This is a genomic window from Bradyrhizobium sp. 6(2017) (assembly GCF_011058295.2).
Classification (GTDB): Bacteria; Pseudomonadota; Alphaproteobacteria; order Rhizobiales; family Xanthobacteraceae; genus Bradyrhizobium; species Bradyrhizobium septentrionale.
Genome location: NZ_CP049289.2, coordinates 1,305,805 through 1,360,000 on the forward strand (window position 1 = coordinate 1,305,805; position 54,196 = coordinate 1,360,000).

At 64.2% G+C, this 54,196-nt stretch carries 41 protein-coding genes, 2 tRNA genes, 1 rRNA gene, 1 pseudogene and 2 riboswitches (1 of these 47 cut by a window edge); of the genes and pseudogenes, 24 read left to right on the forward strand and 21 right to left on the reverse strand.

Annotated features, from left to right (window positions below; all coding sequences use genetic code 11):
* On the reverse strand, window positions 1-28 hold the start of the coding sequence (locus G6P99_RS06135; protein WP_029079734.1) for an NAD(P)-dependent oxidoreductase. It extends 884 nt beyond the left edge of the window; only the first 28 of its 912 coding nucleotides appear in the window; the start codon lies at window positions 26-28; its stop codon lies beyond the left edge, outside the window.
* A gap of 204 nt (window positions 29-232) precedes the next feature.
* Window positions 233-616 (reverse strand): carboxymuconolactone decarboxylase family protein, encoded by a 384-nt coding sequence (locus G6P99_RS06140; RefSeq protein ID WP_018268955.1) that lies wholly within the window; start codon window positions 614-616, stop codon window positions 233-235.
* Window positions 617-788: 172 nt separating this feature from the next.
* Between G6P99_RS06140 and G6P99_RS06145 the strand changes: the two genes are divergently transcribed.
* On the forward strand, window positions 789-3,389 hold the full coding sequence (locus G6P99_RS06145) for a TIGR02302 family protein (RefSeq protein ID WP_029079733.1): 2,601 nt from the start codon (window positions 789-791) through the stop codon (window positions 3,387-3,389).
* A gap of 314 nt (window positions 3,390-3,703) precedes the next feature.
* On the opposite strand, the gene G6P99_RS06150 is transcribed toward G6P99_RS06145, so the two are convergent.
* Together G6P99_RS06150 and G6P99_RS06155 are read right to left on the reverse strand one after the other, a co-directional pair.
* The gene (locus G6P99_RS06150) at window positions 3,704-4,081 is read right to left on the reverse strand and encodes a response regulator (RefSeq protein ID WP_029079732.1); all 378 of its coding nucleotides are present in this window, start codon (window positions 4,079-4,081) and stop codon (window positions 3,704-3,706) included.
* 37 nt (window positions 4,082-4,118) lie between these two features.
* Complete coding sequence (locus G6P99_RS06155; protein WP_029079731.1) at window positions 4,119-4,982, reverse strand: MJ0042-type zinc finger domain-containing protein; 864 nt, start codon at window positions 4,980-4,982, stop codon at window positions 4,119-4,121.
* 160 nt (window positions 4,983-5,142) lie between these two features.
* On the opposite strand from G6P99_RS06155, the gene ftsE reads away from it, so the two are divergent.
* From ftsE to G6P99_RS06185, 6 genes are all read left to right on the forward strand, one after another.
* Window positions 5,143-5,802, forward strand: coding sequence for a cell division ATP-binding protein FtsE (ftsE, locus tag G6P99_RS06160; RefSeq protein WP_029079730.1), 660 nt, complete (start codon window positions 5,143-5,145; stop codon window positions 5,800-5,802).
* Window positions 5,795-6,766 carry a cell division protein FtsX gene (locus tag G6P99_RS06165; RefSeq protein WP_029079729.1) on the forward strand — a complete coding sequence of 324 codons (972 nt, stop codon included), beginning with the start codon at window positions 5,795-5,797 and terminating at the stop codon, window positions 6,764-6,766. Before ftsE ends, G6P99_RS06165 begins: the two co-directional genes overlap by 8 nt.
* A gap of 162 nt (window positions 6,767-6,928) precedes the next feature.
* The gene (locus G6P99_RS06170) at window positions 6,929-7,639 is read left to right on the forward strand and encodes a YdcF family protein (RefSeq protein ID WP_029079728.1); all 711 of its coding nucleotides are present in this window, start codon (window positions 6,929-6,931) and stop codon (window positions 7,637-7,639) included.
* A 110-nt stretch (window positions 7,640-7,749) separates the two neighbouring features.
* Window positions 7,750-8,517: a lysophospholipid acyltransferase family protein gene (locus G6P99_RS06175; RefSeq protein ID WP_029079727.1), complete on the forward strand. Its 768-nt coding sequence runs from the start codon at window positions 7,750-7,752 to the stop codon at window positions 8,515-8,517.
* Between the two features lie 240 nt (window positions 8,518-8,757).
* Window positions 8,758-10,371 carry a hypothetical protein gene (locus G6P99_RS06180; RefSeq protein WP_156928474.1) on the forward strand — a complete coding sequence of 538 codons (1,614 nt, stop codon included), beginning with the start codon at window positions 8,758-8,760 and terminating at the stop codon, window positions 10,369-10,371.
* A gap of 214 nt (window positions 10,372-10,585) precedes the next feature.
* A complete protein-coding gene (locus tag G6P99_RS06185) occupies window positions 10,586-12,418 on the forward strand; it encodes a PQQ-binding-like beta-propeller repeat protein (protein WP_029079726.1) in 1,833 nt (610 codons plus the stop codon).
* An 84-nt stretch (window positions 12,419-12,502) separates the two neighbouring features.
* On the opposite strand, the gene glyA is transcribed toward G6P99_RS06185, so the two are convergent.
* A complete protein-coding gene (glyA, locus tag G6P99_RS06190) occupies window positions 12,503-13,783 on the reverse strand; it encodes a serine hydroxymethyltransferase (protein WP_029079725.1) in 1,281 nt (426 codons plus the stop codon).
* 34 nt (window positions 13,784-13,817) lie between these two features.
* Window positions 13,818-13,903: riboswitch (ZMP/ZTP riboswitch) on the reverse strand.
* A gap of 340 nt (window positions 13,904-14,243) precedes the next feature.
* Here glyA and G6P99_RS06195 point away from each other — a divergent pair.
* The 5 genes from G6P99_RS06195 to G6P99_RS06215 all read left to right on the forward strand — a co-directional run bounded on the left by G6P99_RS06195 (window position 14,244) and on the right by G6P99_RS06215 (window position 17,725).
* Window positions 14,244-15,077, forward strand: coding sequence for a helix-turn-helix domain-containing protein (locus G6P99_RS06195; RefSeq protein ID WP_205751477.1), 834 nt, complete (start codon window positions 14,244-14,246; stop codon window positions 15,075-15,077).
* A gap of 116 nt (window positions 15,078-15,193) precedes the next feature.
* Window positions 15,194-16,006: an amidohydrolase family protein gene (locus G6P99_RS06200; protein WP_035976517.1), complete on the forward strand. Its 813-nt coding sequence runs from the start codon at window positions 15,194-15,196 to the stop codon at window positions 16,004-16,006.
* A 24-nt stretch (window positions 16,007-16,030) separates the two neighbouring features.
* On the forward strand, window positions 16,031-16,828 hold the full coding sequence (locus G6P99_RS06205; protein ID WP_029079722.1) for an enoyl-CoA hydratase/isomerase family protein: 798 nt from the start codon (window positions 16,031-16,033) through the stop codon (window positions 16,826-16,828).
* A gap of 142 nt (window positions 16,829-16,970) precedes the next feature.
* Window positions 16,971-17,285 carry an SDR family NAD(P)-dependent oxidoreductase gene (locus G6P99_RS06210; protein ID WP_165127542.1) on the forward strand — a complete coding sequence of 105 codons (315 nt, stop codon included), beginning with the start codon at window positions 16,971-16,973 and terminating at the stop codon, window positions 17,283-17,285.
* A complete protein-coding gene (locus G6P99_RS06215) occupies window positions 17,246-17,725 on the forward strand; it encodes an SDR family NAD(P)-dependent oxidoreductase (protein ID WP_165127544.1) in 480 nt (159 codons plus the stop codon). The genes G6P99_RS06210 and G6P99_RS06215 overlap by 40 nt, the downstream gene beginning before the upstream one ends.
* Before the next feature lie 78 nt (window positions 17,726-17,803).
* On the opposite strand, the gene G6P99_RS06220 is transcribed toward G6P99_RS06215, so the two are convergent.
* The 4 genes from G6P99_RS06220 to G6P99_RS06235 all read right to left on the reverse strand — a co-directional run bounded on the left by G6P99_RS06220 (window position 17,804) and on the right by G6P99_RS06235 (window position 24,201).
* Entirely contained in the window at window positions 17,804-19,285 is a 1,482-nt protein-coding gene (locus G6P99_RS06220) for an aldehyde dehydrogenase (RefSeq protein ID WP_029079720.1), read from the reverse strand.
* Window positions 19,286-19,402: 117 nt separating this feature from the next.
* Window positions 19,403-19,816 (reverse strand): peroxiredoxin family protein, encoded by a 414-nt coding sequence (locus G6P99_RS06225; RefSeq protein ID WP_156928472.1) that lies wholly within the window; start codon window positions 19,814-19,816, stop codon window positions 19,403-19,405.
* Between the two features lie 126 nt (window positions 19,817-19,942).
* Complete coding sequence (locus G6P99_RS06230; protein WP_165127546.1) at window positions 19,943-23,248, reverse strand: efflux RND transporter permease subunit; 3,306 nt, start codon at window positions 23,246-23,248, stop codon at window positions 19,943-19,945.
* Window positions 23,249-23,589: 341 nt separating this feature from the next.
* Window positions 23,590-24,201, reverse strand: a complete 612-nt coding sequence (locus G6P99_RS06235) for a gamma-glutamylcyclotransferase (protein ID WP_029079718.1) — start codon at window positions 24,199-24,201, stop codon at window positions 23,590-23,592.
* Window positions 24,202-24,333: 132 nt separating this feature from the next.
* Between G6P99_RS06235 and G6P99_RS06240 the strand changes: the two genes are divergently transcribed.
* The 3 genes from G6P99_RS06240 (at window position 24,334) to G6P99_RS06250 (ending at window position 28,262) form a co-directional block, all read left to right on the forward strand.
* Window positions 24,334-25,521: a DUF2125 domain-containing protein gene (locus G6P99_RS06240; RefSeq protein WP_029079717.1), complete on the forward strand. Its 1,188-nt coding sequence runs from the start codon at window positions 24,334-24,336 to the stop codon at window positions 25,519-25,521.
* Between the two features lie 364 nt (window positions 25,522-25,885).
* Entirely contained in the window at window positions 25,886-27,454 is a 1,569-nt protein-coding gene (locus G6P99_RS06245; protein WP_246709459.1) for a hypothetical protein, read from the forward strand.
* A gap of 310 nt (window positions 27,455-27,764) precedes the next feature.
* A complete protein-coding gene (locus G6P99_RS06250) occupies window positions 27,765-28,262 on the forward strand; it encodes a hypothetical protein (RefSeq protein ID WP_029079715.1) in 498 nt (165 codons plus the stop codon).
* Window positions 28,263-28,531: 269 nt separating this feature from the next.
* Here G6P99_RS06250 and G6P99_RS06255 read toward each other — a convergent pair whose 3' ends face one another.
* The gene (locus G6P99_RS06255) at window positions 28,532-29,527 is read right to left on the reverse strand and encodes an alpha/beta hydrolase (RefSeq protein WP_245284588.1); all 996 of its coding nucleotides are present in this window, start codon (window positions 29,525-29,527) and stop codon (window positions 28,532-28,534) included.
* Between the two features lie 145 nt (window positions 29,528-29,672).
* The gene (locus tag G6P99_RS06260) at window positions 29,673-32,474 is read right to left on the reverse strand and encodes an ATP-binding protein (RefSeq protein ID WP_029079713.1); all 2,802 of its coding nucleotides are present in this window, start codon (window positions 32,472-32,474) and stop codon (window positions 29,673-29,675) included.
* A 282-nt stretch (window positions 32,475-32,756) separates the two neighbouring features.
* Between G6P99_RS06260 and G6P99_RS06265 the strand changes: the two are divergent.
* Window positions 32,757-33,689 (forward strand): annotated as a pseudogene (locus G6P99_RS06265) (Bug family tripartite tricarboxylate transporter substrate binding protein).
* Window positions 33,690-33,823: 134 nt separating this feature from the next.
* On the opposite strand, the gene G6P99_RS06270 reads toward G6P99_RS06265, so the two are convergent.
* From G6P99_RS06270 to G6P99_RS06285, 4 genes are all read right to left on the reverse strand, one after another.
* Complete coding sequence (locus G6P99_RS06270) at window positions 33,824-35,119, reverse strand: serine hydrolase domain-containing protein (RefSeq protein WP_084518373.1); 1,296 nt, start codon at window positions 35,117-35,119, stop codon at window positions 33,824-33,826.
* A 1,072-nt stretch (window positions 35,120-36,191) separates the two neighbouring features.
* Window positions 36,192-37,124 carry a prephenate/arogenate dehydrogenase family protein gene (locus G6P99_RS06275; RefSeq protein WP_029079711.1) on the reverse strand — a complete coding sequence of 311 codons (933 nt, stop codon included), beginning with the start codon at window positions 37,122-37,124 and terminating at the stop codon, window positions 36,192-36,194.
* A 4-nt stretch (window positions 37,125-37,128) separates the two neighbouring features.
* Window positions 37,129-38,226 carry a histidinol-phosphate transaminase gene (gene hisC, locus G6P99_RS06280; RefSeq protein WP_029079710.1) on the reverse strand — a complete coding sequence of 366 codons (1,098 nt, stop codon included), beginning with the start codon at window positions 38,224-38,226 and terminating at the stop codon, window positions 37,129-37,131.
* Between the two features lie 87 nt (window positions 38,227-38,313).
* On the reverse strand, window positions 38,314-39,177 hold the full coding sequence (locus G6P99_RS06285; protein ID WP_029079709.1) for a chorismate mutase: 864 nt from the start codon (window positions 39,175-39,177) through the stop codon (window positions 38,314-38,316).
* A gap of 174 nt (window positions 39,178-39,351) precedes the next feature.
* Window positions 39,352-39,431: riboswitch (SAM riboswitch) on the forward strand.
* Window positions 39,432-39,516: 85 nt separating this feature from the next.
* Here G6P99_RS06285 and metX point away from each other — a divergent pair.
* Both metX and metW read left to right on the forward strand, forming a co-directional pair.
* Window positions 39,517-40,722, forward strand: coding sequence for a homoserine O-acetyltransferase MetX (gene metX, locus G6P99_RS06290; RefSeq protein ID WP_029079708.1), 1,206 nt, complete (start codon window positions 39,517-39,519; stop codon window positions 40,720-40,722).
* Window positions 40,719-41,384: a methionine biosynthesis protein MetW gene (metW, locus tag G6P99_RS06295; RefSeq protein ID WP_029079707.1), complete on the forward strand. Its 666-nt coding sequence runs from the start codon at window positions 40,719-40,721 to the stop codon at window positions 41,382-41,384. The genes metX and metW overlap by 4 nt, the downstream gene beginning before the upstream one ends.
* A 15-nt stretch (window positions 41,385-41,399) precedes the next feature.
* Here metW and G6P99_RS06300 read toward each other — a convergent pair whose 3' ends face one another.
* On the reverse strand, window positions 41,400-42,272 hold the full coding sequence (locus tag G6P99_RS06300; RefSeq protein WP_029079706.1) for an alpha/beta fold hydrolase: 873 nt from the start codon (window positions 42,270-42,272) through the stop codon (window positions 41,400-41,402).
* Between the two features lie 232 nt (window positions 42,273-42,504).
* On the opposite strand from G6P99_RS06300, the gene G6P99_RS06305 reads away from it, so the two are divergent.
* Window positions 42,505-43,170: a TIGR02594 family protein gene (locus G6P99_RS06305; protein ID WP_029079705.1), complete on the forward strand. Its 666-nt coding sequence runs from the start codon at window positions 42,505-42,507 to the stop codon at window positions 43,168-43,170.
* Between the two features lie 42 nt (window positions 43,171-43,212).
* Here the strand turns inward: G6P99_RS06305 and G6P99_RS06310 are convergent, their stop codons facing one another.
* Window positions 43,213-44,004 carry an MOSC domain-containing protein gene (locus G6P99_RS06310; protein ID WP_029079704.1) on the reverse strand — a complete coding sequence of 264 codons (792 nt, stop codon included), beginning with the start codon at window positions 44,002-44,004 and terminating at the stop codon, window positions 43,213-43,215.
* A gap of 56 nt (window positions 44,005-44,060) precedes the next feature.
* Window positions 44,061-44,576: a GNAT family N-acetyltransferase gene (locus tag G6P99_RS06315; RefSeq protein WP_029079703.1), complete on the reverse strand. Its 516-nt coding sequence runs from the start codon at window positions 44,574-44,576 to the stop codon at window positions 44,061-44,063.
* A 57-nt stretch (window positions 44,577-44,633) separates the two neighbouring features.
* Between G6P99_RS06315 and G6P99_RS06320 the strand changes: the two genes are divergently transcribed.
* A complete protein-coding gene (locus G6P99_RS06320; protein ID WP_029079702.1) occupies window positions 44,634-45,197 on the forward strand; it encodes a helix-turn-helix domain-containing protein in 564 nt (187 codons plus the stop codon).
* 191 nt (window positions 45,198-45,388) lie between these two features.
* Window positions 45,389-48,040: an ATP-dependent chaperone ClpB gene (clpB, locus tag G6P99_RS06325; protein ID WP_029079701.1), complete on the forward strand. Its 2,652-nt coding sequence runs from the start codon at window positions 45,389-45,391 to the stop codon at window positions 48,038-48,040.
* 156 nt (window positions 48,041-48,196) lie between these two features.
* On the opposite strand, the gene G6P99_RS06330 is transcribed toward clpB, so the two are convergent.
* The 3 genes from G6P99_RS06330 to G6P99_RS06340 all read right to left on the reverse strand — a co-directional run bounded on the left by G6P99_RS06330 (window position 48,197) and on the right by G6P99_RS06340 (window position 51,168).
* Window positions 48,197-48,463 (reverse strand): hypothetical protein, encoded by a 267-nt coding sequence (locus G6P99_RS06330; protein WP_029079700.1) that lies wholly within the window; start codon window positions 48,461-48,463, stop codon window positions 48,197-48,199.
* A 95-nt stretch (window positions 48,464-48,558) separates the two neighbouring features.
* A complete protein-coding gene (locus G6P99_RS06335) occupies window positions 48,559-48,921 on the reverse strand; it encodes an SPW repeat protein (RefSeq protein WP_029079699.1) in 363 nt (120 codons plus the stop codon).
* 186 nt (window positions 48,922-49,107) lie between these two features.
* Entirely contained in the window at window positions 49,108-51,168 is a 2,061-nt protein-coding gene (locus tag G6P99_RS06340) for a M23 family metallopeptidase (protein ID WP_051346107.1), read from the reverse strand.
* Window positions 51,169-52,021: 853 nt separating this feature from the next.
* Here G6P99_RS06340 and G6P99_RS06345 point away from each other — a divergent pair.
* The 3 genes from G6P99_RS06345 (at window position 52,022) to G6P99_RS06355 (ending at window position 53,910) form a co-directional block, all read left to right on the forward strand.
* A 16S ribosomal RNA gene (locus G6P99_RS06345) occupies window positions 52,022-53,512 on the forward strand.
* Between the two features lie 210 nt (window positions 53,513-53,722).
* Window positions 53,723-53,799 (forward strand) — tRNA-Ile (locus tag G6P99_RS06350).
* A gap of 35 nt (window positions 53,800-53,834) precedes the next feature.
* Window positions 53,835-53,910 (forward strand) — tRNA-Ala (locus G6P99_RS06355).
* Window positions 53,911-54,196: the final 286 nt, after the last annotated feature.

Genomic DNA, 54,196 nt, shown 5'->3' on the forward strand with positions numbered 1-54,196 from the left:
TCCCGAGGCCGATGAATCCGATTTCCATGAGTCGTTTCCTTGTTCTTCGTTGTTGCGAGGAGAGCGAAGCAAGACGTCCCCCAGCCTCGGTGTCGTCCTGGCGAAAGCCAGGACCCATAACCACTGCTCTTGATGATTGCGCGGAGCTGGGGCTCCAGCATCTCTAACCACGAAGACCTGTGGTTATGGGTCCCGGCTTTCGCAGGGACGACGATGCGGAGGCAGCAGCGCCTTACGCCTTGTTGTCGAGTTCGGCGAACACCTCGCGCGCGATGCGGAAGCTGTCGACGCCGGCGGGGATGCCGGCATAGATCGAGACCTGCATGAAGATCTCGCGGATCTCGTCGCGGGACACGCCGTTGGTCAGCGCGCCCTTGATGTGCGCCTTCAGTTCGTGCGGCCGGTTCAGGATCGAGATCATGGCGAGGTTGAGCATGCTGCGGGTCTTGCGCGGCAGCTCCTCGCGGCCCCAGACCGCGCCCCAGCAATATTCGGTGACCAGTTCCTGGAACGGCTTGTTGAAGCTGTCCGAATTCTTCAGCGCATTGTTGACATAGGCCTCGCCGAGCACCGCCTTGCGGATTTCGAGCCCCTTGTCGTGCGTTTTTTGGTCCATATCGTTTCCTCATGCGTTAAGGCGTTGGTTCGGGCCGGGAAGTTACGGGGTCGAACCGCCGCAGTCACGCCTTCGTGTTATGCGTATTTCCCGGTGTGGGTTACGCCCCGGAACGGGTGCCTCAAAGCCGCCGCTGTGCTAAGCTGACCTGCCGGCTACCCCGGAGATTTTATTGAGCGGAGCCAACATCGACCCGTCCGACAACGCCTCACGCGCCGTCCGCGACAGCGATGCGATCGCGCGGCTGAAACTGACCGAGGCGCTGCAGCGGGCAAGATTTGCGATTGCGTGGGAACGGTCGTGGCCGCATCTGGCGCGGTTCCTGACGGTCGTGGGTCTGTTCCTGGTCGCGTCCTGGGCCGGGCTTTGGCTGGTGCTGCCGTTTGTCGCACGCGTCGCCGGCGCCGGCCTGTTCGCGATTGCCGCCCTCGCGATGCTGTTGCCACTGCTGCGCTTCCGCTGGCCGAGCCGGGAAGAGGGCCTGAGCCGGCTCGACCGCGGCGCCGGCATCCGGCATCGCCCGGCGACCACGCTCTCCGATACGCTCACCAACAAGGATCCGTTCGCGCTGGCGCTGTGGCAGGCGCAGCGCGAGCGCACGCTGGCCTCGATCAAGCGCATCCGCGCCGGGCTGCCGCGGCCGCGCGTCTCGCTGCACGACCCCTGGGCGCTGCGCGCGCTGGTCATCGTGATGCTGGTCGCAACCTATGTCGCCGCCGGCGACGAGCGCGGCCTGCGGGTCGCCTCCGCGTTCGACTGGAACGGCATCATGGCGCCGCCCAATGTCCGGGTCGATGCCTGGGTAACGCCGCCGAACTACACCGGCAAGCCGCCGATCATCCTGTCGAACGCCAACAAGGATGCCGCCGCGGCCGACAATGGCCCGCTCGCGGTTCCGGCCGGCAGCACGCTTTTGGTGCGCTCCAGCGGAGGCACCATCGACGTCGTCGTCGGTGGCGGCCTCACCGAGGTCGCGCCCGACGGGCAGGCGCCCAAGGGCACCAACGAGCGGCACTTCAAGATCGTCGCCGACGGCACCGCGCATGTCCGCGCGCCGGCCGGCCAGCCGCAGTGGAAATTCACCGCGACGCCGGACCGCCCGCCGTCGATCGCGCTCGCCAAGGATCCGGAGCGGCAGGCGCGCGGTTCGCTGCAGATGTCCTACCGGCTCGAGGACGATTACGGCGTCAGCGAAGCACGCGCGCAGTTCGCGGCGCGGCCAGGCGATGCGCCCAAGGATGCTGCCAAGGATGCCGACGGCAAGGCGGCGCAGCCGCGTCCGCTGTTCGAGCCGCCGCAATTCGCGCTGGTGCTGCCCAATGCGCGCACCCGCAACGGCGTCGGCCAGACCGTCAAGGACCTCAGCGAAGATCCCTATGCCGGCGCCGACGTCACGCTGACGCTGACGGCCAAGGATGAGGCCGGCAATGAGGGCAAGAGCGAGCCGTTCAACATGCGGCTGCCCGAGCGCCTGTTCACCAAGCCGCTGGCGCGCGCGCTGATCGAGCAGCGCCGCATCCTGGCGCTCGACGCCAACCAGAACGGCCAGGTGTTCGCCGCGCTCGAGGCGCTGATGATCGCGCCGGAAATGTTCATGCCGGAGACCGGCTATTATCTCGGCCTCCACACCGTCAGCCGCCAGCTCGAGGCGGCACGCACCGACGACCAGCTGCGCGGGGTCGTGGCCAGCCTGTGGGCGCTCGCCGTCACCATCGAGGACGGCAACATCTCCGACGTCGACAAGGCGCTGCGCGCGGCGCAGGACGCGCTGAAGCAGGCGCTGGACCGCGGCGCAACCGACGAGGAGATCAAGAAGCTCACCGACAATCTGCGCGCGGCGCTGGACAATTTCCTGCGCCAGCTCGCCGAGCAGTTCCGCAACAATCCGCAGCAGCTCGCCCGGCCGCTCGATCCGAACGCCAAGGTGTTGAGCCAGCAGGATCTCAAGAACATGCTCGACCGCATGGAGCGGCTGTCGCGCTCCGGCGACAAGGATGCGGCGCGGCAGCTGCTCGAGCAGATGCAGCAGATGCTCGAAAACCTGCAGATGGCGCAGCCCAATCAGGGCGACGACGACATGCAGCAGTCGCTCAACGAGCTCGGCGACATGATCCGCAAGCAGCAGCAGTTGCGCGACAAGACCTTCAAGCAGGGCCAGGATTCCCGCCGCGACCGCATGCGCGGCAAGCAGGGCGAGCAGTCGATGGGCGACCTGCAGCAGGATCAGCAGGCGCTGCGCGACCGGCTGAAGAAGCTGCAGGAAGAGCTCGCCAAGCGCGGCATGGGTCCGGATCAGCGCGGCCAGAAGGGCCAGGGTCAGAAGGGCGACCAGGCCCAGCAGGGAGACCAAGGCGATCAGGGCGATGACGGCGACGGGCTCGACCAGGCCGACTCCGCGATGGGCGATGCCTCCGGCCGGCTCGGCGAGGGCAATGCCGACGGCGCGGTGGACTCGCAGGGACGCGCGCTCGATGCGCTGCGCAAGGGCGCGCAGAGCCTTGCGGACGCGATGCAGCAGGGCGATGGCGACCAGCCGGGCGATGGCCCCGGCAATCGCGCCGGCCGTCAGCAGAGCGGCGGCAACCAGACCGATCCGCTCGGCCGTCCGTTGCACGGCCGCGAATTCGGCGACGATTACACGGTGAAGATCCCCGGCGAGATCGACGTCCAGCGCGTCCGCCGCATCCTCGAAGAACTGCGCCGCCGCCTCGCCGATCCGTCACGGCCGCAGCTCGAGCTCGACTACATCGAGCGGCTGCTGAAGGATTATTGAGCCGCCGCACATTCCACTGTCATCGCCCGGCTCGACCGGGCGATCCAGTATTCCAGAGACGTCAGCGATCGAATCGAGAAGCCGCGGCTTACTGGATGCCCCGCCGGAGCCTGTCATCGGGCGCGCGCGTTCGCGCGACCCGGTGGCGGGGCATGACGAGGTTGTGTGTGGGGGTTGCTTTGCGCGCAATGACGGCGTGCGAATATCCGTCTCCGCACGCACCTCGTCATGCGCGGGGCTTGACCCGCGCATCCATCAAGCTTCGCAAGACTCATTTTGAAGATGGATTGCCGGGGTAAGCCCGGCAATGACGGCTAGCTCGCCTTCCGCGCCGCCAGCGCGTCCGCCACCGCGGTGCGGATATCGGCCACCGAGAACGGCTTCGTCACCACATCATGCACGATCGCCTCGAGGCCTGAGGCGCGCTCGCGCTGATGGGCGAAGCCGGTCATCAGCAGGATCTTCAGCTCCGGGAAGTCGCGCGCCGCGGTCAGCGCCAGCGCGATGCCGTCCATGACCGGCATCTGGATGTCGGTGAGCAGGAGGTCGAACGCGCCTTCATCGCGCGTCAGCATCTCCAGCGCCTCGGCGCCGTCCTGCGCGGTCACGGTCTCGTGGCCGTCCATGGCGATGGCGCGCGCCACCAGCGAGCGCATCGAGTCTTCGTCGTCGGCGATCAGAACACGCGTCATGGCGATGGGTCGGTTTCCGAGAGTGTTTGCCGGCGGCTCAGGCCCGGCCGCCGGTGAGATCGTGCTTGTTGAAAAAGCGTACGTCGATATTGCGGCCTTCGGGCGGCGGCGAGGCGAGGCGCGACTTGAAGAAGGCGCGCTCGCCGGGATTGAGCACCGGCTGCTCCAGTACCGCATTCCAGGCATAGATTTCCGCGCCCTGCGCGTCGCGGACCGAGAAGCGCAGCCGCGGCAATTCGACCGGCTTCCTGGTCTGGCCGACGATCATGCCCTCGATCACCAGCACCGGCTTGCCGTCCACGGTCTCGTTGGTGATCTTGAGGTCCTTGAAGGCGAGCCCGCGCAGATTCACGTCGAGCCCGACCATCTTGTAGAACAGGGCGGTCTGCGGCAGCAGCCGCACCACGTCGTTGCGCCAGACGAACAGCGCGATGATCAGCGCGGCCATGGCGCCGCAGGTGGTCGGCAGGGCGCCGATCACGGGCATGAAGGGAATTCGGGGCAGGGAGGGCAGCCGGAACAGGCGGGGAAGCCGCGGCAGGCGGAAGCGGCGCTTGGTTCCGGTCACCTCCTGGCCGTCGGCATGGGCAGCGGCATCCGCCGCGGCGACCGCCGGCCACGCGGTGGCGTCGCTCTCGCTGGGCAAATCGGCTGAAATCGAGGGGCTTTCGACCACCGGGGTCTCGTCAGCCTCCTCCCGGCCCATCGTGTCCCATTCGGCGGCGAGATCGGAGCCGGCGGACTGATGGGCCAAGGCGGGCGCCGTCACCCCGACGGCGTCCTCCGGCCGGGCCAGCCAAACCTCCCGGCAGCGGGAACAACGGACGCTGCGCCCGGCCTCCCCCAGGGTGGCCGGATTGATGGCGTAGGATGTTGTACAATGCGGGCAAACGATATGCATGGAGCCGAATCTCCACCGTGTGGTATGCCCGGATGCTACTTAGCGACCGTTAACGAATCGGAAACCATAACTGACGCACAACCTTTCTGTGCGGTTCGCGGCCGGTCGGCCGGCAGTATGGGGTACTCGGCCATCGGCCCTCTCGAACGGAGCTAGCGCATTGGTTCGGTTCGAAAATGTCGGTTTGCGCTACGGGCTCGGCCCGGAGATTTTGCGCGACCTCTCGTTCATGATCCCGGCGCATTCGTTCCAGTTCCTCACCGGCCCGTCCGGCGCCGGCAAGACCTCGCTGCTGCGGCTGTTGTTCCTGTCGCTGCGGCCGACCCGCGGGCTGGTCAATCTGTTCGGCAAGGACGTCTCGCTGCTGAGCAAGGACCAGGTCGCCGACCTGCGCAAACGGATCGGTATCGTGCTGCAGGATTTTCGCCTGCTCGACCACATGACGACCTACGAGAATGTCGCGCTGCCGTTCCGGGTGATGGGCCGCGACGAATCGAGCTACCGCCGCGAGGTGATCGACCTCCTGAAATGGGTCGGCCTCGGCGAGCGCATGGATGCGCTGCCGCCGATTCTATCGGGCGGCGAGAAGCAGCGCGCGGCGATCGCGCGCGCGGTGATCTCGCGGCCGCAATTGCTGCTGGCGGACGAGCCGACCGGCAGTGTCGATCCGACGCTCGGGCGCCGCCTGTTGCGGCTGTTCATCGAGCTCAACAAATCGGGCACCGCTGTTATCATCGCGACCCACGACATCACGCTGATGGATCAATACGAGGCGCGGCGGCTGGTGCTGCATCAGGGACGGCTGCACATCTATGAGTAGGAGCGGCGACGAGAAAGTGTCGTTGGTCGATCTCGGGCGCGAACGCCCGCAGGTCCCGGCCACGGCGCGCAACATGTCGCCGATCGTGCCGCGCGCCTCGATCTCGGGCCGCGCGCTGGTCGCGGTGGTCGCGATCATGACCTTCCTCGCCTCGCTGACGACGGGCACCGTGCTCTTGGTCAGTGCATCCGCGGCCGAATGGCAGTCCGAAGTGTCGAGCGAGATCACCATCCAGGTGCGCCCCTCGCCGGGCCGCGACCTCGATCGCGACGCGCAGGCGGCTGCGGATGCGATGCGGGCGCAGTCCGGCATTCTCGAGGTCCGGCCGTTCAGCAAGGAGGAATCCGCCAAGCTGCTGGAGCCGTGGCTCGGCAGCGGGCTCTCGATCGAGGAACTGCCGGTGCCGCGCGTCATCGTGGCGCGGGTGCAGCCCGGCACCACGCTCGATCTCGCCGCGCTGCGCGCGCGGGTGACGCAGGTGGCGCCGACCGCAAGCGTCGACGACCACCGCGCCTGGATCGAGCGCATGCGCTCGATGACCGGCGCCACCGTGTTTGCCGGCGTCGGCATCCTGATCCTCGTGATCATCGCCACCATCATCTCGGTGTCGTTTGCGACCCGCGGCGCGATGGCGTCCAACCGTCCGATCGTCGAGGTGCTGCATTTCGTCGGCGCCGGCGACAGCTACATCGCCAACCGCTTCCTGCGGCATTTCCTTCGGCTCGGCCTTGAAGGCGGGTTGATCGGCGGCGGTGCGGCGATGCTGGCGTTCGGCTTCTCCGAGTCGATCGCCAACTGGTTCTCCGGCACGCCGGTGGGCGACCAGTTCGCGGCGCTGCTCGGCACGTTCTCGCTGCGCCCGTCGGGCTATCTGGTGCTGGCGATGCAGGCGGTGCTGATCGCGGCGATCACCGCCTGGGCGTCGCGGCGCACTTTGTTCGCCACGCTCGACGACATCGACTGACGGCGCACGACAGCGCAACCATGAGGTCAGTCGCGTGATCGCGTTTCGCCGCCAGAGTGTGATCCCGCGCGTATTCGCGCAGCCGTCGTCACGGCAAAACCGGGTTTCCACTTTTCCAGTTCATGCATTAAAATCGCCCGGGGGGAAGGGTAACCGCATCACATGAGTTTGCAGTCCGACGATACGTCGCCGAATGGCCATGCCGCGCGCCCGCGCGGCTGGCTGCGCGCCGTCATCGTCGCGCCGCTGGCGTTCGGCTTCGTTGCCGCGGCGCTGGGCTTTGTCGGCTTCCTCTCGCAATTGCGCGGCGTCGAGAGCGACCCGCCGCACAATGCCGACGGCATCGTGGTGCTGACCGGCGGCTCGTCGCGGGTGTCGGACGCGATGGAATTGCTCGCCGCAGGCTACGGCAAGCGGCTGTTGATCTCGGGCGTGCACCCGACCAACGACGCCGGTGACATCTCCCGCTCGGTGCCCGACAGTCGGGGGCTGATGAGCTGCTGCGTCGATCTCGACCGCTCGGCGGTCAACACCCGCAGCAATGCGGCGGAGACGCGGCGCTGGGCGCGCGAGCGCGGCTTCAAATCGCTGATCGTGGTGACCTCGAACTACCACATGCCGCGCGCGATCGTGGAACTGTCACATGCGATGCCCGACGTCACGCTGATCCCGTTCGCCGTGGTGGGCGACAAATGGCGCGATGAGCCGTGGTGGACCAGTGGCGGAACCTTCCGTCTCTTGCTATCGGAATACGCCAAATATGTCGCCGCGGAGGTCCGGGTGCGGCTCGCCGATATCGGCCTCGACCTGACCTCCGATCTCGCCGAGCCGGCAGCCGCACCGCGCCGCCCGGCGACGGCGCAGGCGAACTAATGTATCAGGCACCGTCATTCCGGGGCGCGAAGCGAACCCGGAATCTCGAGATTCCGGGTCTGGTGCTTGCGCACTATCCCGGAATGACGGTGTAGAGGATAGTGTTGAGAATGACGTCGATCTTCCTGCGCTCGCTGATCTTCAACGTGCTGTTCTATCTGGTGCTGGTCGTGCTCTGCATCGTCGCGCTGCCGGCGCTGCTGCTGCCGCGCGGCGCGATGATGGCACTCGAAGCCGCCTGGGCCAGCATCAGCCTGTTCCTGATGCGCGTGGTCTGCAACATCATGATCGAGTTTCGCGGCGTCGAGAAGATTCCGAAGGGACCGCTGGTGATCGCCTCGAAGCACCAGTCGTTCTGGGAGACGTTTGCGCTGGTGCGCTTCTTCGACCATCCGCTGTTCATCCTCAAGCGCGAGCTGATGATGATCCCGGTGTTCGGCTGGTACCTCAAGAAGGTCGGCATGATCTCGGTGGAGCGTGGCGGTGGCCCGCGCTCGCTGATCAAGACGCTGAAGCGCGCGGCGACCGAGGTGAAGCTTGGCCGTCAGCTCGTGATCTTTCCCGAGGGCACGCGCACCGCGCCCGGTGCTGTGCCGAACTACAAGGCCGGCGTCGCGCAGATCTATGGCGAGAGCGGCGTGCCGTGCCTGCCGGTCGCGCTCAATTCCGGGCTGTTCTGGCCGCGCCGCACCTTCATGCGCTATCCCGGCACGCTGGTGGTCGAATTCCTCGATCCGTTGCCGCCGGGTTTGCCGCGCGACGAGTTCATGACCCGCCTGCGCGACCAGATCGAGACCGCCACCAGCCGCATCGTCGAGGCCGGCCGTGCCGAGCAGGCGCAATTGTTCGGCGGCGTGCCGAGCGAGGCGAAGGGTTAGGGCGGAAGCCTTTCCACAAATCGCCGTGCCCGAAGCGGACGTCCCACGGCTGGATGGCCGCTCAATCTCCATCCCTATTGTTTCGGAAGATTGCCGGCCAACCGCCCTCTGTAACCATCGGTGGATCGCATCAACATTTTCCGAAACGTGAACGCGACAGTCGGAGATCTGTCACAGCAGTGTTGCGATCCGCCGCTTATGAGCAATCCATTTTGATCTTCAAAAAATGGGGGCTCTCGGATGTTCAAGACAATCTCCACACCACAAACAATCGGCCGCGCAATTGTCCGGTGCCTGATCGCGGGGACGGCTCTCTCACCGGTGCTGTTCGCAGTCCATCCGGCCTTTTCCCAGACTGCAGGCAATTCGCACGAATTGCTCGTCAGCGGCGCGCTCTACGCGGGCAAGCCGTCGACCGTCGCCGTGGGCCAGACCCTGCCGACCGGCGGGAAGGCGGTGGCTGACGGCACCTATCCGACGGTCTTCAACAATGTGGCTGTTGATTCGAACTTCGGCGTGACTGCGCCGGTCGTGATCAAGAGGTATCATCTGGAAAGCGATCGCCTTCGCGAAATCGGCGCGCTGACCGTGCCGGCGGACGTGGCGGTGACGAGCTTCAGCTCCAAGTCCGAATTGTCGCTCCATTTGTCGCCCGACGGCAAGGCCGTGACATTCATGGGCTACGACGCCGCAGTGAACGAGCTGGACGTTTCCAACTCCAATTCACCCAACCATGTCGATCCCACCAATCCGGACACCAGCGTGCATGCACGCGTGGTGGCGGAACTCGGTTTCGACGGGTCATTGCACCGGACCAAGGTCAACGTTTATAGCGGCGACAATGGCCGCGGCGCGATCCGCGCCAACAAAGTCAATGGCACCCGGGCCGACCAGTATTTCACGGTCGGCAATGCCGGCAACGGCAGCGGCACCCAGCCGGTGCTGATCGTCAATGACACCGGCGTTCAACTCGCGACGCCGGGTAGCGATGGTTCTGACACCGTGGTTGGCGTGCAGCAGGGAACGCCCGGCAGCAAGAACGGCTTTCAGTTCGGCTTCTCCGTCGGCCAGCTGGGCTTTGCCGCGGACAAGTCCGGCAAGGACGACAATTTCCGCGGTCTCGCGATCTCTGACAACACGCTCTACGTAACCAAGGGCAGCGGAAGCAACGGCATCAACACGGTCTATCAGGTCGGCGCGCCGGGAGTTCTCCCGACCCGGGAGACGGCTTCTTCGACAGCGTTCAGCATTCTTCCGGGTTTCCCGAGCAATCCTTCGGTGAACTCCGGCGCGAACGGCTTCTATCCCTTCGGCATCTGGTTTGCCAATGCGACGACGCTTTATGTCGCCCAGGAGGGTGACGGCAATCTGGCCGACGCGGCAACCTCACCGACGGCGGGCCTTCAGAAATGGGTCTATGCGAACGGCAGCTGGAGCCTTGCTTATACGCTGCAGAAGGGGCTGAACCTCGGCACGGCCTATCATGTGAAGGGATATCCGACTGACCCGGCAACGGGCGGCCTGCGCAACATCACCGGCCGCGTGAACCGCAACGGCACGGCGACGATCTTCGCCGTGACGTCGACGGCGAGCAATTCGGTCGAGCCCGGCGCCGATCCGAATCTGGTGGTCGCCATCACGGACAAGGTGGCGGCGACGGCGCTTCCGGCGAATGAGGCCTTCGATGTCGTCGTGCCGCCGGCCTTCGGCATGGTCTATCGCGGCGTGTCGTTCGCTCCCGTCAATTGCGACGGCGATCATGGCCGGATGAAGGACCGTGGCCGCGGCAATGACGACGGCAAAAACCCGCAGGACGATGTCTGCGGTCCAACCAGGATCGCGGCGGGTCACTGATCGTCCGTAGTGACCGGAGCTCTGCTGGCTCCGTGTGCAAGGGGGGTGACGCGGCCGGCGTCATCCGGGTCGGCGGTTACGAAGGAGCACAAGCGGCGGCTCAACCGCCGGCTTGTCGCTCGGCTAGCTCGGTAATCGGGCGGGATTGGCAACCATCCGGGTTCTGCTAGGCTGCCATCGTTCTTGTCATCAACAGCAACGCTGGTGAACGACGATGAAACTGGTTGCTGCGACGGCCGTCATCCTGATCTGGTCTTGCCTCCCGGCGACAGCGCAGCAACGCGCCGCCGCGCTCTACGCGCAACGCTGCGCGCAGTGCCACGACAGCGGCAACGCGGATAGTCGCGTGCCGAGCCGCGCCGCGCTGCAGGCAAAATCGTTCGACGAGGTTCTGGGTGCGATCACCACGGGCGCGATGGCATCCTTCGCGCAGGGGCTGACCGGTGACGAGCGCGCGGCGGTCGCCTCGCTCGTCACCGGCAAGGCCGCGTCGCATGCGTCGACTGAGAATGCGGGCCAATGCGCGCCGAGCGAGGCCGGCTTTCCACAACCGATCGATGGGCCAGGGTGGAACGGTTGGGGCGCGGATCTCAACAACAGCCGGTTTCAGCCGGCGGCAACGGCCGGCCTTACGCCAGATGAAGTCCCCCGATTACGTCTGAAATGGGCGTTCGGATTCCCGAACACGTCCACAGCCTTCGCTCAGCCGACGGTCGTCGGCGGCGTGCTGTTTGTCGGCGGCGGCGACCGCAAGGTGCACGCCCTCGACGCCAAAAGCGGATGCACCCGCTGGGTGTTTCCGACCGAGGCGGCGGTCCGGACCGCGATCAGTTTTGCCCCGCTGGACAACGGCCAGCCCGCCATCTTCTTTGGCGATCTGTTCGCCAACGTCTACGCCGTGAATGCCGTGACCGGCGCGCTGATTTGGAAGAGCAGGGCCGACGATCATCTGGCCGCCCGGATCACCGGCGCGCCAGTCTTCCATTCCGGCGTCGTCTATGTCGGGGTTTCATCGATCGAGGAGGCCACGGGGTCGCGGCCGACCTACCAATGCTGCACGTTTCGCGGCAGCGTTGTTGCGCTCAACGCCGAGACCGGCGCGCAGATCTGGAAGAGCTACACCATCCCTGAAGCGCCGCATCCGACCAAGGCGAACGCCATCGGCACCCAGCTGTTCGGTCCGGCCGGAGCGTCGGTCTGGTCCGCGCCGACGATCGACGTGCAGCGCCAGGCGCTCTATGTCGCGACGTCGAACAGCTATGCCGACCCGGCAACCGACACGAGCGATGCCGTCCTCGCATTCGATCTGGCGACCGGCCGGATGCTTTGGCATCAGCAGGCCACGCCCAGGGACAGCTTCGTCGTTGCGTGTTTCGGCGCCGACCAGTCGAATTGTCCCGATAGTCGCGGCCCCGACCACGACTTCGGCCAATCGCCCATCCTGGTGAGCCTGCGCAGCGGGCAACGCGCGCTGGTGATCGGCCAGAAATCCGGCGTGGTCCATGCGCTGGATCCCGACCATGAGGGCAAGATCCTGTGGCAGACGCGGATCGGCCAGGGCGGCCCGTTGGGCGGGACCGAATGGGGCTCGGCTGCGGACCAGGACCGGATCTATGTCGCCAATTCGGACGTGCGGTTTCTAAGGGACGGCACGAGGCGTCTGAATTCAAGCGAAGGTGGCGGCCTGTTCGGGCTGGATCTTGTGACCGGGAAGATCACGATGCAGGTCGCGCCGGTGGCCTGTGGCGACCGCCCCCAGTGCAGCCCGGCGCTGTCGGCCGCGATCACTGTCATTCCCGGCGTCGTGTTCTCGGGCGGCGTGAGCGGCTTCTTGCGCGCCTATGCAACCGATGACGCACGGCTGCTTTGGGAGATCGACACCGCCCGCGACTACACCACGGTGAATGGCGTTGCGGCCCGTGGCGGTGCCATGGACGGGCCCGGCCCGATCGTTGTGGATCACATGCTGTACGTCAATTCCGGCTACGCGCAGTGGAGCGGATTGCCCGGCAACGTTCTGCTGGCCTTCGAGGTCGGCAATCCCTGATGGGCGCATCCGAAGTTGGGCGCCGGCGCCCAACTCCGTTCTGCGCATCTGCGCGCCAAATTGCGGTTGCCGGTGTGCCGCCGGTCAGTTCGGTGCGGACCCGGACACAACGCCCGGAACAGGAAAAGCCCGGCACATCTCCGTGCATTCCGACCTGAGGCGCGCGACGACCGTATCGTCTCCGTTCGCCCGCAGAGCCGCCGCTATGAACCCGCCGATACGCTGCATTTCGGCTTCCCCCATGCCGCGCGTGGTCGCCGCCGGCGTCCCGAGGCGAACGCCGCTCGGCCTGAGCGGCGGGCGCGGATCGTCCGGAATGATTTGCTTGTTGGTGGTGATGGCGATGGCATCGAGCACGTCCTCGGCGGCCCGCCCGTCCAGCCCGACGGATGCCGCCGTATCAACGACCATCATGTGATTGTCCGTCCCGTCGGTGACCAGCTTCATCCCGCGCTCCATCAGCGCGCCGGCGAGCACCTTCGCGTTGCGCAAGACCCGCCGCGCATAAGCCTGGAAATCCGCCGTCGCCGCTCGCTTGAGCGTCACGGCAATCCCGGCCACGACGTTCATGTGAGGTCCGCCCTGCAAACCGGGAAACACCGAAGCATCGATCCGGCCGGCATGTTCCTTGCGGCACAGGATGATCCCGCCGCGGGGGCCGCGCAGCGACTTGTGGGATGTCGTCGTCATGACGTCGAAGCCGGCATCGAGCGGATTGCGCATGACGTCAGCGGCAACCAGTCCGCCATAATGGCTGACGTCGGCCATCGTGAGCGCGCCGACTTCGTCGGCAATGCTCTTGAATGCCGCATAGTCGAGGTCGCGCGGATAGGAGCTGTAGCCGCACAACACCATCTTCGGGCGCGCGTCACGCGCCATCGCGCGCAATGCGTCGAAATCGATCGCGCCGCCGTTTGACGGCGCCGTCTTGTAGCGAATGAAGTTGAACAGGCGCCCCATGTGGGACACCGGCGCGCCGTGGGTGAGATGACCGCCATGGGACAGGTCCATGGCGAGAATGGTGTCGCCGGGATTCAACAGGCCGAGATAGACGGCCTGATTCATCGGTGATCCGGAAAGCGGCTGAACGTTGGCGTGCTCGGCACGAAACAGCGAGCAGGCCCGCTGCCGCGCGAGGTTCTCGATGTTGTCCGTATACTGCTGGCCGCCGTAGTATCGGCGTCCCGGATACCCTTCCGAATATTTATTGGTGAAGACGGAGCCGAGCAGTTCGAGCACCTCCGGGTAGGTGTAGTTCTCGGACGGAATCAGTTCGACGCCGTCCTGTTGACGGTGCTCTTCGCCCGCAAGGGCGGCGGCGATCTCTTGATCGTTGATGGACAGTTCGTTGCGAAACGACGGCATGCTCGGGCTCCTCAACACGCTGTTTTTCCAGCAGATGGGTTGCCCAGGCGATCGGCGTTGAAACCCTTCGCGCTTCACCGTGGTCAATTCCACGTTGGCTCGCCAGTCGCGCGAAAGGACGAATGAGCACGGAGACTCTTCGTGAGGCAGAACTTAGCCGACCGGCGGACCTTTCGCAACGACCAGTTCAATGACCGCGGACAAGGGCGATGCCACTTTCGTGGCCGACGCCGGAAAACATCATGCCGCTGAACGGCATCATGTAGCTGAAGGCGCGCGAGGTGTTCACCCGCACGGTGCCGGCGAGCAGCTGCTTGTCAGAAGAGCCGACCTGGGGCTGATGCGAGCTTCATCGCGAACCAATGGGCTACGTTCTACGCCGGCGGCTTTGCGCTTAAACTGCCGCTACGGAGGTGTATGATAGATCAGTCGTAAGTGCATTCAACAGCGAACCAAGAAATTGCCGATCAAGCGTCGAAAACTGATGACCGTTAGTCCAATCAAAACGGACAAAGGCGAAGACAGCGTCTTCGCCCATCCCTCGTTCTACGCTGAATTCGCACCGCGCGACGATCAGGCCGCCTTTGTGGACTCGATCTATATCCTGAAAGACCGGGGGCGGCTGACGGAAAGCCGGATATCATTCGCTTCCCCGCTCAAGGAGCTTGCCTTCGTATTCCGGGAAGGCGATTCGGCCGGCAAAGTGGTCTTCAACGAGCCGAGCCTCGATTGCAGAAGAAAAGGAAGGGCGTTCTTCGGTTGGATCGTCGGCGTCAAGTTGAAACCGAATTGGCCGGGAACGCCGAGCGTCCACAATCCGACGATCGTCGCGTGTCGCGATGCGCTGGCGCGAATCGTCCGGGACAGTCCATCGTGCTTTGACATCCTCGACAGCGTGGATCTGATGTTACTCGCGCTCGCGCGGAAGGCCAGGCCCCCCTCGATTCTGGGGTGCGACCCGCTGGATGCGCCGCATGGTCGGGTGAGCGACCTGGCGGGCCATGTCGGTAAATCGGTCCGGACGGTGCAGAGGCGAGTGCGAACGTCGACCGGTTGTCCGCCCAAGCGTTTTCTTGCCGTGCAGCGCTTCCGTCGCTCGGTCTACGAAATCGCGGCCGGAGGCGATGGTCTGTCGGGGATTGCATCTGATCTCGGATTTTCGATCAGGCCCACCTCACCAGAGAGTTTCGGCGACACGCCGGTGTCACGCCCGGGGCGTTCCGGCAGGCGTGGGGCAGGCCCCGTGCGCAGGCTGTCCGATTTCTTCAAGACGCCGAACGATCCTCGCGTCTAGTGATGGCGGTGTGGCCACTCGGGACCACGACCGAGTCCGGTTGAGCAGGTTCGCCTTTCACGCTGGCAGGTCGCGGGCCGTCGCCTCGATCCATCGTCAGACGCGGGCAGCTCAGAATGATCATCGACGCCTGGATGCAGCATCCGAATCCCGCCTGGATCGGGGATCCGATGTTCGAGTCGTTGCGTCGGTGGAGACCCGGCAAATGGTCGGAAACGGCGCCCCCTATCGGAGACACGCTTGCCGAGATGGATCGTGCAGGCGTTTCTATGGGCATGCTCTGTGGCTGGCACGGTCCGGGCGGGCCGATGATCAGTAACGACGAGGTCGCCCAACACTGCCAGGCTCACCCTGACCGCTTCGTCGGAATCGCTTCGGTCGATCTCTTCCGCCCGATGGACGCGGTACGAGAGTTGAGGCTGCGCGTGAAGAGAGACGGCTTCAAGGGACTGCGCGTTCTGCCTTGGGTGTGGGGGCTGCCGCCGGACGATCGCCGGTACTATCCTCTGTTCGCGGAGTGCTGCGAACTCGACATCCCGTTCTGCACGCAGGTCGGACACGCGGGGCCTCTGCGCGAATCCGAACCGGGGCGTCCCATTCCCTATCTCGATCGTGTCGCGCTCGAATTTCCTGAGCTTCGTATTCTCGGCGGCCATATCGGCGTACCGTGGCTCGGCGAGATGTTATCGCTCGTCATGAAGTACCCGAACGTCTTCATCGACACATCGGCCTACAAGGTCAGCCGCTACCCGTCCGATCTCGTCGGGTATATGCGCGGCAACAAAAGGCATCGGGTTCTCTTCGGGTCCAACCATCCCTTCTGGCCCGCAGGTGAGTGCCTCGCCGGTCTCGACGACCTCCAACTCGGCGTCGACGCCCGTTCGGCATTCTTAACCGACAACGCGCGGCGTCTGTTCAAGCTTGCCTGATCTTTCGCAACCATAGGATGACCGATGCCCTGGATCATTGAACGCAAGCACCCGCACGTTGCCGTAGTGACAATGAACACCAACAAGGTCAATGCGCAGAATCCGGCTTTCTTCGCCGACCTACACGCGGCGTTCGATCGCCTGGAATCCGAGTTCGCCGATTGCGCCGTCGTGTTGACCGGATCGGGCGCGGTGTTCACGGCGGGCCTCGACCTCGACCATCATTTCCCGTTGTTCGCGCGCCAATCGATCAAGGAGATCGATGCTTGGTTCGAAGAATATCGCGCGACGAACCTCCGTCTCTTCACGTATCCGAGGCCGACGGTGGCTGCGATCAACGGCCATGCCTATGCAGGTGGATTCATCACCGCGATCGATTGCGATCACCGGATCGCCAGCGAAGGTCCGCTGCAGTTCGCGCTGAACGAGGTACCCATCGGCATCCCGATGCCGGCTATTTACTGTGAGATCATCAAGCATGCGATCGGTCCGCGATCGGCTTGCGAATTGACGCTGTTTGGTCAGGTCTACGATCTCGCCGCGGCGACGCGACTGGGCGTCGTCCAGCAGACGGTCGCGCCGGACAAGCTGCTCTACGCGGCCGTCGCTTGGGCGGCGTTGGTACCGCCGGATTGCTACACGGCCTACGCGTTTTCGAAGCGCGCGCTCCAGGCGACCACGATGACGGCGATCGATGCCGCCGCGCGGCTCGACCGGGACCTGCTGTCGCGCGGCATGTCGGATCTCGGAAGCATCCGCGCCCACACCCGACGCTACAAGGAACTGAAGGGTAGGGACGTCACCTGGCCGCTGCCTGCCTAGGCCGCCAACCAGATGCTTGCATTGCCGAGCACGGGCGGCAGGGTGATGCCGCATGATGACATTCAGGCGCAATTTTGCCGGTTCCGTTGAAACGTGTATCTTTGACCCTGAGCGTTGCCGTTCGTGCGAACGAGGGGGAGCCATGGATATCAACGGAAAAGTCGCATTGGTCACCGGCGGGTCGGGTGGAATTGGAGAGGCGATTACCAAGGCTCTCGCCACCGCCGGTGCGGACGTTGCCGTTTCCTACGTAGCGGAAGCGACGCGCGCGGGTGAATTGGTCGAGGCGCTGCGGATGGCTGGCCGGCGCAGCCAGGCGGTGCAGCTTGATCAGCGGGATCCCCAATCGATCGATGCATGCGTCAAAGCCGTGGCCGGCCATTTTGGCCGGATCGATATTCTGATCAACAACGCCGCGTGGAACGTCGGCACCCGTTCAAGGAGCTCGACGCGCTAACGCCGGAGATCTGGGATAGGATTCTTGAAACGAATCTTCGCGGACCATTTCTGCTCGCGCGGGGTTTTGCCTCTGAACTTCGGCGGCACAAGGCTGGTCGCATTGTCAATATCGCGTCAATTGCCGGGGTTGCACCAGGTGGCAGCAGTATCGCTTACGCGGTCAGCAAAGCGGCATTGATCCATCTTACGCATTGCCTGGCAGTTACATTGTCGCCCGAAGTGACCGTCAACTGTGTCGCCCCCGGCTTGGTCGAAGGAACGCGCATGGCCGAGCGCGTGCCCGAAGCAATGCGGCAGATGGCGCGCGCCCAGTCAGTGCTTGGACAAACCGGAAGCGTCGATGACATTGCTCAGCTCGTGGTGGCCTATTGCCGAATGGACAGCGTGACGGGACAAACGATTGTCGTGGACGGCGGAAATCCGATGGCTATGCATTAACTTTCCTGGGGTGTTCGGACTGCAACTCGGTTCACCCCCGATGGAGGAGGTGAACCGAAGCGAGACCAAAACACGCCCTCAACGCATCACGAATGGATTGGCCGGCACGTCCGTCGCGGTCGAGATCCAGACGCTCTTGGTTTCCTGATATTCGCGCACCGCGTCGATGCCGCTCTCGCGGCCGACGCCGGAGAACTTCATGCCGCCGAACGGCATCATGTAGCTGATGGCGCGGTAGGTGTTCACCCAGACGGTGCCGGCGCGCAGCTGCTTCGGCACGCGGATGGCGCGCGCGAGATCCTTGGTCCAGATGCCGGCGGCAAGGCCGTAGATCGTGTCGTTGGCGATCCGGATGGCGTCTTCCTCGGTGTCGAACGAGATGATCGACAGCACCGGCCCGAACACCTCCTCGCGCGCGATCCGCATGGTGTTGTCGACATCGGTGAAAATCGTCGGCTCGACGAACTGGCCGCCCTGGATGCCCTCGCCTGTGGCCGGCCTGCCGCCGAGCAGGCAGCGCGCGCCCTCGGCCTTGGCGATATCGATATAGTCGAGCACCTTCTTGTATTGCGCCGGCGTCGTGATCGGGCCGACATTGGTGTCGGATTTCATGGGATCACCGATCTTGGCCGATTTCGCCAGCTCCAGCACGCGCGCGACGAACTTCTCCTTGATCGAGCTCTGCACCAGGAGGCGGGAGCCTGCGATGCAGGTCTGGCCGGTCGCGGCGAAGATGCCGGAGATCGCGCCGGCCGCAGCCGCCGTGAGGTCGGCATCCTCGAACACGATGTTGGGCGACTTGCCGCCGAGTTCGAGCGAGACGCGCTTCAGGCTCTTGGCGGCCGTCTCATAGACTCTTGCGCCGGTCGTATCCGATCCGGTGAAGGTGATTTTTGCGACGCCGGGATGCGAGATCAGCGCGGCGCCGGCCTCGGGCCCGAAGCCGGTCACCACACTGAAGATGCCGTCGGGAATTCCGGCCTCTTTCGTCAGCGCCGCGAACTCCAGCGTGCTGGCCGAGGTGAATTCCGACGGCTTGACCACCACGGCGCAGCCGGCGGCGAGCGCGGCGGCGCATTTCCAGGCGACGAACAGCAGCGGCGAGTTCCATGCGGTGAGTGCCGCGACGACGCCGACCGGTTCATGCGTCGTGTAGGCGAAGGTATCCGCCTTGTCGATCGGCACCAAGCCGCCCTCGAGCTTGTCGACGAGGCCGCCGAAGTACCACCACCATTCCGGATGGTAGCGCAGCTGGCCCAGCATCTCGGCCATCAGCTTGCCGTTGTCGCGCACCTCGATCTCGGCGAGACGTTCCGCGTTCGCAGCGACGAGGTCGCCGAGCTTGCGCATCGCCTTGCCGCGTGCCGACGCCGTCATCTTCGCCCACGGGCCGTTCCACATCGCCTCATTGGCGGCCTTCACCGCCTTGTCGGCGTCGGCGGCCGAGCCGCGCGGGATCTTCGCCCAAGCCTCGCCGCGATAGGGGTCGATGGTGTCGAACCACTCGCCATTGGCGGGGTCGACATACTGGCCATTGATATAGAGCTGATAGGTCTTCATGAGATCCTCCCGCAGGGCGACGGTTCTGGTTGGCGCAACGGTATCACGCATTTCGCGACGCCGTCACAACGCTGCCGCGTGCAAGGGCTGCGCATAGGTTGCAGCCGGGCAGGGGCGTCAACCGCGCGGCGCGGCGAGCTCGGCTGCGATGATCGCGCCGAGCGCCATGTCGCTCTGCTGCCCAAAGCCGTGATGCACGATATTGCCGTCGCGGCCGATCAGGATGCTGGTCGGCGTTCCCTGCATGCCGTAGCGCTGCATGGTGACGGGGATCGGCGTGCCGTCGCCGGCCTTGTCGACGCCGATTGGAAAGGTCAGCCGGTATTCGTGGATGAAGGCCTCCAGCGCGACCTCCGTCATCGCCGCGTGATGCTCGAACACGGTGTGCAGCCCGATCACCTGCAAATCCGAATGCTTGAACAGCTCGAACGCGCGTTGGGTCTGTGGCGTGCCGTGGGCGACGCAGCCGGGGCACAGCATCTGGAAGGCGTGCAGCAGAACCGGGCGGCCGCGCAGCGCCGCCAGGGTCAGGGGGGCGCCGGTGTTGAACTAGCGTGACGCGGCGATTTCCGGTGCTGGAGTCACAGCTTGGTTCCTTGCGCCTGCCACCTCGCGGCAGGTTGGCAAGATCGGCGCGGGTCTGTCAACGATGGCAGGTCAGGACGGGCTCGCCGCAGCCCGGCGTGCGCGGCGCGCGGCACGCCGCCGCTGGTTCCAGAGCCTGGTGCGGTCGAGATAGAGATAGACCACCGGCGTGGTGTAGAGCGTCAGGATCTGGCTCAGGATCAGGCCGCCGAAGATCGCGATGCCGAGCGGCTGGCGCAGCTCGCTGCCTTCGCCGAGGCCGATCATCAACGGCACCGCGCCGAACAAGGCGGCGAGCGTCGTCATCATGATCGGGCGGAACCGCATCAGGCAGGCCTCGTAGATCGCGTCGCGCGACGACAGCCCGCGCTGGCGCTCGGCGTCGAGCGCGAAGTCGATCATCATGATCGCGTTCTTCTTCACGATGCCGACCAGCAAAATCACCCCGATCATGCCGATGATGTCGAAATCGGTGTGCGACAGCATCAGCGCCGCCACCGCGCCGACGCCGGCCGAGGGCAAAGTGGAGAGGATGGTCAGCGGGTGGATGTAGCTCTCGTAGAGCATGCCGAGCGAGATGTAGATCGTCGCCAGCGCCGCGAGAATGAGAAACAGCTCGTTCGCCAGCGCCTGCTGGAAGATCTTCGCGGAGCCGGCGAACCCGCCATTGATGCCCGCCGGCATGCCGAGCGCGTGCATCGCGTTCATCGCGTTCTCGATCGTGGTGGTCGCGGTGCTCAGCGAGGTGCCCGGCGCCAGGTTGAAGGAGATGGTGCTGGCGACAAGGAGATCCTGGTGGTTGACGGCGAGCGGCGTCACGCCGTGCTCGAAGCGGGCGACGCTCGACAGCGGGATCATCGTCTCCGCGCTGGTCGAGACCGCGGTTCCGGTCGAGGCGACGCCCTTGCCGGTGGCGCCGATCGAGTTGGTCGCCTGGTTGCGCACCACATTGGCGGCGACAGAGCTGACCGAGCTCTTCTGCGACGACGAGGCGACCGTTCCGGCCACCGCGTTGGTTGACTGCGTGCCGCTCGCCGATCCGCCCGAGGTCGAGATATAGACCTCCTTCAGGGTCTGCGGATCCTGCGAGAAGCGCGGCGCGACCTCCATGATCACGTGATACTGGTTGCGCGCGACGAAGATGGTCGAGACCTGGCGCTGGCCGAAGGCGTCATACAGCGTGTTGTCGAGCTGGGCGACCGTGATCCCGAGCCGCGAGGCGGCGTCGCGATCGATGATCAGATTGGCCTGCAGCGCCTTGTTCTGCTGGTCGGTGTTGACGTCGGCCAGCGTCGGCTCCTTCTGCAGCGCGGCGACGAGCTTCGGCGTCCACTCGTTCAGCTCCTCGAAGGTCGAGCCCTTCAGCGTGTATTGATACGCCGCGTTGCCCGAACGGCCGCCGGCGCCGAGATCGCCGATCGATTGCAGGAACAAGGTGGCGCCCGCCACCGTCGCGAGCGGCTCGCGCAGCCGCTCGATCACCTTGTCGGCGCGCAGCTTGCGCTGGTCCATCGGCTTCAGCGAGGCGAACACCGTGCCGGTATTGGTGCCGCCGCCGGGGCCCACGCCGCCGCCGCCGGTGAAGCCGACCGCGGTATCGACCGCCGGATCGGTTTTGACGATGTCGATGAACTGCGTCAGCTTCTGCTGCATCAGCTGGAACGAGGTGCTCTGGTCGGCCTGGATCGAGCCGATCAGCAGTCCGGTGTCCTGCTGCGGCACAAACCCCTTGGGCACGACCGTGTAGAGATGGACGTTCAGATAAAGCGTGCAGCCCAGGATCAGCATCACCAAGAGGGGGTGGCGCAAAGCGAGGCCGAGCGTCGCGCGGTAGCCGCTCAGCATCAGCTCGAGGAAGCGCTCGTTGATCCGGTAGATCTGGCCGTGCGGCTGGCCTTGCTCCTTGCGCAGCAGTACGGCGCACATCATCGGCGTCGTCGTCAGCGAGACCACCAGCGAGATCACGATCGCGATCGTGATCGTCATGGCGAATTCGCGGAACAGGCGGCCGACCAGGCCGCCCATCAACAGGATCGGCACGAACACCGCGATCAGCGACACGCTCATCGACAGCACGGTGAAGCCGACCTCGCGGGTGCCGACCAGCGTCGCTTCCAGCCGCGACAGTCCGGCATCCATGTGGCGGGTGATGTTCTCCAGCACCACGATGGCGTCATCGACCACGAAGCCGGTCGCCACCGTCAGCGCCATCAGCGAGAAGATGTCGAGCGTGTAGCCGAGCATGTACATCACGGCGAAGGTCGCAATCAGCGACACCCCGACCGCCACCACCGGCACCAGCGTGGCGCGCGCGTTGCGCAGGAACGCGAACACGACCAGGATCACCAGCGCGACGGCGATCAGGAGCGTGATCTCGACGTCGTGCAGCGAGGCGCGAATCGTCTTCGAGCGGTCCATCGCCAGCGTGATGTCGATCGCGTTCGAGACCGAGGCCTTGAGCTGCGGCATCAGCCCCTTCACACTGTCGACCATCTTGATGATATTGGCGCCCGGCTGCCGGTACACGATCATCACGACCGCCGGCTTGCCGTTGGAAAGGCCAAGCGTGCGGACGTTCTCCACGGAATCGATCACGTCGCCGACGTCGGTCAGGCGCACCGCCGCGCCGTTGCGATAGGCGACGACCAGCGGCCTGTAGTCCGCCGCCTTCCTGGCCTGGTCGTTCGCGTAGAGCTGGTAGCGCTGGTCGCCGACGTCGATGCCGCCCTTCGGACTGTGGGCATTGGCGCTACTGAGCGCGGCGCGGACGTCCTCGAGCCCGATGCCGTATTTGAAGAGCGCCGGCGGGATCAACTCGACCCGCACCGCCGGCAGCGAGCCGCCGCCGACCGAGACTTCGCCGACGCCCTCGACCTGCGACAGCTTTTGCGCGAGCACGGTGGAGGCGGCGTCGTACAGCTCGGCCGGGGTCAGCGTATCCGAGGTCAATGTGTAGATCAGGATCGGCGCCGAGGCCGGGTTGAACTTGCGGTAGGTCGGGTTGGCGCGCAGGTTGGTCGGTAAATCGGCGCGCGCCGCGTTGATCGCGGCCTGCACGTCGCGCGCCGCGCCGTTGATGTCGCGCTCGATGTCGAATTGCAGCGTGATGCGTGCCGAGCCGAGCGAAGACGTCGATGTCATCTCGGTGACGCTGGCGATCTGGCCGAGGTGCCGCTCGAGCGGGCTCGCCACGGTGGCAGCGACATCGGCCGGGCTCGCGCCGGGCAAGGTCGCCTGCACCATGATGGTCGGGATGTCGACATCCGGCAGCGGCGACACCGGCAGCTTGAAGAACGCAATGATACCCGCCACGACCAGCCCAAGCGACAGCAGCGTGGTGCCGACCGGCCGGCGGACAAAGGGTGCGGAGAGGTTCATTGCATCAGCGAGCGATGTTTGCGGCTCAGCTTCTATCTGTCCGCGCCGCGATGCAAAAGCCTAAATGTCACAGGGCGCTGCCACACCCCTGCCGTGATTTGCCGGATGCACCGCGCCGCGCGCCGGAAAAGTGCGATCTTGCAACAAGCCGTTTACAAAGCCCGATCGTGCCGCTGACGGGGAGGTATCGCAGCAGCGGCTGCGCGGATGATTTGCGTAGGATGGGTGGAGCGAAGCGATACCCATCACCTCACTGCGCGGATGCAATTGATGGGTATCGCTACGCTCCACCCATCCTACGAGATCGGCCTGATTCATCAATGCTGCCGTCCCACCGCGCCTCAGCGTGGATCAACCCCGCCCGTCGCACGCGCGTCGCGATGCAGCGTCGCGCCCGCATCATGCAGCATCACCGCCAGCTGATGCAGCGGCTGATCGCGAAAGCCCTGCTGCTCGATCGCGGCGACGGTGGAGAGCACGTAGTCGCGGTTGTTGCCGGAGCGACCGTGGCCCTGCTGCACCAGGCGCAGCTGTTCGGCCAGCGACAGCCGCCCGGCATATTGCACATGGCCGCGATCGACCACATAGGCCAGCGCACTGACGCGATCGCGCGCCGCGTTCTCCAGCCACACCGAGCGCATCACCTCGCGATAGACATTGGTGGTCTGCTCGCGCGCCCGCAAATAGGCGATGGTGTCGTGGCGCAGGCGGGCGGCGACGCGGAACGCGATGCCGCGGCAGGCGCCGCCGCGGTCGAGCCCGAGCACAAGGCCGGGCTTCTCCGGCGTGCCGCGGTGGTCAAAGGAATAGACGCAAAGCGCGCGATGCTCGCCGATCAGCCGCGCCGGCACCTGCTCGAGGTACTCGAAGCCCGGCTTCCACATCAGCGAGCCGTAGCCGAACACCCAGAGGTCGCCGTCGGCGGTTTCGGAGTTGAGGGGATTTGCAGCCATTGCACCGATGGGCTAGCAGAACACGCTGCCCAAGCGAAGCAAATTCCGTGATGTTTCCAAGGCTTGCTAAGGGCTTGTTCAGGGCTTGCCGCCGCTTAGATTTTGACAAATTCGCCCGCCAAAGGACGCCGCATGTCCGATTTGACCTTCGCCCCCCGCCGCCGCTCGCGCTTCGGCCTCTATGCCGTCCCCGTCGCGGTCCTGATCGCCGCGGTCGCGTGGAGCGGCTTCTGGTTCTTCGCCGCCTCAGAGGTCGGCGTGCAGGCCGATGCCTGGCGCGCGCAGGAGGCGAAGGCCGGCCGGGTCTATGACTGCGGCAACCGTTCGGTGGCGGGTTACCCGTTCCGCTTCGAGGTCCGCTGCACCGATCCGAGCGTGATGCTGGTGTCGCAGACCGCCTCGCCGCAGATGGCGTTCGTGGCGCGGCTGGCCGAGATCCTGGTGGTGGCGCAGGTCTACGACCCCAAGCGCGTGATCGCCGAGTTCAAGGGACCGGCGACGATCGCCGAGCGCAACGCGCAGCCGACGCTGCAGGTGAACTGGAAGCTGGGGCGCAGCAGCGTGGTCGGCTTGCCGGCGGTGCCGCAGCGCGCCTCGCTGGTGTTTGACGATCTCGCCATCGATCGCATCGGCGGTGTCGCGCCGATCCCGGTGGCGCATGTCAACCACATCGAGCTGCACGGCCGACAGGTCGACGGCTCGGCGCCCGACAATCCCGCGATCGAGACCGTGCTGCAGATATCAGGCGGCACCTTGCAGGAGGTGCATCCGCTGCTCGCCCAGCCGTTCAATGCCGACATCCATGCGCGGCTCAACGGGTTGAAGGATTTCTCGCCAAAGCCCTGGCCGGATCGCTTCCGCGAGATCCAGGCGGCCGGCGGCAGCGTCGAGATCCAGCAGTCGCGGATCGAGCAGGGCGATGTGGTCTCGGTCGCGGCCGGCACGCTGCGCCTGAACGCGCAAGGGTTGATCGAGGGCGAGCTGCAGATGACGGTCGCCGGCCTCGAGCGCGTCATCCCCGCGCTCGGCATCGACAAGATGCTGGAGGAGGGCGTGCCGCAGGCAACGCTGGATCGCGTCGCGCCGGGCGTGAAGAGCCAGGACCTCAGCAATCTGTTCGGCGCGCTGGACCGCGCGATTCCCGGCCTCGGCAAGGTGATCAAGCAGAACGCCAATGCCGGCATCTCCGCGGGCATCAATTCGCTCGGCACCGAGGCTTCGCTCGAAGGCAAGAAGGCGCGCAGCTTCCCGCTGCGCTTCGCCGACGGCGCGGTGTTTGTGGGGCCGCTGAAGGTCGGACAGATTCCGCCGCTGTTCTGAGCGGCCGCATCAAGCGTGATCGCTTTTGGTTGAAGCGGCCAGTCCGCAGACTCGCTTTGCCTCTCTCGCTTGCGGGGGAGGCCGACGCGCGTAGCGCGGCGGGTGGGGGCTCTTTCCACGATGGGATTCGTGGCGATACCCCACCCCCACCCTCCCGCTTGCGGGAGAGGGAGCGCAGCGTCTTCGCGGTCGCTAATCTCATCACTCTCTAATCCCTCGCGGGCGGTATCATCCGTCGCGGCAAAACATTCCCGCGGTCGCGATGAGAAAAACGTGACCGGAATAATGCGGGGCGTCGCGAATATCACTCCCCGAATACCGCTCTCTCTGGCCTGAGGAAACAACCTCGCGTGGGAGATAAGCGATGCGAATTCTCGGGGGAATTCTGCTCGGCAGCATGCTGCTGTCGACTGGTTCTGCGTTTGCGGAAGACGACGCGTCCGAACTGAAGGCGTTGAAAGCGCGCCTCAAGCAGCTCGAACAGAAAATGGAAGCGCAGGCGCGCAAGGAAGACGCGCTGGCCGCAAGAGAGAACACAAGACAGAATATGCAAATGGCGGCGAAGGCGCCGGTGCCGTTCGATCCCTGCGCATCGGGCAAGCTCTGCTACAAGGGCGTCACCTTCACCTTCGGCGGCTGGGTCGATCTCACCGGCATCTACCGCAGCCGCAACCTCGCTTCCGACTCGGGCTCGGTCTACAACTTCATTCCGTTCCCGCAGAGCAAGAACTACAACACCGGCGAGTCGCGCTTCACCGCGCGCCAGACCCGCTTCTCGGTGCTCGCCGAAGCCAATGCGACCGAGACCACTCATATCGCCGGCTTCGGCGAGCTCGATTTCGAGGGTGCGGCGCAGACCGCAAATTCGGTCGCGACCAACTCGTTCAACCCGCGGCTGCGGCAGGCCAGCATCGAGATCGACCGCACCGATCTCGGCCTGCATGTGCTCGCCGGCCAGAGCTGGTCGCTCAATACGCCGAGCAAGGCCGGCATCGATCCGCGTGGCGCCGATACGCCGGGCGTGATCGATTTCGAGCTGGTGCCGGGCTTCCTCGGCGCCCGGCAGCCGGGCGTCCGGGTCTGGCAGGACATCGGCCCCGAATTCAAGCTCGCGGTGTCGGCCGAGAATCCGCAGTCGTCCTTCTTCGGCGGCAACACGCCGCTGGTCGGCACGCCCGCGGTCGGGCCGCAGGGCGTGCTCAATCCGAATCTATTGGTCAATCTCACCGGTCCGGGCGGTAGCTTCTTCAACAGCCTGAACAATGTCAGCCTCAACCACGTTCCTGACATCACCGTGAAGGGCGCGTGGGACCCGCGGCTCGGGCCCTACAAGCTGCATGTCGAGGCATGGGCGTTATATCGCGACTTCTACGATCGCTTCGATTTCGCCAATCATGACGTCAACACGGTGAGCTTCGGTGGCCACCTCTCGGCCGAGATCGTGCCGAAGACGCTGGAAGTGCAGGCCTCGGCGTCCTACGGCGCGCTCGGCCGCTTCACCGCAACGCCATTCCCCGACGCGACGGTGCGCCAGGACGGCTCGATCCAGCCGCTGCCGATCACGGCGTTCCTGGTCGGCTCGGTCTGGCACACGACGCCGTCGCTCGATCTCTACGCCTATGCCGGGCTCGAGAAGACCAAGGCGACGTTCTCCGATGTCGGCACCGTGCCGTTCGGCTACGGCAATCCGCTCTACAACAATCTCGGCTGCAACACCGAGAACTCGCCGGCCGCAACCTGCAACGCGAACACGTCGGAGGTCCGGCAATACACCGCGGGCTTCTACGACACGATCTTCAAGGGCGACTACGGGACCATCAAGGCCGGCGCGCAATATTCCTACACCCAGCGCTTCGCCTTCCAGGGCGTCGGCGGCGCGCCGAAGACCGATGACCACATCGTGATGACGCAAATCCGCTACTACCCGTTCTAGGGCATGACGAGGATACTACGGGTCGAGCAGTGGACTCCGCTTCACCTCGCCCCGCGTGTGGGGAGAGGCGCAGGCCGCCTTCGGCGGCCGTTCTCAAGAACGCCGAAGCGGAGCTTCGGCTACGTTGCATCGGAGATGCAATCCGGGTGAGGGGGAGTCTCCGCAAACGCAGCTATCACCGTATGTGCGGAGACGGCCCCTCACCCCAACCCTCTAAGAGCGAGCTACGCTCGTCTCGACCCCTTAAGAACGGGGAGAGGGAGCGCAGCGAACCGGTCAGAACCGAAGCGCGAGCAAAGGAACACTGCAGATGAGGATCGTGACCAGAAAGGAGCGAGCCGTGCTCGCGCGCGAGTTGATGATGGTCAGCCGCGCCGCGCATGTGATGCAACGAACCGGGCTGGCGATGGCCGGCGCCATGGCCGGCACCTTCGTCGCCGCCCAGCTCTCGAAGGGCCACATCGCGATGTTCAGCACGCTGGCCTTCATCGCGACGACGATCGTGATCGGTGCCGTCGGCTTCTATCTCGGCATCGATATTCCAAAGCTGACGGTGCGCGCGACGGGGCGCATCGACGTCGTCGAGCTTCTGAGCGCGGGCGGCATCTTCTTCGCCGCGCTGGCCGCGCTGGTGTCGGTCTATGGCATCGTCTTCGACGAGATTCCGCCGCGGGCCTGGGAGTTCGTGATCGGCTCGTGGTGGTTTGGCGGCGTCGTCATGCTGGCCACCGCCGGCCTCGTCGGCCGGCAGCGGCTGGCGCAGAAGGTTGCGGCGATGTCGGTGCGGTCGAATCGAGCAGCTTCGTAGGTTTAGCTGCAGGCATAACCCACCGCGCCGGGCGTCGACGTCAAGGGCCGCATTGAGGGCGATGGCCACTGAACGTCGGTCAAATCCCGCCGCTGTTCTGGGCGGAGTCATTAGTCCCTCGCGCGGGATATCGTACGATCGGCGCGGCAGCGCGAGAGGCCGCCGCGCCGATCACAGCGTTGCAGCCACGTTCCGATCGAATAGGAACGGGGCTGCGGCTCGTTGTTTTGAGGCGTTTACGCGAACGGCATCCACCTCGCTCGAAATGCTTAGTGGGTGGCTGGATCGAGATGCTGGCGCAGGGCCTCGTTGATCTGGCCGATCGCGGCTTCGGTAGAAGGCACTTTGCGGATCGCGTTCAGCGACACGAAGTCATGGATCGTGCCGTTGTAGCGAACCGCGGCGACCGCTACGCCGGCATCCTTCAGCTTCCTTGCGTAAGCCTCTCCCTCATCGCGCAGCGGGTCGTTTTCCGCCGTGATGACGAGCGCCGGCGGCAGGTCTCTGAGCCGATCGATGCTGGCGCGTAACGGCGACACATAGGGATTGTCGCGCGTCTTGATGTCGGGAGCGTAGAGATCCCATCCATACTTCATGAACGCGCGTGCCAGGAAACGGCCGGTCCCATACTCGCGATAGGAACCGGTATCCACGCTGGCGTCGGTCGCCGGAATCAGGAGCACTTGCAAGCTGATCTTGGGCCCGCTGCGGTCCTTGCTCATCAGGGCAAGCACGGCGGCCATGTTGCCTCCGACCGAATTGCCGGCGACCGCGATCCGGCTGCCATCAGCACCGAACTCTGCCGCATGCTGCGCGATCCATTGCAGGGCTGCGTAGCTCTCCTCAAGCTGAGTCGGAAACTTGGCCTCCGGCAGCGGCGTGTACTCGACGAATACCCCGATCTGCCCCGTGCCGACGACGAGATCGCGCAGCAGGCGCTGATGGTTCTCGAAATTGCCGACAATCCAGACACCGCCATGAATGAACAGCACGACGCCGGGCCGGGCGCTCGTTTGGACCGGCTTCATGATGTACAGCTTTACGGTCCGGCCATCCTGGTTGATCGTTTGTTCAGACGTCGTGACGCCGGACATATCGACGGCCGTCTGGCGCTGCAGGTCGGAGACAATCTGCTGCGGCTTTGGCTGGGGCAGTTCCCAGAACGGACTGGGGTCCTTGTTGAGCTTGGCGAGGAAGGAACGGATCTGAGGATCGATCCGAGGGTCAGTGGCGGCGTCCGGGGCCGCGTCGGCGGCTTGGGTCATGAGCATTGCTCCGAGGCTTAGGATGGCAAGTGACGAGAAGCGTTTCACGGTCGTTCTCTCAGGAGAGGGGTTGCACGCAGCACCTGGGTATCCCGGAAGGAGGAGCGATCGCTTCTGTCGAATGACCAGTCCGGTGACCGGTCGGTTAGCTCGCGGAAGGGCTGGTCCTGGCAAGAATGTGGCGCAGGCCGGATCGTGAGGTGATGCCGGTCTTCGAGAATATCCGGTGCAGATGGTAGCCGACCGTTCTGTGGGACAAATACAGCCTGGCCCCGATTTCCTTGTTGGAGAGGCCCTCACTGGCGAGTTGCGCGATGTGAAGCTCCTGTGGAGTCAGCGTCTCCCATACCTGCTCGGTCCGCCGGCGGCTGGCTTCCCCTGAAGCACGTAGTTCCTCCCGTGCGCGGTCACTCCAGGGCGAAGCACCGAGTGCGTCGAAGATGTCGCGGGCTTCGCGCAGCGGGGCCCTCGCGTCGGCGGGACGCCGCTGCCGGCGCAGCCAGCCGCCATAGGCGAGAAGAATCCGTCCTCGCAGGAATGGCCATCTCTTCGCAGCCGGCCCGAGACCGCGCAAGAAGGACTGTTCAGCATCCTCAGGTGCCGCAAGTAGCGCGTTGCTGTAGTGGAGCATGGTTTCGACCCAGGGGACCGGCGTCGGGGCCGATCCATGCTCCATCTCGTCGACCACTGCACGGGCCGTTTCGGCGTTGCCAGAGAGCACAGAGGATTCGACGAAATCCGCAAGTCCGAAGAACTGGAGACCGGAATTGAAAGCTGGATCGGCAGGTGCGAACAGACGTCGCAGATGTTGATAGGCCTCCCAGTGCCGGCCTGCGCCGATCGCGGAAATGCCACGCGCGAGCTGCAGCATTGCGAGCAGGAAGCTGGCGCCTATCGATAGGGCAAGGCGCTCCGCCTGCGCCGCATGCGCTTCGGATTGCTCCAGATTGCCTTGCATTCCGGCGAGATGCGCCTTCAGGATCGTGGCCGCCGCGATCCACAAGGTGCCGTCTGTCTCTTCGGCGAGCCGGACCGATTCTTCGGCCTCCCTCGTCGCACTCGTCCAGTCGCCGACTTCCATTTCGGCCCAACCTTGCGCGAACAGCACCCGCGCAAGATCGCCGAGCCGGCCCTGTGCGCGTAGCGCTGCACTGGACCCGGCGAGCAGGCCTGTGCCGAGATCGAATGCGCCGATGACATTCGCCGCGCTTCCCAGGATTCCCGCAACGACTGGATCGCCATCCCTTGTCCTGGACAACTCGTGGAGTTTGACATGCACGTCACCTCCGTGCCGAAGCGGTTCGACATAGGCGGAGATCGCGAGCAGAAGAGGATCCCTCGCCGGCAGCTTCAGCCGGCCTGCCGCAACAAAAACCCTGGTGCGGAGTTCGTCGCTTGCACTGCTCCACCAGCAGCGTTGCGCGGCACGCCAAAGAAGATTGGCTGTCAGACCCGTTGCGCCTGCGGCGTGGGCCCGGGCGGCGAATCCAAGCAGGGCCGGGATCTTTGCGGGATCATCGATCGCCGGAGGTTGGCCGATTTCGCGACACCAGCCGATCCTGGCCGATGTGAGCGGGTCGCTTTCATCGACGTCGGCCTGGCGGAGCAAACGTTCCATGAGATCTGGTTGTCCCAGATCGGCGGCAAGTTCGGCAGCCCGCAGCAGACGGTCGCTCCTGGCTTTCGCCGTACTGCTCAGTCGGGCCGCATTTTCAAGGACCGCGATCGCCATGGCAACTGCGCCCCGCCGCAATGCCCGGGTCGCCATAAGATCGTGTTCGTCCGCCAGTTCGTCGTCCGGTCCGATCGTCGCCGCCGCGCGATGCCATAGCTGGCGATCCAACTGATCCTGAATGGTCCTCGCCAGCGCTGCGTGAATTTTTTGACGCGTCGCCAGCTCAGCCGCCTGATGCATCGCGGAGCGAACCAGCGGATGGCGGAAACGTACGTCCGTGGCGTCGACCTCGATCAGTCCGGCGGCGACAGCCGGCGCCAGGGCGTCGACCCCGACCCGCACGCCCAATACCGCCTCTCCGGCATGCAGAACTTCGTACAGCGAAGTTCCGTCATTTTCCGCCGCCACGAACAGCAGGGTTCGGGTCCAATCTGGAAGGTCCGACACGCGGCTCGAGAAGGCGCGTTCCAGACGCTCCGTGAGTGGAAGCCACGGTGCATCGCGCGCTTCCGTTGCCCGCTCGCCGCGGGGCAGTTCGACAAGGGCCAGCGGGTTGCCGGCAGCCTGTTCGAGGAAGCGGCCGCGCAGATCGGCCGACAGGCCCGGTGCGTTGGCGTCCAGCAGGCGCTCGGCATCGACTCGATCAAGTCCGGCAAGATGCAGCCGCAGTGTGGAGGCATCTCCAAACGGACGATTGAAACCATCGCGCATGGCCAGCAGCAGAACGATGGGGTCCGAACTCAGCCTGCGCGAGATGAACGCCAACACCTCGTAGGTTGCCTGATCCAGCCACTGGGCATCGTCGGCAACAAGTAGGATGGGCCCGCGTGTTGCGCGTTCGGTGAGAAGGGACAGCGCCGCCAGCCCCACCAGAAAGAGATCGGACGGACCAGCGTCGTCGTGCATGCCGAAGGCGGCCAGCAGCGCCGACCGTTGCCGAGGAATCAGGCGCGCGGCCTGCTTCATCAGAGGCCGCAATGCCTGCTCGAGCGCTGCGAACGGCAAATGAACTTCGGCCAGGACGCCAGCCATGCTGAGGACCGAAAAGCCGCGCTCACCGGCTCGCTGCCTGGCGATTTCGAGCAGGGTCGATTTCCCGATTCCGGGCTCGCCGCTGACAATGAGCGTCGATCCACCTTGATCGATGCGGTCGATCAACCGATCGATAAGAGCAACGTCCTGCTCGCGGCCTTGTAAGCGTGGGGTTGGAGATCGGGTGGTGGGGGCGAGCGATCCCGTCTGCGGTTGTGTCTTCTTCGTCCGCTTGGCCATCCCGCAACCGTTCCAGACGCCGCACCGGGCCGCATCGATCTAGTCTGTATCGGACCCATCCTATCACGGGTGGAGAGCGGTGCAGGAGCCTTATCGTGCACGATCGCCGACTGGTCGTCTGCCTGTCGGCTGTCGCGTCCGGCCCGACGCGCCCGCTGCGCCAATCTGTCCCGTCGCTGTCGCCGGACGATGCGATAACCTCGCTGAAAATTCAGGGAGAGAATCGCGTTGGTGAAATTCAGTCGCCGTCACGTCATCGCTGCCGGCGCGGCGGCTGCCGCGATGCCCTTGCTGTCGCGCCGGGCGTCGGCGCAGGCGGCGTAGCCGTCGCGGCAGATCCGGATGATCTGCAGCTATCCCGCAGGCGGGCAGACCGACCTCTTGGCGCGCGCTTTCGGCGAATACATCTCGCGGCAGGTCGGGCAGACCGTCGTGATCGAGAACAAGGCCGGTGCCTCGGGATCGATCGGCGCGGCGGAAGTCGCGCGCGCCGCGCCCGACGGCCACACCATCCTCTGCTCGATCTCGGCCACCTATGTGATGAACCGGGCGATGATGAAGAACCCCGGCTATGACATGGACAAGGACCTGACGCTGGTCAGCGTGATCCCGGGCGCCGGGCTGCTGCTGGTCGCGAACCCGAAGCTCGGCGTCAAGACGCTGGCGGACTTCGTCGCCCATGCACGCAGCAGCGGCAAGGTGAATTTCGGCACCTACAGCGCGGGCTCGGCGCCGCACATGACGATCAACGAGCTCAACAAGCAATACGGCCTCACCATCGAGCCGATCCATTATCGCGGCGAAGCGCCGATGTGGACCGGGCTCGCGGAAGGCACGCTCGATGTCGCGATGGGCAGCTACACCGCCGCGCAATCCGCGCTGCAAAGCGGCCGCGGCACAGTGTTCGCGGTGCACTCCAAGAAGGTCGCCGCGATCCCGGATATCAAGACGCTGCCCGAACAGGGCGCGACGTCGAAATTCTTCACCTTGAGCGGCTTCTCGGGCTGGGCGGTGCCGAAGGCGACGCCGCAGCCGATCGTCGACCGGCTGTCCGAGCTCTGCGTCGCCGCCAACGACGATGCCAAGGTGAAGGAGGTTCTCAACACCTTCGTGCTGGAGCCCGCGATCGGCTTCAAGGACAGCAACGCGCTGTATCAGCGCGAATTGCCGGGCTGGATGGAGGCCGCCCAGTCGCTCGGCCTGCCGCCGGCGTAGGACGTGGACTCGTAAATTGGTCGCGTCCGCTTCCTCTCCAACAACGGACATTCAAAGAGACACGGTCAACGCCCGGATCGCTTCCGACCAATCAACCCAACGCTTGCCGGCTTATGTTGATTGGCGGAATCATCCTAGGGCTGGCCATCCGGCCAATTATATTCCGCTGCGATACTTTGCATGAGCTCGCTGGCCAGTTCTCCACCGCGAGCCCCGTTCGTCATGATAACGGCGCCATCACCATTTTCGAACACGATCATAGAACTGACGAATCCATCATTGACGCCCCTATGCTGAAATTGTCGATGCGGCGAGACTCCGCGAACAATCAGACCCAGTCCATAATCGCCAAGACCCGGTGTGAGCATTTGAAGGGTCGGGGCCTGAGACAACACGGATGTGTCGCGGCCGGTCCATGCGTCCAGCACACCCAGCGCAAAGTGCGCGACGTCGGTAGGGGTCGTCCACAATCCCGCGGCAGCCAATTCCGGATAGGTATGGGGACCTCCCGGTACCGGCGCTCCGCTCGCTCGATAGGGTGTTGCGGCATTTTGAGCGACATTTTTGGGCAGCGGCTGGAGGAAACTGCTGTGGGTCATTCCGAACGGCTTGAGGACAACTTCTTCAAGCAGTTCTGGAAACGCCTTGTCAGTTACGTCGATGAGCAATTGCTGCACTATAGTATAGCCGCCGCTAGAATACGCGAACCTGGCGCCGGGCTCGTGATCGACAATGACAGGCGCGGTGTTTGCAGGAGCGCATAGTGCAAACCAATCATGCGCTGACAGCTCGAACCGGGCTAGGGCACGACACCACAGCGGCGCGCCGTTGAGAACCTCGGCGAGTGACGGAACGGGTGCATCTGCAGGATATCCCGGAAAATAGGGAACGGTTATACCAGCCGAATGATTCAGCAGGCTTCGAAGTGTAACCCTTGATTGATCGGTGAACGAGTTAACAGGAATTCTCCAGGTCTTAAGGGCTAAATTGACGTCGCCATCGAGATCGAGTTTCCCGGCCTGAACCAATGCGAGCGCCGCTACAGCGGTAACCGGTTTGCTGATTGAGGCCGCTTGGAACAACGTTTCAGGCGTTACAGGCGGACCACCGATGGTGGCGGCCCCGAACCCGCGGGCCTGGATTGCGCCGCCATGAATCACGGCGATGCTGACGCCAGGAACGTGCAGTTCGTTCATCCGATCAGCAAGCCTCATCGGACGACCGCTGGCGTCGGCGATAGCAGGCCTTAGGGCATTCACGATGCGCTGGATACGATGCTCAAAATCGCTGCTGCTGCCTGAGGCCGCATTGTCCTGAGCACGTGAAATCGGGAGGGCAACGAGGCTTCCTATGAACGCGAGCAAGGCTCGACGGCTGATATTGAGGACCGTCGACTTGGCGTTTCGCGAGCAGACGACAAATTGAGACATGAAATAGTTTTACCATAAGGGGCCACTTTCGGCAGGGGTCAACACGAGCTTCGGCGGTGACTGGCGCCAAGTCCGCCTCGTGGCAAAAGCCGACGATTGCGGGAGAGCGAGACGACTTTCCGCCTCGCCCTCGGGCGCCGATGTTTATGAGGACAGGTCCCGGATCGTGCCATGACGGCGCGATCTGGCTGCGACAAAACAACCCGACGGGCAACTCAGCAAAACCTGTCAATGCTCGCGCGCTGAAAATATTTCGCGTTATCAGAAAAACAACTCGGTGTATGGTTCGCCCGTCTCACCCGATCGAGGGGCGCTGCGCATCGTCACGGGTGTTGCGGTGAGATGCGGTGGACGGCGAGCGCGCAGTCGACGAATGCGTGTGAAGCGGACGGTGAAGTCGTGTGGTTCTGACGCCCTAGTGGTAGGTGTCTTTTCACAAAACGCTATCGCGTCTTGTGAAGGCGGTGACAAAAAAGCCAAGTCTCGCCGGGGAGAGCACGAAGTAAGCCGTAACCCATCGCGCAGGGAAAGCCGGGATGTTCCCGGTTACACCTGTGGTCCTACCTCCCGCGTTTTTTACTACGCGGGACCCATGGGTGCGATCGGCACCCGGCTTTCCCTGCGCCCTCTGTTTGAGGAGAGGGCGGAACGAAGAGCAAAGCTCGGGCAGGTAATGTCGCGGGACTGCGAAGCTGCGTCCTCATTCTCATCTGTCATCGCCCGGCTCGCCGCCTTCGCTAAAGCTTCGGCGTGCCAGGGATTCGTGGCCTCGTCGAAGCCTTGGCGTAGACGGGACCGGGCGATCCAGTACGCCGCGGCCTATCGTTTCAATCGCTGGCGTCTCTGGAATACTGGATCACCCGCATGCGCGGGTGATGACACCGAACAGGCTGTTTGACAGATTGAGTCGAGAACCATCCTCATGGTCGTCCTGGCGAAAGCCAGGACCCATTACCCCAAATCTGAATTGTTGCGCGACGCTGGGGCCACGATCCCTTTTATCACCGAATGCGGTGGTATGGGTCCTGGCTTTCGCCAGGACGACGAAGTGGAGAAAGCGGTTCGCGTGATTCTACTTCTTCAAATTCGCATGCGGCCGACCGAAATCCGGCGCCGCGGAATCCTGGCCGGTCTCGACGATGCCGCGGCGGATGGCGCGGGTGCGGGTGAAGTGGTCGAACAGCGCTTCGCCGTCGCCGCGCCGGATCGCGCGGGTCAGCTTCGACAGGTCCTCGGTGAAGGTGCCGAGCATTTCCAGCACGGCGTCCTTGTTGGCGAGGAACACGTCGCGCCACATCGTCGGGTCCGACGCCGCGATGCGGGTGAAGTCGCGGAAACCGCCGGCGGAGAATTTGATCACCTCGGATTCCGTCACCTGCGCCAGCTCGTCGGCGGTGCCGACGATGGTGTAGGCGATCAGATGCGGCAGATGGCTGGTGATCGCGAGCACCAGGTCATGATGATCCGGCGTCATGATCTCGACCTTGGCACCGAGCGCGGCCCAGAACGCGCGCAGCCGGTTGGTCGCGGCGGGATCGGTGCCTTCGGGCGGCGTCAGGATGCACCAGCGGTTGATGAAGAGCTCGGCGAAGCCGGAATCCGGTCCCGAATGCTCGGTGCCGGCCACTGGATGCGCGGGCACGAAGTGCACGCCGTCAGGCAGATGCGGCGCCATGTCCTTGACGACGGCGCCCTTCACCGAGCCGACGTCGGAGATGATGGCGCTGGGCTTGAGATGGCCAGCGATCTCGGCCGCGACCGGACCGCAGGCGCCGACCGGGATGCAGAGGATGACGAGGTCGGCATCCTTGACCGCCTCGATATTGGTCTCGACGACGCGATCGACGATGCCGAGCTCGGCGACGCGCGCGCGCGTCTTCTCCGAACGTGCGGTGGTCACGATCTCGCCAACCAGCCCTTGCGCGCGGGCGCCGCGCGCGATCGAGCCGCCGATCAGGCCGAAGCCGATCAGCGCAATGCGGTTGAAGAGCGGAGCTGTGGTCACGATGTCACTTTCCGGCCAGGAAGTCGCGCAGCCCCTTGACCACGAGGCGGTTGGCTTCCTCGGTGCCAATGGTCATGCGCAGCGCATGCGGCAGCTTGTAATTGTTGAGCGCGCGCAGCACGAGGCCGCGCCGCGTGAGAAAGGCGTCGGCTTCCGCCGCGGTCCTGCCCTTGTCGGTCGGGAAATGGATCAGCACGAAATTGGCGACGCTCGGCGTCACCTTCAATCCGAGCTTGCCGATCTCCTCGGTCAGCCAGTTGCGCCACTGCTCGGTGTGGGTCCGCGACATCTGCACATGCGCCGAGTCCTCGATCGCCGCCACCGCCGCCAGCATCGCCGGCGTCGTGACGTTGAACGGACCGCGGATGCGGTTGCAGGCATCGACGATATGCGCCGGGCCGAACATCCAGCCGATCCGCAGCGCGGCAAGGCCGTGGATCTTCGAGAAGGTGTGCGTCACCACCGTATTGTCCGTCGTCGCGACCAGCTCGATGCCGAGCTCGTAATCGTTGCGCGAGACGTAGTCGGCATAGGCGGCGTCGATCACCAGCAGCACATGCGACGGCAGCGCGGCGCGCAGGCGCTTGACCTCGTCGAACGGGATATAGGTGCCGGTCGGATTGTTCGGGTTGGCAAGCCAGACCAGTTTTGTGCGCGGCGTCACCACCTTGAGAATGGCGTCGACATCGGCCGTGAAGTTGGTCTCGGCCGCGATCACGTTCCTGGCGCCGTTCGCCATGGTGGCGATCGGGTAGACCAGGAAGCCATGGGTGGTCGAGATCGCCTCGTCGCCGGGTGCGAGATAGGTGTGCGCCAGCAGATTGAGGATCTCGTCGGAGCCGGCGCCGCAGATGATGCGGTCAGGATCGAGGCCATAGGCGCGGCCGATCGCCTCGCGCAGCACGCGCGAGGTGCCCTCTGGATAGTCCTCGAGATGGTCGGCCGCCTTCTTGTAGGCCGCGATCGCCTTCGGCGACGGCCCGAACGGCGTCTCGTTGGCGGACAGCTTGAACACCTTGCGGCCCGGTTCCGGCACCGGGCTCCTGCCGGGCGTGTAGGGCGCAATATCGAGAATGCCGGGGTTCGGCACGGGGCGGGACATTATCAACTCCGAACAGAGCGTTTTCCAGCGAAGTGGATACCGGTTCGCGTAAAGAAAACGCGTCAAAACAAGAATCTAGACGGGCGGCTAGCTTTTGGCCGACCCGTTAGAGGGCACCGTATAGCGCGTTGCGTGGCTGCCGACGAGGGCCGAAGAGCGGACCGAGGCGCCGGCCTCGATCAGCGCGAACTTGATCTTCTCGAAGCCCTTGTTCTTAAGGTCTTGCCCCGCGACCGAGACCAGCAAGGCCGCGCCGTCGAAGGCGGTGTCGGGGACCGCGACGATCTCGGCGAGCGGGGCCAGGGCGCGTGCGACATCGGCGTTCCAGCCGGAGACGCGCACGCTCCACATCTCGACCTCGGTCACCATGGCGTCGTCGGCGACCCGCGAGATCACGAACACCGGCAGCGCGGCGGGATGGTCGGCGCGTTCCAGGAACGGCAGCCGCGCGATGATCTTCGGCGCGCCATCGGCTTCCAGCGCATTCCACCACGGCGTGCGGCTGGCGATCGCGGAGACCAGCGCGAGGTCGCCCTTCGATTTCGCGACCGCCTCGACCGCGGCCTGCGCGCTGAAATGCGAGACGTAGGGCACCACGAAGCCGAAGTGAAACCGTGCCGAGTCGCGCATCGCGGACTCACCGACCGAAACATCGGCATGCACCGCGAACGGCGCCTGCACATAAGTGAACGTCGAGATGATGACGCGCCAGATGCTCTCGATGGTGTCGAGCGGCAGGATGCCGCGATGGCGCTGCACCAGCTCCCGCATCATGCTGGCCTCGCGCGCCGGGCGGAACGCCGAGCCGACCTCCTGGGTCTTCTTGACCTGGATCAGGCGGTCGATGATGTCGCCGCGCGCCATCAACAGGCGGTGAACCTGCTCGTCGATCGCATCGATCTCCTTGCGCAGCTCCTGCAGCGAGGGCGGCGACGGGGGTGGCTTGGACATGCTCTAAAACCTTGTTGTCCGCCCGGCCCGATGCCGCGTCAGACAGGGTCCCTGATTAGAAAAGACAGCCACCGAAAGCAAAGAGAAACGTCGCAGGCGTGCCTTGCGCATTCGGTTAACCAATCGGCCGGCGATCTGGCTGCCTTGACGGCGGGGCACCCGGGGACTACGTTCCTTGCGTCCCGTGGTCATTTGAGCCGGCCGGCTTGCAGCCACGTTAAACAACTCGCTAAACAGGCCGGGGACCTTATCAGCTCCCGGCCGAACCTTTGTTCAGGCCGGGTTTTTTATTGGCTTGAGGTCCGTCGAGCCCTCCCGCGCGGAGGCAGGGTCGCCTAGATGAGCAATGTGCGTCCGATACCGAGCCCACAAACCCAGAGCGATGATCGCGCCCATGAGGCCGATCATCCGTCGTCATTGCTGGCGAAGTTCGGGATGGACCAGCCGCTGAAGCTCGATTGCGGCGTCGATCTCGCGCCATTCCAGATCGCCTACCAGACCTATGGCGAGCTCAATGCCGACCGCTCGAATGCGATCCTGGTTTGTCACGCGCTGACCGGCGATCAGCACGTCAACAACACCCATCCCGTCACCGGCAAGCCCGGCTGGTGGGACACCATGGTCGGCGCCGGCAAGCCGATCGATCCCGAAAAATACTTCATCATCTGCTGCAACGTTATCGGCGGCTGCATGGGCTCGACCGGGCCGGCGTCGCTGAATCCTGCGACCGGCAAGGTGTGGGGGCTCGATTTCCCGATCATCACGATCCCCGACATGGTGCGCGCGCAGGCGATGCTGATCGATCGGCTCGGCATCACCACGCTGTTCTGCGTGGTCGGCGGCTCGATGGGCGGCATGCAGGTGCTGCAATGGACCGCCGCCTATCCCGACCGCGTGTTCTCGACGCTCGCGATCGCCTGCTCGACGCGCCACTCGGCGCAGAACATCGCGTTCCACGAGCTCGGACGCCAGGCCGTGATGGCCGATCCGGACTGGCGCGGCGGCCGCTATGTCGACGAGGACACCCATCCGCATCGTGGATTGGCTGTTGCGCGGATGGCTGCGCACATCACCTATCTGTCGGACGCCGCGCTGCACCGCAAGTTCGGGCGGCGGATGCAGGACCGCGAGCTGCCGACCTTCTCGTTCGATGCGGATTTCCAGGTCGAGAGCTATCTGCGCTACCAGGGCTCGTCCTTTGTCGAGCGCTTCGATGCCAACTCCTATCTCTATCTGACCCGCGCGATGGACTATTTCGACATCGCCGGCGACCATGACGGCGTGCTGGCGAAAGCGTTCGCCGGCATCAAGACCCGGTTCTGCGTGGTGTCGTTCACCAGCGACTGGCTGTTTCCGACCTCGGAATCGCGCGCGCTGGTGCACGCGCTGAATGCGTCGAGCGCACGGGTGTCGTTCGCCGAGATCGAAACCGATCGCGGCCATGACGCCTTCCTGCTCGACGTGCCCGAATTCCTGGAAATCTCCCGCGCCTTCCTGCAGGCCGCAGGCAAGGCGCGCGGACTGAACGGCGGCGGCCAATCATGAGCATGCAGCAGACATTGCCGTTGCCGGGCGTCGCGCCGGAGCGAACCGGCAGCTATCGCACCGATCATCTGCTGGTCGCCGACATGGTGCGGCCGGGCTCGCGCGTGCTCGATGTCGGCTGCGGCGATGGCGAATTGCTGCAGCTCCTGGAGAGCCGCGGCATCGACGGCCGCGGCATCGAGCTGTCGCGCGAGGGTGTCAATGGCTGCGTCGCCAAGGGGCTCGCGGTGGTGCAGGGCGACGCCGACACCGACCTCGTCAACTATCCCGATGACGCCTTCGACTACGTGATCCTGTCGCAGACGCTGCAGGCGACGCGGCAGCCGAAGGTGGTGCTGGAGAATCTGTTGCGCATCGGCCAGCGCGCCATCGTCTCGTTCCCGAATTTCGGCTTCTGGAAGATGCGGCTGCAGCTCCTGATCGGCGGCCACATGCCGCGCACCGAGAATTTGCCGGCAAGCTGGTACGACACATCCAACATCCATTTCTGCACCATCAAGGATTTCGTGCAGCTCTGCGACGAGATCAACGTCAAGATGGAGCGCGCGGTCGCGCTCGATCTCTACGGCCGCCCGGTGCCGCTCAATCTGCCGTGGTGGGTGTGGAACATGTTCGGCGAGCAGGGCGTGTTCCTGCTCAGCCGCGGCGGGCAAGGGAAATGATCGGTGCGTGGCGCGTCACACCGGCGCCGCCACCAGCGATCTCGGATCGCGCACCGGCCAGCGGCCGGCCTCGACCAGCGCGATGAACCGCTCCACCATCTCGTTGAACAGCGCCGGTTCCTCGAGGTTGAGCACGTGACCCGACTTCGGGAAGAACGACAGGCCGGCGGCCGGCAGATGCTGCTTCAGGAACATGCTGGGCGCGATGCAATTGTCGTCCTCGTCGCCGCACAGGATCAGCGCCGGCGTGGCTGCGCCCTTGATGGCCTCGGTCATGGTGTAGATCGAAGGCCTGCCACCCTGGAAGCTGCGCATCGTGTTGGCCGAGCCCTTGGCATCATGGCGGGCGAGCGCGGCATAGAAATCGGCGTGGCCGCGCGGATCCTTGACCAGGAACGGAATCCGGCTCGGCGCCTCGCGCGTCACCTTGGCGACCTCAACCGAGCCGATGGTCTCATATTGCTCGGCATTGGCGCGGCACTGCGCGCGGAAGGCTTCGAGATTCTCGAGGCTCGAGCCGGAGCCGACCGCGGCGAGCGTCATCGACAGCGCGCGCTCGGGCGCGTTGAGCGCGACCTGCAGCGACGAATAGGAGCCCATCGAGAGACCTATGAAATGGGCCTTCGCGATGTCGAGGTGGTCCAGCACCGCAAGCGCGTCGGTGTAGAAATGTTTGTAGGTGTAGACCTCGGCATTCGGCGGCACGTCCGACGGCGTGTAGCCGCGCGCGGAATAGGCGATGCAGCGGTGCCCGCGCGAGAAGTAGCGCATCTGCGGTTCCCAATTGGTGTGGTCCGCGGCGAACTCGTGCAGGAAGATGATCGAGGTTCCGTGGCCGGCCTCTTCGAAATGCAGGCGGACGTTATCTTTCGTGACGGCGTGGGGCATTGAAATTCTCCTCTCGTTGGCCGACCTCAGATTTGCAATTAATTTTCGCGGCCGCAATGCGGCAGCTCCGATTATTTTTGGTCATGGAGTTTGCGCGGAATGACCCGGAAATCGTTTCCGCGGCGCCGCATGAAATCTTCCTCTCGCCACATCCCGAATTTCAAAACCACCGCCGCGTTCCCAAGGGAACGCGATGGGGAATTGGGGGGTGTTACAGAGGATCTCGAGAAGTATGGTTCAGTTGCTTGCGTATCGTCGGTCGCTTCGTGTTTTGGCGCTGGCTCTGTGTTCGCTCACGCTCGCCGTGATCGCCGCCGCTCCGGCGTCCGCCCGTCCGCATCATTCGCGTCACGCGCATTCGGCCCATGCCGGCCATCACGCGCGACACCACGCCCGTCATCGCTATCGCCACACCGCGCGGCTGTCGCGCGCCAAGCGCCGCGCACTGACGCAGGCCGGCGGCTTCGCCGAGGCCAATGCGTCCGTGTTGCCGGGCGGCGCTGAAGCCGTGCCCAACACCGGTGGTGTGAGTGCTGAGAGCGGCTTCGGCTCGTCCGGCATCGTCGCCGAGGCGCGCCGCTATCTCGGCGGCAATCCGACCGATCGCCGCAGCCTGTGGTGCGCGCGCTTCATGAACATGGTGCTGCAGCACACTGGCCATCGCGGCACCGGCTCCGACATGGCGAGTTCATTCGCCAAATACGGTGAGCGCGTTTCGGGGCCGCAAGTCGGCGCCATCGCCGTGATGAGTCGCCGTGGCGGCGGTCACGTCGGCATCATCACCGGCGTCGATGCTAAGGGCAATCCGATCATGATCTCGGGCAACAGCGGCCATCGTGTCCGCGAGGCGCCGGTCTCGCGCGGCCGGATCTACGCTTATGTGATGCCGACCAACTGATCCGTCGAAAGCCGGGTACGGCGCATGCGCGCCTTGGCCGGCTTACGATGCTACAGGCTGTTCGGCGGCAATCGTGTCGCCGACGGCCGCATCACCGTCAGCGATGATCTCGGCGTAGATGCCGCATTCATTGTTGCCGAAGCGCTGCATCAGCGTGTTCGGGACCGAGAGGTCGCGCACGCCGGTCTCGGGATCGACATTGACTGCGGCGCAGCGGGTGATGCGCTTCACCACCTTGGCCCGCGCGCTGCCGATCGCAATCGTCTGGTCCAGCAGGCTGGCTTCATGCCAGGCCGGCCAGCCCTCGACATAGAGGTTGGCGCGGAAGCGCAGCGGATGGACCGGCGCCTGCGCCATGTCCTCGATCGCCCGCAGGCTCGCCAGATTGATGATCGAGACCACCTTGCGCGGGACATCGGAAAAACTGTGCCCGGGGCTCACCAGCACCTTGGGCGGTCCCTTGATCTGGCCGGCATGACGATCGGCGAAATAGCGCTCGATCGCCGCGCGCCCTGCTTCGGTCTCGAGATCGCCCTGGGCCAGCATCGCGCCATCGCGGCGCAGCGTCAGTACATGGCTGTCATCGTCGAAATGGGTGCGCAGCGGCGCCAGCCATTCGTCCCGCTGCAGCATCAGGAAATGCGGCTTCGGCAACCATTTCGGCGCCGACGGATCGAAACCGCTCGGGCCGTTCTCGATCGCGTAGCGGCGATCCGAGCGCAGCGTCTCGCCGGTCTTGAGCTCAGTGCGGGGCAGGGGCTCGGGCGTGAGTCCCTTGACCGGGTAACGATAGATGCCGGTGATCCTGGCGGAGGAAGCGAGCGTATTGTCCATCCGCCCGCTCTAGCCTGTTTGGCGGGCGAGGAGAACCGCCGCCAGCAGTAAGGCAGCTAGTCAGGTCGCGCCGCGCCCGCCTCATCCAGCACGCGTTGCATGAACACCAGATCGAGCCAGCGGCCGAACTTGCGTCCGACCTCCGGCATCCGGGCAACCTCGACGAAGCCGGCCTGCGCATGCAGCCGCAGCGAGGCCCGGTTGCCGCCGTCGATCCCGGCGATCATGACGTGCTTGCCGAGCGCGCTGGCTGCGGCGACGAGCTCGTCGATGATGACGCGGCCAAGGCCGCGGCCGCGATGATCGGCGTGGATATAGACGCTGTGTTCGACGCTGTAGCGATAGCCGGGAAAGGCCCGGAAATCGCCGAACGTGCCGTAGCCGAGCACCGTCGTCCCCTCGACGGCCACCAGCACCGGATAACCCAACTCCTGCCGCGCCTTCATCCAGGCCAGCCGCTCGGCGTCAGAGTCCTGCTTTTCGGTCCAGATCGCGCTCGAATTGGCGACCGCCTCGTTGAAGATCGCGGTGATCGCAGAAATGTCCTGCTCGGTGGCGGGGCGGATGATCATTGACAGTTCCTCGACGGGCCTCTTGAACAACTCCGGTTGTCTACTATATAAGACGGTATGTCAATTATAGAGGACAAGGCCGATGATGCTCTCGGGCGGCGGGTTCGCGCCGAACGGGAGGGCCGCGGCTGGTCGCTGGCGGAACTCGCCGGGCGGGCAGGCGTGTCCAAGGCCATGCTGAGCAAGATCGAGCGGGCGGAGGCGAGCCCCACGGCGGCGACGCTGTCGCGGATTGCCACGGCCTATGGCCTGACCATGGCCGCGCTGTTCGAGGTTGCGTCAGACGGTTCCCGTCTGCAGCGGGCCAAGGATCAGCCGGTGTGGCGCGATCCGAAGGCGGCCTATCTGCGGCGGCAGGTGTTCCTGCATCCGGCCAATCCGCTGGAACTGGTGGAGATCGAGCTGCCGGCCCGGCAGGAAGCCGGCTTCCCCGCCAGCGCCTATCACCTGGTGCGCCAGGTGGTCTGGGTGATCGGCGGCCGCCTCACCCTGATGGAAGGGGCGGTCCGCCACGAGCTCGCTGCGGGTGACCGTGTCGAGCTCGGCCCGCCGTCGGACATCGTCTTCCGTAACGAAACTGCTCAGCCCTGCCGCTACCTTGTCGCCATCGTGCGGCGCTGAGCTCCATCGGGTGAAATCGCAAGCTGTGGCTCTTCCGTTTTGGAACCAAGTGCCCACATCTGCGGCAAGCCTGAAAAATGATGGCGACGACCAGAGGCTGGTTGAGGAACGTCAACGCGGCCCGCGGAAACCCAATGAAGATGCTGTTGTCATGCCTGAATGGGTGACGATGGCAGGCCGAGGGAAAACGAATGAACATTGAGAAGTACACCGAGCGCGCGCGCGGATTCATCCAGTCTGCCCAGTCGCTCGCAATGCGCGACGGTCACCAGCAGTTCTCGCCGTTGCATCTGTTGAAGGTGCTGCTGGACGACAATGAGGGGCTGGCCGGAGGTCTGATCGACCGTGCCGGCGGCAATTCCAGAGCGATCCTGAAGACGACCGAAGAGGCGCTGAACAAGCTGCCGAAGGTTTCGGGCAACGGTGCCGGGCAGGTCTACCTGTCTCCGGAGCTGGCGCGTGCCTTCGACGCCGCGGAAAAGGCCGCCGAAAAGGCCGGCGACAGTTTTGTCACCGTCGAGCGGCTGCTGCTCGGGCTCACGCTCGAGAAAGGCAGCGAGGCGGCCTCTATCCTGAGCAAGGGCGGCGTCACGGCGCAGAACCTGAACGCGGCGATCGAAGCGCTGCGCAAGGGCCGCACTGCTGACAGTGCGACCGCCGAGAACGCCTATGACGCGCTGAAGAAATATGCCCGCGACCTGACCCAGGCGGCGCGCGACGGCAAGCTCGACCCGGTGATCGGCCGTGACGAGGAGATCCGCCGTACCATCCAGGTGCTGTCGCGGCGGACCAAGAACAATCCCGTCCTGATCGGTGAGCCCGGCGTCGGCAAGACCGCGATCGTCGAGGGCCTGGCGCTGCGCATCCTCAACGGCGACGTGCCGGAGAGCCTCAAGGACAAGAAGCTGCTGTCGCTCGACATGGGCGCCCTGATCGCCGGCGCGAAATATCGCGGCGAGTTCGAGGAGCGGCTGAAATCCGTCCTGCAGGAGGTCTCGACCGCCGAGGGCGGCATCATCCTGTTCATCGACGAGATGCACACGCTGATCGGCGCCGGCAAGGCCGACGGCGCGATGGACGCGTCCAACCTGCTGAAGCCTGCGCTCGCGCGCGGCGAGCTGCACTGTATCGGTGCGACCACGCTCGACGAGTACCGCAAGCATGTCGAGAAGGATGCCGCGCTGGCCCGCCGGTTCCAGCCGATCTATGTCAGCGAGCCGACGGTCGAGGACACCATCTCGATCCTGCGCGGCCTGAAGGACAAATACGAGCAGCATCATGGCGTGCGCATCACCGACACCGCGTTGGTGGCCGCGACCACGCTGTCGAACCGCTACATCACCGACCGTTTCCTCCCCGACAAGGCCATAGATCTGATGGACGAGGCGGCGGCGCGGCTGAAGATGCAGGTCGATTCCAAGCCCGAAGAGCTCGATTCGCTGGATCGCGACATCATCCGGCTCAAGATCGAGCAGGAGGCGTTGAAGAAGGAGAACGATGCCGGCTCGAAAAGCCGCCTGCAGACGCTGGAGAAGGAACTCGCCGGGCTCGAGGAGAGGTCGGTGGCGCTGACGGCACGCTGGAGCGCGGAGAAGAACAAGCTCTCCAATGCCCAGAAGCTGAAGAGCGAACTCGACGCACTCCGCGTCGAGCTTGCCAATGCGCAGCGTCGTGGCGAATTCCAGAAGGCGGGCGAGCTGGCCTATGGCCGGATTCCCGCGCTGGAGAAGAAGCTCGCCGACATCGAGGCAGCCGAAAGCAGCCACCCGAACGGCGGCGAGATGATGGAGGAGGCGGTTACCGCCAACCACATCGCGCAGGTCGTCTCGCGCTGGACCGGCGTTCCGGTCGACAAGATGCTCGAGGGCGAAAAGGACAAGCTCCTGAAGATGGAGGACAGTCTCGCCAAGCGCGTCGTCGGCCAGGCCGAAGCGGTGCGCGCGGTGGCAACCGCGGTGCGCCGTGCCCGAGCGGGCCTGCAGGACCCGAACCGGCCGACCGGCTCGTTCATGTTCTTGGGCCCCACCGGCGTCGGCAAGACCGAGCTGACCAAGGCGCTCGCCGCTGACCTGTTCAACGACGAGACCGCGATGGTCCGCCTCGACATGTCCGAGTTCATGGAGAAGCACTCGGTCTCGCGGCTGATCGGCGCGCCTCCCGGCTATGTCGGCTACGACGAGGGTGGTGCGTTGACCGAAGCCGTACGGCGGCGGCCCTACCAGGTCGTGCTGTTCGACGAGATCGAGAAGGCGCATCCCGACGTCTTCAACGTGTTGTTGCAGGTGCTCGATGACGGCCGGCTGACCGATGGTCAGGGCCGCACCGTCGACTTCCGCAACACGCTGATCATCATGACCTCGAACCTCGGTTCGGAGTTTTTGGTGAATCAGCCCGAAGGCGAGGACACCGCGGCAGTTCGCGATCAGGTGATGGGCGTGGTGCGGGCGCATTTCAGGCCGGAATTCCTGAACCGCATCGACGAGATCATCCTGTTCCACCGCCTGCAGAAGAGCGAGATGGGCCGCATCGTCGAGATCCAGTTCGCGCGGCTGCGCAAGCTGCTCGAGGATCGCAAGATCGAGCTCACGCTCGATCCGAAGGCGCGGGATTGGCTCGCCGAGAAGGGCTGGGATCCGGCTTACGGTGCCCGTCCGTTGAAGCGGGTGATCCAGCGCAGCGTGCAGGACCCGCTGGCCGAAATGATCCTCGCCGGCGAGGTCAAGGACGGCGATCACGTCAAGATTTCGGAGAAGGGCAACGTGCTGACCTTCAACGGCCAGGTGCCCAAAACCGCCGAGATCGTGCAGTTCGAGGCCCCGGTCTCGAAGCGCAAGCTGAACTAGAGCCTTTCCCGTTCCGATGGGATCGGAACGGGGCTCTAGATTCTTGTTTTGAGCGTTTTCTTCACGCGAACCGGTAGCCACTTCGCTCGAAAACGCTCTAACGGCTCAACAACAAAAAAGCCTCCCCGCAGATCGCGGGGAGGATTTGGTTGCAAATCACTCCTGCGGGACGATCGGCGGCGACTGGCCGCCGGGCTCGTCGTCCTCGGCGGGCTCGATCTCGGACAGGATGTCGACCAGCTCGCGGGCGCGGCCCGTGGCCAATGGCCTGCCGGCATTGATCAGCGGCTCGTCGTTGGCAAGCCAGGCCTGCGCCTCGGCAAGCTCGGTGATGGTAGCTCCCGATGCAATGATCCTGGCAATCGTGACGTCGTCGGCGTGGCCGACGGCCTTCAGCACGTCGTCGCGGGTGAGCGGGGTCATGGCGCAAATCCTTGTGCATATCTTCGTTGAGCACAACCGAACCCCTGCCCGCCGGCGATCCGCACCAGCGGGTAGGGACGCATCAGTTCAAGGCCTCAGCTGTGCGTTGTGAGCCGAGGCGGATGCTGGGACATTACCCAGAGCTCGATCGCAGCAAGGACTGCGACGGCGATGCCGATCACCACGTGCACAGTCGTCGCGGTGGTCATTCCCTTGAAACCAAGGACCCAGGGCGAGACCAGCGCCCAAAACCCGACGATGAGGTTCAGCCACTCCTCCCAGACCGCGAATGCCGCGAGCGCGGCGATCGCAAGGATCGCCATCGCGAGGCCGACGATGTGGGCGTTGGTGGAAACCGTTCCGGCGTCGAACTTGAACAGCCACGGCGACAGGAAGAGAATCGCGCCGAGGATCAGGTTTGCGACGTCACACAGTTTTGCGTTCGTCCAGTTCTCCATGACACCCTCCATTGGAGGTTTCACTGACGAATCAACTGGATGATCGCCGTTCGGGTTCCCATCTTGCGGCGCGAAATTTAATGAAACTGGCGGCGTGACGGCCTGGAAACGGCATCGTATCTGCGCTGCGCCTACAGCGTTTCGTAGGATCTGCGCGGCCGGACGGGCCGGCGGCCTCTTGCATCATCAGCGGTTGGTGGAGCGCGTCTGCGACGTCGAACTGGTGGCGTCCGAGACGATGCGGGCGCTGCCGCGGCTCGACATCTGGGCTTCGATCCGGTCGCGCTCCTTCTCGAAGCCCGCGAGCATCGGACCTTCGAGCGAGCGGCCGCGCGGCAGTTTCACGCGCATCGGATCGACGAATCGGCCGTTGACCAGGATTTCGTAGTGGACGTGCGGGCCGGTCGACTGGCCGGTCGAGCCGACGAAGCCGATCACCTGGCCCTGCCGCACCTTCTTGCCGATCTCCATGCCCTTGGCGAAGGCCGACATGTGGCCATAGGCCGTCTCGTAGCCGTTGGAATGCTTGATGCGGATATATTTGCCGTAACCGCCCTCGTACCCGACCTTTTCGAGCACGCCGTTGCCGGAGGCAAAAATCGGCGTGCCGTAGGCGGTGGCCCAGTCGACGCCGGTGTGCATCTTCACATAGCCGAGGATCGGATGGCGGCGGCCGCCGAAGCCCGAACGCATGATCGCGGTGTTGACCGGCTTGCGCACCAAAAACTTCTTCGCGCTCTTGCCGGTCTCGTCATAGTAGTCGACGACGCCGTCGTCGGAGCTCTGGAAGCGGTAGTACTTTTTGGTTTCGCCGCCCACGGTCAGCGCGGCATAGAGCACTTCGGTCTTTTCGGTGCTGGTGACGCCCTCGTCCTCGCCGGCATAGTACACATCGAAGCTGTCGCCGGGCTGCACCTTGCGCTGGAAATCGACGTCGTAGGAGTAGATCTTGACCATGTCGTCGATCACGGTCGGCGGCACCTTGTTGCGCAGCGCGGTCTCGTAAATGCTCTGATAGAGCCGCACGCCGCTGCCATCATCCTCGTCATCGTCGCTGGAATTGTCAGCGGTGTCGGTCGTGGTGTTCATGCTCTGCACGTCGACGGCGACGTATCGGCCGATATCGGACAGTGCGGCGATGGCCTCGACGACGGATTCGTTGGCGACGATCACGCGATAGGGCTGCAGCCTGACATTCGGTCCGGGAGTCGCCGGGGCCATCAGGATTCGCACCTTCTGGCCTTCCTTCAGGCCGCCGTCGCGGCCGCGCGGGCCGAGCGTCGCGGCAATCGCCTTCGCCTCGTCGGGCGTTGCGCCCTGGTCGCGCAGGATCGAGGTGATGCTGTCGCCCTTCTTGACGAGGTGAACCCGTTCGCCGGTCGGATTGCCGCCGGTGACCTGCTCCTTGGTCTTCGGCAGCAGGGTGACGTTCTCCGGCACCACGCGGGTCTCGAAGCCCGCATAGGGATCGGGGGCGTTGCCCTCGGTGGCGTAGGCCAGCCTCATGTCGGGCCCGGCGCCGGTCGCGTCGGCCGCGGCATTGGCGAGTGAGGCGTAGCGCACTGAGTTGCCGGAGCCGCGCCAATTGGCGGCGTCGCGGACCCGCATCAGGATGTCATCGAGCGCGACGACGGCAGCGAGCTTCGCTTTCGGCAGCACGGATGCCAGATCCTTGGTGACGAAAGAGACCTCGGCGTCGGGCTCGGCCGCCGCATTCGGATCCTCGGTCGCCGCCGGCGTGTCGGAGCCGACATCGGTCAGAAGACGTTGCGCGTTGAACGCAGGTATTTTTGCCGACAGATCGCTCGTGGTCATCGAGAGATTGCCGGAAATGCGGATGAAGGGCCGCACCCGCATCACGTCGCGATTGCCGACGCGGGTTACGGTCGATACGCGCACCAGGCTGCGGGAGGCGGAAGATTCGCTGGGTGGCGGCAGGCGGTCGCCCTTGTGCACGCTGACGACGCGATCATTGCCGGTGAACGCACCGCGCAGCGCGCCTTCGACGCGCTCCGGCACCTTGGCAAAAGTCATTTCGCCGTCGAGCGACGCAAAAACGGCGCCGCCGATCAGGGCCGCGCCACATAGACCAGTCAGAATGGTGCCGCTGAACCATTGAACGGAGACACGGCGGCGATCGATCACCGCAGCCTCGGTGCCGTCGACTGAAAGCGGCGGCTCGTGACCGAGATCGATCATCCCGGTCTCGCGCCCAATGCCGCTTCCGCGTGACGCCCGTTGGCTCAACCCTGTATCCCCCCAAATTCCAGCAACTGCGATCGACCTCTGCTCGTCCCTGTTCCCACCTCGATTCCTCGACGAGGAATTCCGGCAGTGTGGCGAGCCACACGCATCGAAGCCGAGAAGCCGATGGCCATTAGCTAGCCGCGATCTCGAACGTCAATGGTGTGCAGATCTCTCGATGTTGCTCGGCCGTGTAGGGAAAGAGGCGACGGGTTCTTGGAGAAAATCGCCTAGTCCCCCGAAAAAACCACCCGAGCCCCCACAGGTTTCGAGCGGTTCATTGCATACCTTATAGCCAGAACGTCGCAGGATTGTGGCTCAAGTGCGGCGCAAGGTCCCCAAATATCAGGGACTTTTCCGCCCCTGAAAAAAGTTTGTCGTCATGCGACGATTTCTTGACGATGAGTGTTGACAGGTCCGAAGGGGCGGGCCTATAAGACACCCACTGAGCGCGGCGCTGCATTGGCCCACCGGCCAAGGCAAGCATTCGCGCCCTTTATGCTCCTCACTTCGATGAGTGACACAACAGCCGACATAAATCGGTTGGGGTTTACGATCGATTGCTGAAGGGTAGAACCACCCTCTAGGGTGTGGGGTCATCGGATCCCGGGCTGTTTGACAAGTAAAGATGAAGAAAGAGAAACGTGGACGGCGGAGTCCTTGCGTCCCTCGGAATACTTGAAGGCTTCGGCTTTTGACGTTCTGAGGGTGGACGAAAGACTTCGGCGGTACACGTTTTAAAGGTTACACCATCGTTGTCAGCGATGTGAATCGCGGACAGCTCGTCGACTTCGGTCGGCGAAGAATGGTGGGACCTCGTCAAACGTTGTGATCAGCCGGTTCAAGGTTTCAAGTCCAACTTGAGAGTTTGATCCTGGCTCAGAGCGAACGCTGGCGGCAGGCTTAACACATGCAAGTCGAGCGGGCATAGCAATATGTCAGCGGCAGACGGGTGAGTAACGCGTGGGAACGTACCTTTTGGTTCGGAACAACACAGGGAAACTTGTGCTAATACCGGATAAGCCCTTACGGGGAAAGATTTATCGCCGAAAGATCGGCCCGCGTCTGATTAGCTAGTTGGTGAGGTAATGGCTCACCAAGGCGACGATCAGTAGCTGGTCTGAGAGGATGATCAGCCACATTGGGACTGAGACACGGCCCAAACTCCTACGGGAGGCAGCAGTGGGGAATATTGGACAATGGGCGCAAGCCTGATCCAGCCATGCCGCGTGAGTGATGAAGGCCCTAGGGTTGTAAAGCTCTTTTGTGCGGGAAGATAATGACGGTACCGCAAGAATAAGCCCCGGCTAACTTCGTGCCAGCAGCCGCGGTAATACGAAGGGGGCTAGCGTTGCTCGGAATCACTGGGCGTAAAGGGTGCGTAGGCGGGTCTTTAAGTCAGGGGTGAAATCCTGGAGCTCAACTCCAGAACTGCCTTTGATACTGAAGATCTTGAGTTCGGGAGAGGTGAGTGGAACTGCGAGTGTAGAGGTGAAATTCGTAGATATTCGCAAGAACACCAGTGGCGAAGGCGGCTCACTGGCCCGATACTGACGCTGAGGCACGAAAGCGTGGGGAGCAAACAGGATTAGATACCCTGGTAGTCCACGCCGTAAACGATGAATGCCAGCCGTTAGTGGGTTTACTCACTAGTGGCGCAGCTAACGCTTTAAGCATTCCGCCTGGGGAGTACGGTCGCAAGATTAAAACTCAAAGGAATTGACGGGGGCCCGCACAAGCGGTGGAGCATGTGGTTTAATTCGACGCAACGCGCAGAACCTTACCAGCCCTTGACATCCCGGTCGCGGACTCCAGAGATGGAGTTCTTCAGTTCGGCTGGACCGGAGACAGGTGCTGCATGGCTGTCGTCAGCTCGTGTCGTGAGATGTTGGGTTAAGTCCCGCAACGAGCGCAACCCCCGTCCTTAGTTGCTACCATTTAGTTGAGCACTCTAAGGAGACTGCCGGTGATAAGCCGCGAGGAAGGTGGGGATGACGTCAAGTCCTCATGGCCCTTACGGGCTGGGCTACACACGTGCTACAATGGCGGTGACAATGGGATGCTAAGGGGCGACCCTTCGCAAATCTCAAAAAGCCGTCTCAGTTCGGATTGGGCTCTGCAACTCGAGCCCATGAAGTTGGAATCGCTAGTAATCGTGGATCAGCACGCCACGGTGAATACGTTCCCGGGCCTTGTACACACCGCCCGTCACACCATGGGAGTTGGTTTTACCTGAAGACGGTGCGCTAACCCGCAAGGGAGGCAGCCGGCCACGGTAGGGTCAGCGACTGGGGTGAAGTCGTAACAAGGTAGCCGTAGGGGAACCTGCGGCTGGATCACCTCCTTTCTAAGGATGATCCTTCAGATCGCTTACGCGTTCTATCGGATCGTTTTAGAAACATTCAGGGGCCAACAGTTTCAGGATTGTTGAGCTCCATTGGCGGGATTTCGCCGTCTTCGTTTCTCTTTCTTCGCGGACGAACACGCGCCAGGGGCTGAGCGCTTGAGCGATGCACCGGCGCAAGTCGGTTGCGCGCCGGCATGCCTCTCGTGTTAGGGGCTTGTAGCTCAGTTGGTTAGAGCGCGCGCTTGATAAGCGTGAGGTCGGAAGTTCAAGTCTTCCCAGGCCCACCATTTTGATCGAGTGCGGAGCATTCGTCTTCTGGTACGGGGCCATAGCTCAGCTGGGAGAGCGCGTGCTTTGCAAGCATGAGGTCGTCGGTTCGATCCCGTCTGGCTCCACCAGATGGAATTGAAGCTCGAGAATGCACCTTGTTCAAGAAGCTCTGTTCAAATCGTCCGCGAAACATCACTTCGCACTCATTGGTCCGGATGGACGGTGACGTGCGTGTTTTCTGACATCGTAAAGAGGAGATCGATCCGAGTTTGGATCTGCGGAGTAATTCGCGGGTACCATTCATAATCTCCAGATCGTTTTCGGCGCTCGCGCATCGCAGTTCATCGCAAGATGAGTGGGATGAGCGAGTTGTAAAACGATCTTTTTAGCGAAGCTTGACCGCCTCGCTATCGG

Bases quoted from the DNA above. Each gene is read 5' to 3' on its own strand.
- G6P99_RS06170 (WP_029079728.1), top strand. From the start codon at position 6,929: ATGAGTTTGCAGTCCGACGATACGTCGCCGAATGGCCATGCCGCGCGC.
- hisC (WP_029079710.1), bottom strand. From the start codon at position 38,226: ATGTCCCGCCCCGTGCCGAACCCCGGCATTCTCGATATTGCGCCCTAC.
- G6P99_RS06250 (WP_029079715.1), top strand. From the start codon at position 27,765: ATGAGGATCGTGACCAGAAAGGAGCGAGCCGTGCTCGCGCGCGAGTTG.
- G6P99_RS06300 (WP_029079706.1), bottom strand. From the start codon at position 42,272: ATGCCCCACGCCGTCACGAAAGATAACGTCCGCCTGCATTTCGAAGAG.
- metW (WP_029079707.1), top strand. From the start codon at position 40,719: ATGAGCATGCAGCAGACATTGCCGTTGCCGGGCGTCGCGCCGGAGCGA.
- G6P99_RS06220 (WP_029079720.1), bottom strand. From the start codon at position 19,285: ATGAAGACCTATCAGCTCTATATCAATGGCCAGTATGTCGACCCCGCC.
- G6P99_RS06235 (WP_029079718.1), bottom strand. From the start codon at position 24,201: ATGGCTGCAAATCCCCTCAACTCCGAAACCGCCGACGGCGACCTCTGG.
- G6P99_RS06260 (WP_029079713.1), bottom strand. From the start codon at position 32,474: ATGGCCAAGCGGACGAAGAAGACACAACCGCAGACGGGATCGCTCGCC.
- clpB (WP_029079701.1), top strand. From the start codon at position 45,389: ATGAACATTGAGAAGTACACCGAGCGCGCGCGCGGATTCATCCAGTCT.
- G6P99_RS06180 (WP_156928474.1), top strand. From the start codon at position 8,758: ATGTTCAAGACAATCTCCACACCACAAACAATCGGCCGCGCAATTGTC.
- G6P99_RS06245 (WP_246709459.1), top strand. From the start codon at position 25,886: ATGCGAATTCTCGGGGGAATTCTGCTCGGCAGCATGCTGCTGTCGACT.
- G6P99_RS06320 (WP_029079702.1), top strand. From the start codon at position 44,634: ATGTCAATTATAGAGGACAAGGCCGATGATGCTCTCGGGCGGCGGGTT.
- G6P99_RS06270 (WP_084518373.1), bottom strand. From the start codon at position 35,119: ATGTCTCAATTTGTCGTCTGCTCGCGAAACGCCAAGTCGACGGTCCTC.
- G6P99_RS06240 (WP_029079717.1), top strand. From the start codon at position 24,334: ATGTCCGATTTGACCTTCGCCCCCCGCCGCCGCTCGCGCTTCGGCCTC.
- G6P99_RS06230 (WP_165127546.1), bottom strand. From the start codon at position 23,248: ATGAACCTCTCCGCACCCTTTGTCCGCCGGCCGGTCGGCACCACGCTG.
- G6P99_RS06255 (WP_245284588.1), bottom strand. From the start codon at position 29,527: ATGACCCAAGCCGCCGACGCGGCCCCGGACGCCGCCACTGACCCTCGG.
- G6P99_RS06315 (WP_029079703.1), bottom strand. From the start codon at position 44,576: ATGATCATCCGCCCCGCCACCGAGCAGGACATTTCTGCGATCACCGCG.
- G6P99_RS06210 (WP_165127542.1), top strand. From the start codon at position 16,971: ATGGATATCAACGGAAAAGTCGCATTGGTCACCGGCGGGTCGGGTGGA.
- G6P99_RS06165 (WP_029079729.1), top strand. From the start codon at position 5,795: ATGAGTAGGAGCGGCGACGAGAAAGTGTCGTTGGTCGATCTCGGGCGC.
- G6P99_RS06310 (WP_029079704.1), bottom strand. From the start codon at position 44,004: ATGGACAATACGCTCGCTTCCTCCGCCAGGATCACCGGCATCTATCGT.
- G6P99_RS06330 (WP_029079700.1), bottom strand. From the start codon at position 48,463: ATGACCCCGCTCACCCGCGACGACGTGCTGAAGGCCGTCGGCCACGCC.
- G6P99_RS06200 (WP_035976517.1), top strand. From the start codon at position 15,194: ATGATCATCGACGCCTGGATGCAGCATCCGAATCCCGCCTGGATCGGG.
- glyA (WP_029079725.1), bottom strand. From the start codon at position 13,783: ATGCCGTCGTTTCGCAACGAACTGTCCATCAACGATCAAGAGATCGCC.
- metX (WP_029079708.1), top strand. From the start codon at position 39,517: ATGAGCAATGTGCGTCCGATACCGAGCCCACAAACCCAGAGCGATGAT.
- G6P99_RS06140 (WP_018268955.1), bottom strand. From the start codon at position 616: ATGGACCAAAAAACGCACGACAAGGGGCTCGAAATCCGCAAGGCGGTG.
- G6P99_RS06305 (WP_029079705.1), top strand. From the start codon at position 42,505: ATGGTTCAGTTGCTTGCGTATCGTCGGTCGCTTCGTGTTTTGGCGCTG.
- G6P99_RS06185 (WP_029079726.1), top strand. From the start codon at position 10,586: ATGAAACTGGTTGCTGCGACGGCCGTCATCCTGATCTGGTCTTGCCTC.
- G6P99_RS06205 (WP_029079722.1), top strand. From the start codon at position 16,031: ATGCCCTGGATCATTGAACGCAAGCACCCGCACGTTGCCGTAGTGACA.
- G6P99_RS06285 (WP_029079709.1), bottom strand. From the start codon at position 39,177: ATGTCCAAGCCACCCCCGTCGCCGCCCTCGCTGCAGGAGCTGCGCAAG.
- G6P99_RS06335 (WP_029079699.1), bottom strand. From the start codon at position 48,921: ATGGAGAACTGGACGAACGCAAAACTGTGTGACGTCGCAAACCTGATC.
- G6P99_RS06175 (WP_029079727.1), top strand. From the start codon at position 7,750: ATGACGTCGATCTTCCTGCGCTCGCTGATCTTCAACGTGCTGTTCTAT.
- G6P99_RS06150 (WP_029079732.1), bottom strand. From the start codon at position 4,081: ATGACGCGTGTTCTGATCGCCGACGACGAAGACTCGATGCGCTCGCTG.
- G6P99_RS06155 (WP_029079731.1), bottom strand. From the start codon at position 4,982: ATGCATATCGTTTGCCCGCATTGTACAACATCCTACGCCATCAATCCG.